The sequence below is a fragment of the Roseivirga sp. genome (assembly GCF_049099775.1).
In the GTDB taxonomy this organism is placed as follows: domain Bacteria; phylum Bacteroidota; class Bacteroidia; order Cytophagales; family Cyclobacteriaceae; genus Roseivirga.
In genome coordinates this window covers 1,350-59,020 of sequence record NZ_JAGDZM010000005.1, presented here as the reverse complement: position 1 = coordinate 59,020, position 57,671 = coordinate 1,350, and the positions used below count along the sequence as shown (strand labels likewise).

Genomic DNA, 57,671 nt, shown 5'->3' with positions numbered 1-57,671 from the left:
TAGGGCAGGAATAGATCTGATTCCGTATTTGACAGAAATGTCCTGGTTTGCATCAACATCAACTTTTCCAACAACGGCGTTCTCGCCATATTCACCTGCTATTTCTTCTACAACTGGTCCTACCATTCTACAAGGGCCACACCATGCTGCCCAAAAATCTACTAAAACCGGTTTGTCAGACTTCAATACTAATTCGTCGAAGTTGCTCTCATTAAACTCTAATGCGTTTGCCATTTCTTTTCTATTTATACTTAATTCCTTATTTCTGTTTCAAAGACAACAAAACTAAATAAAAAGTTCCGAAGATAAATCGTTGTCCAGTGATATAACTATCAAGCGGTAATGAGGTTTGCAGAATCTGAGAATTCTTTTAAACCATTAATTAATTCATTGCTCGGGCTAATCTTAATTCTTCTTGCAAAAAGCTCCACTTTTAAGTTTTCACCTCTGTCAACCAATTCGATTTTTAAATCTGTTTCTCCTGGATGTGCTTCTGTTAATTTCATAATGGTATCGATCATTTCCTGATCAACCATACGGGCATCGATCTTTACTCTAACCCCTTTGCCTCTTTTTTCGCGTAGCTCACTTAAAAGCGCAATACTATGGGTTTGCAGTTCCCAATCTTCCGGAGTTGGGTTAATGCTAGGATTTTCTTTGATCTCCTTCTTTTTACGCCAGTTAATTTCAACTCTACCGGTTATGTGTAAAAATTCGCCAGGACGCAGGTATTGTGCATGGTTAATGTACTTTTCCCCCAGTAGGAATAGCTCTACAGATCCGTTGTAATCTTCAACATTCACTACGCCGTAGGGCTTGCCGTTCTTGGTTTGCCCTATTCTTACCCCATTCACAATTCCACCAATGGAAATATCTTGGTTCGGGAATTTATTAATGTCATTAATCGGTTTGCAAAAGCTTTCTAGCTCAATTTCAAACTGGTCTAGCGGATGGCCTGAAATGTAAAATCCGACTATTTCTTTTTCCCTTTTCAGTTTTTCCATCTGGCTGAAGGGCTCTATATCTGGCACTCGAGGCAGGGGAGTGGCCACGGCACTATCTCCGCCAAACATCGACACTTGGGCAGCGTCCTTTTCTGCTTGCTTAGAATTAGCATAACGAATGACCTTCTCAATTAAAGTCTGTTCTCCTTCAGGAGACCATAAATACTGCTTTCTGTGGTAATGTTCGAAGCAGTCGAAGCCGCCAGCCTGTGCTAGCGATTCAAAGTTTCGCTTATTCACCGTTCGAAGGTTAATTCGTTCGGCGAATTCAAAAACGTTAGGGTATGGGCCGTTTTCCTTTCGTTCTCTGATAATTTCTTCAATGGCCGCTTCGCCAGCTCCTTTTACAGCACCCATTCCAAAACGGATTTCTCCTTTTTGGTTTACCGTAAACTTGTAGTTGGATTCGTTAACATCTGGCCCTAAAACAGGCACACCCATCCGTTGGCATTCCTCCATAAAGAAGGTCACCTGCTTGATGTCATTCATGTTATTACTTAGCACTGAAGCCATGTATTCAGCTGGGTAATGTGCTTTTAAGTATGCCGTTTGAAAGGCAATGTAGGCATAGCAGGTGGAGTGTGATTTGTTAAACGCATAGGAGGCAAAAGCTTCCCAGTCTCTCCAAATCTTCTCCAATTTATCTTCCGCATGTCCTTTGGCTTTAGCTTGTTCAACGAACTTCGGCTTCATTTTATCGAGCACTTGCCGTTGTTTTTTACCCATGGCCTTTCTCAGAACATCCGCTTCACCTTTCGTAAAGTCGGCCAGTTTTTGAGATAGCAACATAACTTGCTCTTGGTAAACCGTAATGCCATAAGTTTCGGCCAGATACTCTTCCATATCGGCCAAATCGTAGGTGATTGGCTCGTCACCATGTTTTCTACGAATAAAGGAAGGAATATATTCCAAAGGGCCTGGTCGATAGAGCGCATTCATGGCAATTAAGTCCGCAAACTCTGTCGGCTTAAGCTCCTTCATGTATTTCTGCATACCGGCAGATTCATATTGGAAGATACCGACAGTTTCTCCGCGCTGAAATAGCTCATATGTCTTGGTGTCGTCTAAAGGAAAGTCATCAGGCACAAGGTCCACATCGTGCTTTTCCTTAACATTCTTTACCGCATCCTTAATTAGGGTGAGCGTTTTTAAACCCAAGAAATCCATTTTGAGAAGACCAGCGTCTTCCACCACGGCATTGTCAAACTGGGTGCACCACATGTCCGAATCCTTGGCAGTAGCCACAGGAGCGAATTTGGTAATGTCGTCTGGAGTAATAATAACACCACAGGCATGAATTCCGACGTTTCTTACCGAGCCTTCAAGCACTCTGGCCTGGTTAATTACTTTAGATTCAGGGCTAGATCCGTTGGCAATGTTTTTTAATTCATTGGCCAAAGGAATCTGCTCCGATCTAATTTTTGCCTTGAGTTCCTGATCGCTTAGCGAGAAGAGCTTGGCTAGTTTAATGTCCGGTACGAGCTTGGCTATTCTATCCGCATCTGGTAATGGCAACTCCATTACGCGAGAGGTGTCTCTTATGGATGACTTGGCAGCCATAGTACCATAAGTAATAATTTGAGCTACCTGATTTTTACCGTATTTTTCTATGACATAGTCGATGACTTTCTGCCGCCCTTCATCATCAAAGTCAATATCAATATCTGGTAGTGATACCCTATCTGGATTTAAGAAACGCTCAAAAAGTAGGTCGTACTTGATGGGGTCAACGTTGGTAATATTGATGCAATAGGCAACTACGGAGCCAGCTGCGGAACCCCTTCCTGGACCTACTGAAACGCCCATTTCGGTGGCCTTATTGGTGAAATCTTGTACAATTAAGAAATAGCCGGGGTAGCCAGTGTTTTCAATCGTGGCTAGCTCAAAGTCGAGTCGTTCAGTAATTTCATTAGTTAATTCACCATACCTTCTTTTGGCACCTTCATATGTCAAATGCTTTAAGAAAGCGTTTTCACCTCGTTTACCGCCATCAACCTCATCTTCAGCGTGAACAAACTCATCGGGTATTTCGTATTTCGGCAATAAAACATCCCTGGCCAGTTCATAAGACTCAACCTTTTCTACAATTTCGTTGGTGTTGGCAATGGCTTCTGGAATGTCAGAGAAGAGTTTCTTCATCTCTGCCTGCGACTTCATATAAAACTCGTCGTTCGGGAAACCATAACGAAATTCCCTGCCGCGTTTACCGATGTATTTCTTAGGCTTATTGACAGACTCAGCGTCTTTTACACATAACAAAACATCATGCGCTTCGGATTGCTCTTTTCTAGTGTAGTAAGTATTATTTGAAGCGATGTATTTGACGTTGTGTTTCTCACAGAGTTGAAGAAGCAATTGATTAACATGATCTTCTTCTGGTAAACCATGACGGTTAATTTCGGCGTAGAAGTCATCGCCAAAGTGTTCTTTCCACCAAAGAAAAGCTTCTTCAGCTTGCGTTTCCCCAACATTCAAAATTTTGTAGGCTACCTCACCCCAAAGACCTCCTGATGTAATGATGAGGTCGTCTTTGAATTCGAGCAGGTCGTTTCTATCGATTCTAGGGACATAGTAAAACCCTTCTGTAAAGGCGATGGATGATAGTTTGACAAGATTGTGATAGCCTTTTTTGTTTTTGGCTAGAATCACGGTTTGAAAACCGTTGTCTTGTACTTTTTTATTGTGCCGATCGCCGCATATGTTGAATTCACAACCGACAATGGGTTTTATTTCTGCGGCTAAAGCGGCTCTTACAAATTGAAAAGCGCCCATCATATTGCCGTGATCTGTAAGGGCCACGGCAGGCATTTCTAGTTCTTTTGCTGCATTTACAATACCTGGAATGTCGGAAATGGCCTGCAGAATGGAGAACTGCGAATGAACATGGAGGTGAGTAAATGGGACGTCTTCTAGAGATGCCAAAGCATCGCTGTCAACTTTCGCAGTTCCACCAGTTGTTTTTTGATCTTCAGTTTGGGCGAAATTGGCGGCATCAAGTTCTGGTGCCTGGTAATTTACATCAGCTAATTTGACGCCATCAGCAGGTGGGATTACGCTTTCTTTGAGTAGACCAAAGAAACATTTAGCCGTAGCATCTACGTCATAAGCAGCATCGTGTGCATCGGCAAAAGGTACACCGAAAAGTTTTGTATGAAGTTCAGTAAGCGTAGGCCATTTAAACTGGCCGCCTCTACCGCCAGGAATGGCACAGAAATTAGTAGAAACAAGTTTGGTGTCGAGTGGCTCTAAAGGTTCAAGTTCATTGGTTAGTTCAGCTCTTAAATATTCAGAACCAACAATGTTGTAATCAAACTCAATATTATGACCAATCCCTTTGGTGGCCTTGTCTATGTCTTCTTTAAAAATGCCTAGGACTTCTTTTATATCCAGTCCTTCAGCTTGAGCTCTTTCGGTGGAAATGCCATGTATTTGAACAGCATTGTATGGTATGGTAAAGCCTTCGGGCTTAACGATTAGGTTCTTGGCTGAAATAAGATCTCCATTTGTATCATGGAGTTGCCATGCAATTTGAACTAGCCTTGGCCAATTCTCAAAGTCGGTGAGGGGTGCATTATAATTTTGCGGTAAACCAGTGGTTTCCGTGTCAAATATAAGATACATAAATACTTAGCTCGAAATGTTGATAGATTGCCTAAAAGCAATCATCTAAAATACGGAAAAGGCTCCGCTCAGAGAAGCGGATGAGCACTATTTAATCTATGAATTTTCAGTGCCCTTAAATTCTCGTTTGCCTCGAGTGTTTTTGTTAAATATTACCCGCCAATGGATTGAAAATCTTCTTATACATCGCTATTCTTTCATTCATCCCAAAAGGAAGTATTTGCTTACGCTTTATGCTTATCTTCAAGACAACCTTTAAAAGCACAAATGAAAAAATCTATACTAACACTTACCTGTTTTTTTGCACTTATAGCAACGCAGGTGTTCGCCCAGATTCCACATCCAAAAGAAACTTTCGGTTTCGAAGTAGGGGCAGATTACAAGCTGGCTGACTATGATCAGATGCTGGAATACTATGATAAAATAGCCGCATCAACCGACCGTGTTCAAATGATTGAGATCGGAAAATCGGTGATGGGTCGACCTATCAAATTGCTTTTCATTTCTAGCGAGGAAAATATGAAGCAGTTGGAAAGGTGGAGAGAGATTAGCGAAAAGTTATCGAGAGCTGAGATTTCCGAAGAAGAGGCTAGACGTTTGTCAAAGGAAGGTAAAGCAATAGTTTGGATAGATGGTGGAATGCATGCCACGGAACGTGCTCACGCGCAAATGACCTCTGAGCTCATGTGGAAAATTGCTTCTGAAGAGTCTGACGAAATGAGGGCTATTCGTGAGAATGTGATCACTTTAATGGTGCCAGTTATTAACCCAGATGGAGTAGATATAGTAGTTGATTGGTATCGTAAGAATGTTGGGACTCCGTTTGAAACTACTGGCCCTCCGATCTTATACCAGAAGTATGTTGGCCATGATAATAACCGCGATTGGTTCATGAATAACATGCCTGAAACTAAGGCAGTAACTACTATTCTACACAATACTTGGTATCCTCAAATAGTACATAATCATCACCAGACTTCACCACGTTGGGCGATGATCTTTTTACCACCTTTTAGAAGCCCAGTGAACCCAAGAATACATCCGGGAATTACTACCGGTGTGAATTTGGTAGGTACGGCAATGGCCAATCGTTTTGCCATGAAAAAAATGCCAGGAGTTATTTCTGGTACATCATTTAGTATGTTTTGGAATGGTGGTATGCGTACGGCGCCTTATTATCATAATCAGATTGGAATACTTACAGAAGTAGCACAGCCAAGCCCAAAACCTACTTTTTATGATCCGGAAAAGAAGCCGAAGAATGTAGGCGGGAAGCCATCTAATGGGACAGAGATTTTCTATCCTTACCCGTTTGAAGGTGGTGAGGTTAAGTTTAGAGATGCTGTGGACTATATGATTACAGCCTCTATGGGCATATTGGATTTAGCTTCCGATAAACGCGATGAATTCCTTTATAATATTTATAGCATGGGCAAAGATGCTATTGAAGATGAACATGGAGCTTTTGCCTACGTTATTCCTACTGATCAGTGGAATCCGAGTGAGGCCATTAACTTGACCAATGTATTGCTTCAAGGTGGTTTAAAAGCACACCGAGCCACGGCTGCATTTACTGCGAATGGTAAGTCTTATGACGCAGGCGCTATTATCTTTTATGGAGCACAGTCTTACAGACCTTTCTTAGCTGACTTATTGGAAACTCAGGTCTATCCAGATCAGTTTTTATATCCTGGAGGGCCACCACAACCACCTTATGATCTTGCTGGTTGGACATTGCCAATGCAAATGGGCGTGACAGTGGATAAGATCGAATCCAGTTTTAACGCGCAGGCCGATGAAGTAACTGACAAACTTACTTTCGATAAGGGTTCAGTAACAGGAAACGGTCGATATGGCTTTGTATTCTCAAATAAGGATAATCAAAGTGCCACGGCTGTCAATAGGTTGCAAAAGCAAGGTTATGCTGTGAGTCAAATGACTTCTGATCAGGGTGATTTGCATGCAGGATCATTTATGGTAAGAAACAAAAGAGGTCTGCAAAATAGAATTCAAGAATTGGCTGATCAACTAGGGCTAGATTTTGTTGGTATTCAGAAGAAGCCAACGGCTACGCTGAAAGCACTTAAGAAAATAAAACTAGGTATCTATAAGTCATGGCAGGCTAATATGGACGAAGGTTGGAGTAGATGGATGCTTGAGCAATTCGAGTTCGATCTAGATACGCTGCACAATGTTGATATTCAGTCGGGCGATTTATCTCAGTATACGGCTATAATAATGCCTTCTCAGAGTCCAAATGGAATTTTAAATGGTAACAGAAAAGGTAGAATGCCTGAAAAATTTGTTGGTGGAATTGGAACCAATGGAGTAGAAGCGCTAGATACTTATGCAAAAGCAGGTGGCACTTTAATATTCTACGATAATGCTAGTGATTTTGCTATTCAACAATTCAAGCTCCCTGTTAAGAATGTAACCGCTGGTTTAAGGCCAAATGACTTCTTTATTCCGGGATCGCTTATAAGAACTGACGTTGATGCTGACCATCGTTTAGGTTTCGGTATGATGGAACAAGTGGCAGCTTCTTTCAATAGGAGTAGAGGCTTTAAAATGAATGATGGCGCTACAGGCGTTACGGAAATAGCTAAATACGCTTCCGATGACTTGCTAATGAGTGGATGGGCGCTCGGTGAGGAAAATCACCTGGCGAATACTTCGGCTATGATGCACGTGGCACATGGTGAAGGAAACTTGGTTCTTTTCGCTTTCAGACCTCAGTTTAGAGGGCAGCCGAGAGGAACTTATAAATTGATATTTAATTCGATCTATCTAGGGGCGGAGAGATAGATTTGAAGGAGGAGGCTAAAAATCTTCCTCAAAAACTAATTCATTATTGTTGGAAAGCCGGAGGAAGTCTATTTCTCCGGCACCTTCAAACCTCACCTTAAAGCCTACAATAGGCCCGATCCCGTTTACATTATCTTTTGTTAAGATTAGCTCATCATTCAAGAAGTATTCTGCTCGCCGATTGGCTACGCTCAGTTTTAATACCTGCCAATCAGAACCTTTAATACCGAACATGGAGTGGTCGTTTTCTTTCCCTGAAAAAGTTTTTCCACCAGTAATCAAGCTTAGGTTACTTGTGCAGCCAGGAATAGAAAGCGGTGTCAGGAAAACAGATTCTGTGCCATGAACTAATAATTGAACATTTTTGCAAATGCCATTGCTCTTATTGTAAGTATTTCTAAATCTGATTTCATAAGTAAAAGCCTTGCTCGAAACCATTTCTAACTCATCGAAATAATGATAGGTCAGTACCCTTGCTTTGTCCCTTTCTTCGGCATGTAAAGCCTCGTTTTCTGATGGCTTAAGGCCTAAGTGATCCTCATTTACTAATTCACCATAGTATAAATATCGAGGTTGTACATCCTCACTTTGAATGGTGGCCATCCATCCTTCAGTACCAACTTTCAATCCTTTTTCTTTCAATATCATACCATTAGCAATCAGCTTGGCCTGAAAATACCCTGGGTAATAGTAAATGCCTGTAGCTTCTGTTCCTTCTGGCTGAATGTCAAAAGTTAGGTCAGCATTCCACGACTGTTGAATACTGGTACTGTCAAAATCATTATCTCCAAAACTATAATTAAAGACTACAGAATTTGGAAGGCCTATTGTAACCGGATTGACATCAAACTGAATACCATCATAATCAATTTTCTCGTTGCCTAGTGATGCTCTTGAGATGGCTAAAACGAAAATTGTTATTACAACGACAAGCGATAATATGGTCAATTGTTTATTGCGTGGACGTTTAGAAGTTTCTGTAGCTTTTATGTTTGCGCTACTTGGTTTTTTCTTATTCTTAAGTTCACTCCAATTCTCAAATCCAATGAAATTGGCAAGTGCGTTAAGGGTTGAAATACTTGGGTCACTATTGTAGTTTACTTTCCCCCAAACCCGTTTAAGCGTTGTTACACTTAGTTTAATGCCTGTTTCGTCAAATATTTTATCACTGAGTAATTCGAAATCTTGGTTCAACCATAGATCGCTTGAAGCCCAATTGAGCTTTTGCTCAATTCGCATTAAACAGTATTTCAGCAATTCGTGATTCATCTTCCTCAAAGTTAAGTACTCTTTTCTTGTGAATTGGGTTGCACAACTTTGAACAGACTTGAATAGCCTTATCCTCAACTTTCGAAATTATTCATCGTGACTTGTGAGATAAAAAACAATCAAAATGAAACAACAACGAATCACAATTAGCCTGGCAATACTCATCTGTACAACATTTTTAAAGGCACAAGAATTACCACTTACGCCTGAATACTGGGAAGTAAACAGCAGAGGTCATGTTTTCGAAAATTTCAAAGGACAGCAAAGCCTTTATTTATTTAATGGAGTTGCCAAATTGAAAGAGGATGTGTTTTTTAAAACTGGTGTTATTGAATATGATATATATGTTACTGAAAGGCGGGGCTTTCCTGGTATTCAATTCCGAATTGAAGATGAGTCGAATTATGAAGAGTTCTACATTAGACCACACCAATCTGGTAACCTTGATGCGAATCAATATACTCCGGTCTTTAACGGCTTAAGTGGGTGGCAGCTCTATTATGGTGCTGGAAATGCAGCTCCAATATCCTACAAGATGAATGCATGGAATCATATAAAGTTAGTTTTAGCTGAAACTGATGCGGAGGTATATATCAATGATATGGATACGCCATTACTTTATATACCTGAACTTAAAAGAGCACCGCAGGCTGGCACGATTAGGTTGTCTGGCGGAGGTCCTTCGCCATTCCATTTTGCCAATGTAAAGCTTAAAGCTAGCCCAAACCCTGCTTTTAAAAGTAAGCGCAAGGACTTACAGTCTATAGATGAAAATGTTATCAGCACTTGGCAGGTGTCCAATAGCTTTTCGGAGCGAGAATTAGAATCCATATATGACTTAAATCAGAAGAAGTTTAAGAGCCTAACATGGACAGCTTTGAAGTCGGAGAGGAGTGGTAAAGCAAACCTAGCGAGGGTAGCTCAAAATGAAGGGAATAATAACACGGTATTTGCGAAAATCACTATCGTTTCTGATAAGGTGCAAGTAAAGGCGCTGCGATATGGGTTTAGCGATCGGGCAAGAGTTTTCTTTAATGGAAAGCTAATGGCCAGCGGAAATGATGGATTTAGAACGAGAGACTATAGGTTTCTAGGCACTATGGGCTATTTCGATGCCGTATACCTGCCGCTTAAAAAAGGTAAGAATGAATTATGGATCGCTGTATCCGAAAACTTTGGAGGATGGGGCTTAATGGCCGCTTTTGAAAATAAATTAGGAGTTAAAGTAGATTAGATTCCTGATTCACAAAAACGGGAGACATTATGTCTCCCGTTTTCAATTATATCAAGTGTGTTTATTGTCAATTATGCGATAAGCAGCAGTAGTACTTTTGCTGCTAGCAATGAAACTGCCAGTGTTAAAAGACTGATTTTTCTTTCAGTCGCATTATCTTTTCTAAGCCAAGACTTAAACTGTTCGCGTTTACTAGTCGAAGGTTCTTGAATCGCTAGTTCTATGTTTGAATTCTGAAATCTACGGACAGCTCCACTTTGTAGAAATGGTCTGCCTTTTCTCGTGTTTAGAAGGGACTGATTGGCGTTGTGTGTTCCGAATGCTCCTGTTGAATTAACTCCTATCATAACTTTAAATTTTAGTTTGCGATTACTATCTCTTTATACGCGAAATGATATAATAAGTTTCAAAGTTGAAAGTATTTATAATTAAAATAATAGTAATACTATCAATTTTGATTCAAAGTGCTGATAAACAGTTAATTGATATTTACTATGGTAAACAGTAGAACTGATTTTCAACTCAAAATCCAGTGATTATTTGATGTTTAGTTTTAGTGAAAGGCTGATCAAAGCATTACTTTGATTAATGACGTTACTATTCCGTGGTTGGCATTAAAGAAAGCAGGTAAGAATTCAAATGCATCCGTTTTGGAATGACTCTTAATGATTTGGTGAGTAGTATTCGAAATGATTCGAGTTAGCTTAATATAAGGAGTAATGTGCAGCTCACTAAAACCGTTAACGCCACAATAAGAGTCGTTTGTTTGAAGTCTGATTTACGATAAGTCAAAATGGACTCTTTAACCTCTCTCTTCTGCTCACTAGTCAGTTTTTGAACTTTGATTATCGGACGACGTGGTCCTCTAATCATTTGGTTTTGAGTTGTTTCAAATGCATAACTTCTTTGAGATGCACCACCTCCAAATGACATCATTAAACTCGATACTCTTAGGCTTCCTTTTCTCATACATTTAATGTTTTGTTCTATTAATATACGAAATTATAACTAAGGTAATAGTTGAGGAGGCGAAATATTCTCGAATATTGGAAGTAGGGGCGCTTAGTGCGTTTCGAGCATTGGCTCAGCCTCCTCTACCGCAACCGTTCCATTGTCATTAATTTCAGTGAGTGTGAGTGTTTTTAGCTCATTGATAAGGAGTGGATCGTATTTAGCCGCAACTCTAACATAATTTTCGGTAAAACCATGCATTAAGCCATTCTCAATATCATCTTCAAAAAGAACTGTGTGAGTGGTGCCAAGTTGAGAAGCGTAGAAACTGCGTCTTTTCTTCTCAGACAAAATGCGCAGCATCTTAGACCTCTGCTGTCTAACTTTCAGCGGTACTGCGTTATCCATAGTTGCCGCAGTCGTATTCGCTCTTTCTGAATAAGTAAATACATGCAGATAGGAAATGTCAAGTTCGTTCAGGAAGTTATAAGTTTCTAAGAAGTCAGCTTCTGTTTCGCCAGGAAAGCCTACAATCACATCAACCCCTATACAGCAATTGGGCATCAATTGCTTGATCTTGTTAACTCTATCTTCGTATAACTCGCGCAAATACCTTCTGCGCATTGCACGAAGAATCTTATTGTTTCCTGATTGGAGTGGTATATGGAAATGTGGCACAAACCTTTCCGATTTGCTCACATACTCAATCACCTCATTGGTCAGAAGGTTGGGCTCGATAGAAGAAATTCTGATGCGGTCAATTCCTTCGACTTGATCAATGGCCCTTACCAAATCGATGAATCTTTCCTCGCGTTTTCCATTGACGATACCAAAGTCACCGATATTAACGCCGGTCAATACCACTTCTTTCACATCCGTTTTAGCAATATCTTCAGCCGATTTTAAAATGTTCTCTATCGTATCACTTCGACTTTTACCTCTTGCCAATGGAATGGTACAAAATGCGCAATGGTAATTACAACCATCTTGAACCTTTAAAAAGGTTCTTGTCCTATCATTAATAGAGTAGGCGTTATTGAAGGATTTAGCTTCCTTAATTTCGGAAGCGAGTACTCTGGCTTCCGCAGGTTTAACAAAGCCATCTAATAATTCTAATAACCTAAATTTCTCTGCAGCACCTAAAACGGCATCAACACCCGGAATAGTGGAGATTTCTTTAGGTTTTAATTGTGCGTAACACCCAATAATAGCGACATAGCCATTAGGGTTTACTTTTTGCGCCTCTTTTACAATCTTTTTACATTTCTTATCAGCGTTTTCAGTAACACTGCAAGTATTTATAATGAAAATGTCTGGTTCTTCAGAGAACCCAACTTTCTGATAGCCTTTCTCTTCAAAACCACGAGCGATCGTAGAAGTTTCGGAGAAGTTCAGCTTACAGCCAAGCGTATAGAATGCTACTTTTTTCATTTTTATCAATCGTGCGGCAAAGGTAGTTGTTTTTTGATCTATTTCTAGACCATTTTAATGCTGAAGAGGTTTGATATAATTTTTTGAGAAAAAAATCAAAAAGGGTCTTTTTTGACCCTAATTTTATTTGATTTTCGTTTTTATATCGTTTTTGGTAATTAATTATGCGATATTTTGATTATGAAAACGTAAAAGTGTTAGTTTTGCCATTGAAATTAAATCGAAAAACTAATAAGTTATGTCCAATCAACGCCAGCGCGCACTAGATGTAGTTCAAAACAGAACTACAGATAGGGTAATTGCTCCATCAGATAAGATTTCTGATTTCTTTGCCGCCGATGTTTTTGATACGAACAAGATGCGTTCTGCTCTTGCTCCTGAAACATTCAGCAAGGTTCAAAATGCCATTAACAAAGGGAAAAAAATTGACGTAGAAACGGCTAATCAAATCGCTTCTGCAGTCAAAACTTGGGCCCTTTCAAAAGGTATCACTCATTATACGCACTGGTTCCAACCACTTACTGGTTCTACTGCTGAAAAACATGACTCTTTTTTCAATGCACAGAAAGGTGTTGAAATTTTGAAAGGTTCTGCGCTCATCCAGCAAGAGCCAGATGCATCATCATTCCCGAATGGTGGTATTAGATCAACTTTCGAGGCAAGAGGCTATACAGCTTGGGATCCTAGTTCTCCAATTTTTATCTGGGGTCGTACACTTTGTATTCCAACAGTATTTGTTTCTTATACCGGTGAAGCCCTAGATTATAAGACACCTTTATTGAAAGCATCTGATGCGATTAATAAAACAGCTACTAAGGTTTGTCAATTATTCGACAGAAATGTGAATGGCATGAGTATTTCTCTCGGTTGCGAGCAAGAGTACTTTGTTATCGACAGAGCATTGTATAATGCTCGTCCTGATTTGGTAATGGCTGGAAGAACAGTGTTTGGCCACCACCCTGCAAGAGGGCAACAGTTAGACGATCACTACTTTGGTTCAATTCCAAGTAGAGTTTATAACTATATGAAAGATTTTGAGATAGAATGTCTAAAATTAGGTATTCCTGTCTCTACGCGTCACAACGAGGTTGCACCTTCGCAATTTGAAGTAGCGCCTTTGTTTGAAGACATCAACATTGCGACTGACCATAACTCCTTAATGATGGATGTAATGGATCGTGTTGCTGAACGTCATTCTTTAAAAGTTTTGTTCCACGAAAAACCTTTTGCTGGACTTAATGGTAGCGGAAAGCATAATAACTGGTCGCTTATTACTTCAACAGGAGTAAACGTATTTCAGCCAAGTTCGAGTGCTAAGGAAAACCTTCAGTTCTTGACTTTCTTGGTTAATACAATCAAAGCTATTCATGATAACTCAGGTCTTTTAAGAGCGAGTATTGCCTCTGCTGGTAACGATCATAGATTGGGTGCCAATGAAGCTCCTCCTGCAATTATGTCTGTTTTCTTAGGCTCTCAGTTAACGGCAGTTTTAGATGCCTTAGAAAATAACGGTGACCTTCAGGTTGATAAAGGTGATAATATGTATATGAAGTTGGGAATTGATAAAATTCCTGAAATCATACTTGATAACACTGATAGAAACAGAACTTCTCCATTCGCATTTACTGGAAATAAGTTCGAATTCAGAGCTGTTGGATCAGATCAGAATGTGGCTGAGCCTATGACAGTATTGAATTTAATTGTTGCAAAGCAATTGAAAGAATTCTACGATATGGTTAGTCAGCGTATTGATAAAGGCGAAGACAAAAAGATTGCCATTGTCAATGAGCTAAGAGGATATATCAAAGCTTCAAAAGCTATTCGTTTTGAAGGCGATGGTTACTCTCAAGATTGGGAAGATGAAGCTGAAAAGAGAGGTTTGCCAAATGTGAAGCAATCGGCTCGTGCCTTAGATGCTTATGTAACTGATAGTGCCAAATCGCTTTTCCAAGATTTTAACGTAATGAGTGCACTTGAGCTGGAAGCTAGAAATGAAATTCAGCATGAGAACTACATTATGAAGTTACAGATTGAAGCTAGACTTATTAGCGAGTTAGGAATGACTCAAGTTGTGCCAGCTGCCCTTAGGTACCAGACTAAATTGATGGCTAATGGAACAGGTTTAGCTGAATTTGGTCTTGATAACAGCCATGTGAAAACGATTCTTGAAAAAGTAAACGGTCACATTAATACCATCCAAACTCAAATTGTAGATATGAACAAGGAGAGAGGGCAGGTTAATAAGATTGAGGATACGCGTGAAAGAGCCATTGCTTATAGCGAAAGAATTAAAGGAAAATACTTCGATGCTATTAGAGTAGCAGTTGATAAACTAGAGTTACTGCTAGATGACGAAGATTGGCCTTTGCTGAAATATAGAGAGATGCTCTTCTTAAGATAATCTTTAAGAAAGATGATAGAATTGAAACCACGCTAGCTTTAGCGTGGTTTTTTTATTTAGTTGTATTCTTTATTCTGAGATATTATGGGGAAATGGCGTAAAAGGGTAAGGATTGGTTGTCTTTCAACATTCATTCTGTTCATCATCCTAACTCAAGTAGTGAGTGGGTGTGTGAGTTTTTCGATGTCTGATAAAAAGGTAGAAAAGTACTATGCCGATGCTGAATTTGTGCCTGAGAGTAAATTCTATTCTGTTGAAGATTATGAAATGCACTATAAATATCTTGATCTTCAAAAGGAGGCGAGTTTAGTCTTTATACACGGTACCCCCGGTTCATGGGATGCATTTGCTTCTTACTTTAAGGACAGTACGCTATACAATAAAGCAAACCTTGCATCACCTGATAGGCCTGGTTTTGGAAAATCGAGTTTTGGGAAACCCATCCGATCTTTAGAAGAACAAGCAAATTTATTAAAGCCAATGATTGAAGCTATTCCTGCTCCCAGGATATTAATCGGTCATTCTCTTGGTGGACCAATGGTGGCCAGAATGGCAATGGATTACCCAGAATTAGTAGATGGCATCATTATGCTGGCACCAGCCCTAGATCCAGCGCTTGAGCCAGATGAAGATTGGTTTCGAGTTCCAATGCGTTGGCCGGTAATTGGAGCCATTGCGCCAAGGATTTTTAGGATATCCAATGAAGAGCTCATTTTCTTGGATGAAGAATTAGAGTTAATGCTACCGCTTTGGGAGCGTATCAAAATTCCAAGCATTGTCATTCAAGGAGGGAAAGATAACCTTGTTCACCCAGGGAATGCCGCTTTTGCAGATAGCATGTTGGTGAATGCAAAAAAGGATATTGTGTTTCTAGAAGAACAGAATCACTTTTTGCCTTGGAATGAATATGGTTTAATTAAAAAGAAGATTTTTGAATTGTTGGATGAATTGAAAAGGGAGAACTAGTTTAGTCCATTGCTTCAATACGCTTAATGAGTGCATCTGCTTCAGCAGTTTTTAAATCACTTGCTTTCCGATCGCTGTGAGAAAGCTTGTAAGCCTCATCTACCAGTTTTTTGTATTGATCTTGAAGTTTTTCCTTTTCTGATTTTCTGCTAAACCAACCCATGTTTTTATGTTTTGCCTTTTAACATGCGTTATAATGAGATTGTTTAATTATCCTCTATAACTTCTCCATTAAGGTAAGTTTCTTCATTTAGCAACCTTCCGTTTCGTGCAAAGACTTTCCATTTCCCTTCTCGAATCCCTTCTGTGAGTTGCCCTTCAGTCAACTTCCTTTCACGCTCATCATAAAAAACCCAAAGCCCATTTGGAAACCCGTTTTTATAAGGGCCTTCAGAGAATTTCTTACCATTGGCATAGTAGTTTATGACTTTACCGTTTCCTTCAGTAAGTGTGCCTGTTTCTAATGTATCTCCGCTACTGTCTGTAAAAGGAGAGATGCTCATTAGCTTGCCATTAGCCCAAGTTTCTTCTTTCATTGGTTTTGAATCTTTATGGAAGTAGCCCCAAAGCCCGTCTTTTTCTCCAGCTTTATAACTGCCTATTGATTCAAGTTTTCCACTCGTATAATAGATGAACCATTGTCCATTCTGAAGGTCCTGAAGGTAGTCCCCTTCGCTCAAGAGTTGGCCAGACTCATTGAAGAACTTCCAGTTTCCAGTTCTTTTGTCAGTTTTGTAAACACCAAATTCAGCGATCATCCCGTTATCATGAAAGTATTTCCAGGCGCCAGACTTTGAGCCAAGGTCATAATTTCCTTCAGCTTTTTTTGCTCCATTTCTGTAGTATTCAATGGATGCACTGTCTAGAAGACCAAGCCGATAAAAAGCTCTTGCACTAAGTTGCTTGTTGTCATACCAGCTTTCTGCGCGTCCCACCGGTTTATCGTCTACATAAGAAATTACATCGGCCTCTCGTCTGTTCAGGTGGTAACTTTTCCAAGTGCCAGTTTTTTGACCCTTTTTGTCGTAATACTCATAGGCCGCTACAATTGACCCAAAATGGTAATATGTCCATTTCTCTATTCGCTTGCCTTCATTGAAATTTCCTTTTTCAATAGTTTCTCCATCTTCATTATACTTCTCCCATTCTCCATGGAGTAGTCCAGCTTTATAATTTGTTTGGATAATTTTATAACCGTATTCGTCAAATACAGAGTAGGGGCCTTCTAGCAGCCCCGATTTGTATTCGGAGGCAATTTCTATTTCGCCCGACTTGTGGTAAGAGAGCCATTTGCCTATTTTTTGACCATTTTCGAATGAACCCTTGTCTAGAATTTTTTCATCTTCTGTGTAAGACTTCCAATCTCCATGTAGTTTGTCTTCTTTGAAAGAAGTAAACACGGCTACCTTGCCATCAGGGTAAAAGAGACGATATGCACCAAGAAGGTTGTCAGATTCGAAAATCATTCGGGCCCTTTCCAGCTTGTCAATATAGATAATCCAGGTCCCTGTTTTTTGATTGTTCAGGTATTGCCCAGTTTGAAAGTAAACGCTATCCTTAGTATATGAAGCCCAAACTCCGGTTTTTTTACCATCGATTGACTGTCCTTGTGAAGTTAATTCCGATTCGTTTAAAGGATAAATAAGTTCGAATGACTGAATCTGTGCACCTAAGAAATTAAAGGATAGTAGGGAGAGAAGCGTACAGAGCAATAGCTTGTGTTTGTTCATATGCAATAGACTGCCTGGTTGAGACATCATCTTGAAAACAAATATTGAGCCAATTAGTTCGACAAAAATAATTCTTTAAAACAGTCAATTCCTAAACGTTCAAAATCGGAAATATGATTCATTTTGAACGACTTGAATATTTTAAAGCTTTCGGATTCACGAATTTTATTTAAAATAAGAGGAGTGTTTTGATCAGTAAATGGTAGGGTGTTTTGAGGTGTTATTTCTGTTTGCCATACTTCCTCATTTAGCGTAACGGAGAAACCTTTATTCAATAGAGTCTTTAGCTTTTCGCGATAATTAAGTTTTGGTTCCCCGCTCAGAATTACCGCGAAGGAAAATATATTTCCGTACCAAATAGTAGCTCTAAAGGTGAAAATGTTATCCTTTGAAAGGTTCGCGGGGTAGTCACTTACTTGAAAAGGGAAGCCATTATGATTGTTCCCCTTAGTTATTTTAGTGGGTAACTTGCTCACCTTCGAAGGGAAAGCTATTCCCTTATTATCGATTAGACCAGCAATAGAAGATTGAAATCTATTCAGTAGTTGCGCAACTTCTTGATCGACCTCATTTTTGATTAAAAAATTCTTTTTAGATGTGAGAAAGTCTAGCTGCTCATTTGTAAACATCTGCTACCAACGAATTAATGCTGACGCCCACGTAAACCCACTACCAAATGCTGCAAGACATATTAAATCACCTTCATTTATTTTACCTTTTTCCCATGCTTCGCTCATAGCAATAGGGATAGAGGCAGCAGTGGTGTTTCCATAATGCATAATGTTATTGTACACTTTGTCATCAGGGAGTTTAAACTGTTTCTGCACAAAATTACTAATCCTTAAATTGGCTTGATGAGGAACCAATAAATCTATGTCATCAGGTTGATAACCATTTTGTTTCAGGGCTTCAGTAATAACTTCACTAAACCTTACAACCGCATGTTTGAATACCGCACTTCCATTCATAGTAAGGTTGAATGTTTTGCCGTCTAGCAATTCTTTCGAAAGCCTTGTTTCTCTACTAGAGCCTGGGTCTTTCACATAAAGTTCTTCAGCATAATCACCATCAGCATGTAAATGGGTAGATAGAACACCCTCGCTCTCAGTTGCCTGTAAAATTGCGGCACCTGCGCCGTCTGCAAATATGACAGAACTCGATCGGCCTTCGTCAGACTTATCTAAAGCCGAGGACTGTATTTCGGCCCCTACTACTAAAACCGTTTTATACATGCCAGTTTTGATAAACTGGTCGGCAATAGAGAGGGCGTATATGAAGCCTGAACAAGCGTTTCGGATATCTAATGCACCAATTCCTTGAATCCCTAGCTCTCTTTGAAGCAATACTCCAGAGCCTGGGAAGAAATAATCAGGTGTAATGGTCGCAAATACGATGAAGTCGATATCTTTTGCCGCTAACCCTGCTCTGTTAAGAGCTATTTTAGTGGCTCTAGTCCCCATATTTGAAACTGTGTCTTTTCCGGGAACAAACCACCTTCTTTCTTCAATACCGGTTCTTTCAACGATCCAGTCGTTGGTGGTATTCATGATCTTTTCAAGGTCGTTATTGGTGACGACTTTTTCGGGCACGTAATGTCCCAAGCCTATTATCTTCGAGTTTTTCACAGTGATTTCTTTAAAGCCGACTTGCCATTTGTAGCACGTTAATTCTAGGCATCTTGCGTCAACTTATGTTTCCATTTCGAGCAGGAAGTTAAATAAAATTATATCAATTGAATAGTAAAGTTATTTGGCCATCTTGAGGGGGATACTTGATTGTTATACCAATTATATATTCATATGACTTCCATTTAAGGTTGTTCAAATAAAAATGAAATCTTTCACAACCTGTTTCATCTGTTTCCGTAACAGTGGTGATAGGGTTTTTTCAATAGATGAAGAATTATAGTCTTTTCTGTTTACTGTTAGTGGGCCTGGTAAGTTTAGAAAGCTGTGGAGACTCAGCTGAGACACTAACTGTAGATGACGTAATCCAAAAAGCTGTCCTTCGCCATGGAGGAGAGAATTATGAGAATATGGAAGTTGAATTCGATTTCCGTAATCGACATTTCAGGGCAAAAATCAGCAGTGGTCAGTATGTTTATGAACGTACCTTCAAGAGTAAAGAAGGCATTGTCAAGGATGTTTGGTCCAATGACAAGTTCAAAAGAATGATCGATCAGGAAGAGATTAAATTGAATCAGGAAAACATGCGGAGCTATAGAACTGCGACTAACTCTGTGATCTATTTTGCGTTGCTACCTTTTAATTTAGATGACCCTGTTGTCAATCGCCAACTTATGCGATCTGTCGAAATAAAGGGTAAGTCTTATTATAAAGTTGAAATGACTTACGGAGAGAATGGAGGAGGAGAGGATTTTGAAGACGTTTATGTCTATTGGATCCATAAAGATGACTTTACTATAGACTACTTGGCCTACAGTTTTAACATTAATGGCGGTGGCGTTCGATTCAGAGAAGCCTACAACCCTAGAGAAATTGATGGAATTAGATTTCAGGATTATAAGAATTACACGATCAAAAAGGATTTCCCAGCCCAAGAGCTGGATTACGCTTTCGAAACAGAGCAACTCGAATTACTATCACACATAGAATTAGAGAATATCAAGGTCGATTTGACCAAATAACTAATTAAATAAAGTCAGGTTACCAAACTGGTTAGCCGGAGGTACTTTTTTCCAAAGTTCATCACTATTAAAGTTAGGATCTGCCAATTTCGGGTGCACCGGGTGGTGAAAAATGTGTTCCTCATCAAATGGTCTGATGAGTGAAAGAATACTTTCTGCATTCAATGAATCATTTAACCATTCTACTGTAAAGTCTTCATTTAATATGGCAGGCATTCTTTCCGATACCTTCATTACTTCGTGTGAAGCGGGGGTAGTAACCATCATGAAAGTATGAATGGTTTCATCATTTTCTGTTTCGAAAGTATGCCATAAACCAGCAATACCGAAAGGCTTATTGTCCTTTAAGTGAAAACGATAAGGTACCTGTTCTTTTTTTGCTATTTCTTTCCAATCGTAAAAGCTATCGGCTAAAATGATACAGCGCTGCAGCTGAAGCGACTTTTTCAAGCTTGGTTTTGAGGGGATATCTTCAATTGGCGCATACAACAACTTGCTTGCCACTCCTTTTTTCTTAGTAAATGAGGGGTTGATGCCCCAGTAGAAAAACGAAAGCCCTTCTGGATTTTCGCTGGTAATTACCGGTAAGAGGTCGCTCGGTTGTGCATTGAAAGTCGGCTGATAAAGGTCAGTGTTTTGTACAGCAAACTGTTCGCTTATTACTTGTGCCTTGGCTGCTATTGAGATGTTAATCGGCATGTATTGGTTTTGAAGAATCTGCTTCAAGATATGAAAAAATATTCATCAACAGGAAATCCGAGTAAGCTCATAAGTGTTGTTCAATCGTTTGCAAAAAGCTGAGAAAAAAAGGAGTAGAGATAGCCGAATATATATTTGAATATAGACTGATTAACAGCTATTTTTGGTGCTCAAATTTTACAGAGGTTTATGGCTGAAATTGTAAAAATGCCCAAAATGAGTGACACTATGGAAGAAGGGGTGATCGCGGTTTGGCATAAAAAAGTTGGAGATAAAGTAGAGTCTGGCGAGTTAATGGCTGAAATAGAGACTGATAAAGCCACTATGGACTATGAGTCTTATCATGATGGCACGGTACTTTACTTAGGTGCAGAAGAAGGTGATGCGGTTCAAGTAGATGGTGTTTTGGCCATTGTTGGTGAAGATGGTGAAGACTATCAGGCATTATTGGATGGTGAATCGTCAAGCGAAGAAGCTGCTCCAGCCACTGAAGCTGCAAGTCCTGCTCCAGCAGCAGCGGTTTCTAGTGAAAAGATTGACACGAGTAGTATCAATGCTACTATCGTGAGAATGCCTAAAATGAGTGACACCATGGAAGAAGGTGTGATTGCTACTTGGCATAAGAAAGTTGGAGATACTGTGGAATCTGGTGAATTGGTTGCCGATGTCGAGACTGACAAAGCTACCATGGAATATGAGTCATACGATGACGGTACTGTATTATACCTTGGGGCATCTGAAGGTGAAGCTGTAAAGGTTGATGGAATACTTGCCATTGTCGGAGAGCCAGGAGCTGATTTTGAAACACTGATTAAGGCGGATGTACAAAATGACGCTGATACTGCTGAAGTAACAGCACCAGAAGCACCTGCTGAAGCCGCACCGGTTGCTGAAAAACCTATCGCCGCAGCCCCTGTCGCGAATGAAGCGCCTGTGACACATCCTTCAGGAAGAGTAAAAGCCTCTCCTTTAGCGAAAAGATTAGCATCTGAAAAAGGAATTGATATAGCGCTTGTTCAGGGAACTGGAGAAGCTGGTCGTATTATCAAAAGAGACGTTGAGTCTTATGTGCCAGCAGCACAGCCTGCCATTGCAAGCAAAACAACAGGGGCTGTTGAAGCCGCTGCTCCGGCAATTCAGTTACCGACTATAGTTGGAGAAGAAAGCTTCGAAGATGTGAAGCTAAGTCAGATGCGTAAAGTTATCGCTAGACGACTTGGGGAAAGTAAGTTTGCTGCACCTCATTTTTACCTAACCATGGAAATCAACATGGATAAGGCCATTGAAGCAAGAAAGAGCATGAATGAAATATCTCCAGTGAAGATATCATTCAACGATATGGTAATAAAAGCCGTAGCAGTTGCCCTTAGAAAACATCCAGGTGTTAATTCATCGTGGTTAGATGACAGAATTAGAATCAATCATCATGTGCATATCGGCGTTGCAGTAGCTGTAGATGAAGGACTCTTAGTACCAGTTGTTAAGTTTGCTGATAATAAACCGCTATCTCATATTTCTGCAGAAGTTAAAGGCCTTGGTGCAAAAGCACGAGACAAGAAATTACAACCAGATGAAATGGAAGGAAATACTTTCACCATTTCGAATCTAGGTATGTTCGGAATAGAAGAGTTTACAGCAATTATTAACCCACCAGATGCATGTATTATGGCTGTAGGTGGTATTAAACAAACTGCTATTGTTAAAGATGGTGAATTGGCTATCGGCAATATTATGAAAGTGACCATGTCATGTGATCACAGAGTGGTAGATGGTGCTGTTGGTTCAGCCTTCTTAAAAGACTTCAAATCGCTACTTGAAGACCCTGTAAGACTGCTGGTTTAAAAAACATTGTTTTGTAAGTCCCGTAGTCATACGGGACTTACTTTTTTTAAGACATATCGAAATGATCAAAATAAAATCGACAACCGTTTTAGCGGTTAGACATAATGGTTCAGTATCAATAGGGGCGGACGGACAAGCTACAATGGGCAATACTGTAGCTAAAAGTAACGTAAAGAAAATTCGTAAGCTTCAAGATGGTAAGATTGTAACCGGGTTTGCAGGTTCTACTGCTGATGCTTTTACACTTTTAGAAAGATTTGATGAAAAGTTGAATGCGTATGGTGGCAATATGAAAAGAGCGGCCATCGAATTAGCCAAAGATTGGCGAATGGATAGGTATTTAAGGAAGCTTGAGTCAATGTTAATTGTTGCTGATAAAGACGATATATTGATATTATCGGGTACTGGAGACGTTTTGGAACCCGATAATGGAATTGCTGCAATAGGATCAGGAAGTATGTACGCACAAGCTGCCGCCCAGGCCCTAGTAAAGCATGCAGACCATCTTGAAAGCCAAAAAATTGTCGAAGACAGCTTAAATATTGCTGCTGACATCTGTATTTACACCAATCACAATTTGATTGTCGAGAGAATTTCTTAATTTTGTGTTAAGATCGACGGAAAAACCTGAATGTGAATAGCACGTTTAAGTTTTATAAGTCGCTTAGATGTGGTGCTTATATTCCATTACATCGAAGGCTGAACCATGAATGTATTGAGAAATTTTGCCATAGCGCTAGTGGCCTTAATTGGCTTTTCCTGCGCAGAATCTCCTTTGTCAAGTTCTTATCAAGAATTGACAGAAGGTAGGTTACTGCTCGGAGCAACCGTGCACCTAGGAAATGGTGAATTCGTTGAAAACGCAGCGCTTGGAGTAAAAGATGGTTTTGTAACCCTTTTAGCCGATGATGCTTTGTCTAAGATTGATCTCAATAAATTTCAGGTAGATAAACTCGGTCCAGCGTATCATATTTATCCGTTCAAAAAAGCAGTGCAAGGCAATTCAGGTATCGTACTAGCCCGGGCAAATGCAGAACCGATTAATATTGCCATTAGAGATCAAGAAGTCGAAAAGTGTATCACTATAGGTTGTGAAGCACAATTATTGATTTGCTATGGTAGCATTAAAGACATAAACAAATTTAGAGTTGATTATGTAGTGATGGGATCTGACAAAGTGAAAATACTTCGTCAAAGCGACTATTCGGGAACGATCATGTCAGGTGCCAATTAAAGATTATTAGTTTCGACACTTAAGGCCATCAGGATTAATTCTGGTGGCTTTTTTATTTAGTGACTTTCGGCAATTGCCTCCTGAATTGCTTTTGCTCCAATCCTGATTTCTTCATCAGATATATTAATGGGTGGGGCAATTCTGAAACTTTCAGGGCAGGAAAGGAACCAAAAGGTAATCACACCCTTTTCGATGCATTTCATAACAATCTTTTGAACCATATCAGCTGACTCGAATTCAATTGCAAACATGAGCCCCTTTCTCCTGATTTCCTTGATAATAGGGTTCGCTATTAGCGATTCCAAAAGTGCCCCTTTAGATTCCACATGTTCTACTAGACCTTCACTTTCAATTACATAGATATTGGCTAAAGCTGCTGCACAATTAACCGGATGACCTCCAAAGGTTGTGATATGGCCAAGCATCGGGTCGTATGTAAGCAAGTCCATGGACGCTTTGCTACTAATGAACGCGCCAATTGGCATTCCCCCACCAAAAGCCTTCGCTATTGTAAGAATATCGGGAACTACTTTATAGTGTTCAAATGCAAAGAGTTTACCCGTTCTCCCAAAACCAGTTTGAATCTCATCAAATATTAATTGTGTACCAGTTTCATTACAACGGTCCCGAAGCGCCTTTAGATAATTCTCGTCAGGAATTCTAACACCGGCATCGCCTTGAATAGGCTCTATGATAACTGCCGCAGTATTTGATGAGATTAGACTTAGGTCTTCAACATTGTTAAAGTTGATAAACTTTATGCCTGGGAGGAGGGGCCGAAAGGCATTTTTCTTCACCTCATTACCTGAAACGCTTAGCGCACCATGCGTGCTTCCATGATAAGACTTGTTGAACGCGATTATCTCCGTTCGGCCAGTAATCCTTTTAGCAAGCTTTAATGCGCCTTCATTGGCTTCGGCGCCACTATTTACAAAATAGCTTGAGTCTAAGCCATCGGGTAGTAGGTCGTTTAATCTTTGGGCCAATTGATTCTGTGGCCCTTGAATAAACTCACCGTATGCCATTACATGCATGTATTTTTCTGCCTGATCTTTTACTGCCTTAACAATTTCAGGATGGGAATGGCCTATGTTGGATACCGCAATACCAGAGATGAGGTCTAAATAAGCTTTTCCTGCTGTATCGAATAGGTATGATCCTTTTGCATGTTCTATTTCCAAGGCCAATGGATGAGGTGATGTTTGGGCTAGATGGTTTAAGAAAATACTTTTAGCGTCCATATGCGAAATTAATCAAGATATGCTAATCGATCTGTTATGTTCTATTAGTTTTGAGAAATGTTAGACCAGCACCCTTTTTCGAAATCCGAAAAGTACCTTCTGTTTGGTAGCTTGTTGGTGCTATTGTTCTCTTTCTTTTATCAATTGGGGATTTACCCCTTGTATCTAGAAGAGCCAAGAAGAGGAATTATTTCTCTAGAAATGATTTTTCAGAATAACTACTGGGTTCCGACGCAAACGGGCGACTTATATTTTAGAAAGCCTCCAGTTTATAATTGGCTATTAATCGGCAGTTATAAGCTTTTTGGTGAATACTCAGAGTTCGCTACACGCTTTTTCTCTGTATTGAGTCATATTCTATTGTCGCTAATCACATTTAGTTTCGTAAAGCGCTATTTAGGCCAATATAAAGCGGCGTTGATTGCTATTAGTCTACTCGTTTCGGCCGATATACTCGTTTACTTTAGTACCATCGGAGAAATTGATCTCTTTTATGCACTTATCACCACTACTTCATTATTTGCGGTTTACTTTTTTGGAGAGCAAAAACGGTATTGGACATTGTTTGTGGTCGTTTATGTATTGACTGCTGTAGGATTCCTCACAAAAGGGCTTACATCTTTGCCTTTTACAGCCATTACACTTTTGGTCTATTTTATTCATAAAAAGCAATTCAAAGAACTTTTAAAACCACCTCATATAGCTGGTATTTTTGTTTTTTCGGGACTTGTTGGCGGTTATTTTTTTATTTATAGTCAGTATCAAGATGTTTCAGGTTGGTGGTCAACCTTACTGTCGGAATCTGCTGACAAAGCCACTAAAGGAGGTTTTGTTAAGTTTCTAAATCATTTGGTTGCTTTCCCACTTGAAACTATCAAGAATATTATGCCAGCAGGTCTGTTGTTGCCCTTGTTATTCAGTAAAGGCCTTGTTTCCAAATTGAGATCGAACCCATTGGTATGGTATAGCGTTTTAGTGTTTGCTTTTAACTTTTTAGTTTATTGGTTTTCAATAGAGGCCAAGTCAAGGTACATCTACCCGCTTTTTCCATTCCTGATTATCCCTCTCATTTATTTAGCGACCAAAAGTAAAGAATTGCTGTGGCCTAAGGTTTCCAGAGTCACAATAATCATATTCTTGGTTTTGCTAACGCTAATTGTTCCATTTGGCTACTTCATAGACGGTTTAGGAAGTGTAGATAACCTTTATGCTTACATGACTATTCTTTTGGTCATGGCCGCAATACTTTGGTATATGTATTTAGTGAAGAAAGTAAGGCCCTTTCTGATTGTAATATGCCTTATGGTAGCTATAAAATTTACTTTTTCAAGTATAGTACCACAAACTAGACAGAAGGAAACTGGGGCTGCCGAAGACAAGACTTTGGGTTTAGAAATTGCTGAGATTACAAAAGGGAAGCCACTGCATCGTCTAGGCGATGTTCGCATGTCGCTTACAATCGTTTTTTATATAGAAAGAGAGCGTAAAGAACCACTTTATAAAGCGCCTGTCTTAGAAAGTGGTTATTATATATGCTATACCGATGATTTGCCTAAAAATAGGCCTTATACAGTTCTGCGTGAGTTTGCCTATTGGGAAGAACCTATCTTCTTTATATCCTTGGATTAAGCCAACATTTTAATACTGTTTTTATCGAAGAGAAACTCTACTAATTCCTTCATTTGAACTGGATAATAAGGTTTCTGTAAAAAAAGAGTATCAGTATTTATCCTTGATTTAAATTCGGTTTTCGAAAGCCCACTTTGGAAGATAATATCAGCCTTATATTTTATTGTTTGTAACTTTCTATAGATATCAATTCCTGAAATGTCTGGCAACAACACGTCTAAAATGATTAAACTATAATCATGAACGGATATCTTCTCAATGGCAGATTTTCCAGTAAAGACAGTATCTGCTAAAAACCCCCACTTAGTACACCAAGAGGAAAGAATTTTTGCATTAATGCTGCTGTCATCAACGATTAAAATACTCGGGTTATTTATTGTTTTAGCTTCCATAGTGTATTTGTGTTTAATCAAATATGGAAGATTGAAGGCTTTGGTTTTTCCTATTAAGTTGAGTGGACTAGAATTACAGTCGTATAAACAAAAAGCCCCGACAAGTCGAGGCTTTGAACTTCTATTTACTAGTATTTTTATTTTCGAGCAATTACCCTTTTTACGGCTTTTACAATATTATCAGCATCAATTCCGTATTTGGTCATTAGTTCAGCAGGTTTTCCGCTTTCACCAAATGAATCATTAACGGCAACCATTTCTAATGGTGCAGGATGATTAAGTGCCAGTGTTTGCGCGACGCTATCGCCGAGTCCACCATTCATTTGGTGTTCTTCAGCAGTTACGACACAACCCGTTTTTGAAACAGAGGCTAATATAGCCTTGGTGTCTAACGGTTTGATTGTGTGAATATTGATTACTTCAACACTTATGCCCTCAGCTGCTAGTACAGCTTCAGCTTCAATGGCCTCCCAAACCAAATGACCGGTAGCGAAAATGGTAACATCGGAACCTTCAATTAAATGAAGCGCTTTACCAATTTCGAATTTTTGATCAGCAGGTGTGAAGATAGGTACTGCAGGTCTTCCAAACCTTAAATAAACAGGGCCATGATGATCAGCAATAGCAATAGTAGCTGCTTTTGTCTGGTTATAATCGCATGGATTAATCACAGTCATATTTGGCAGCATTTTCATCATGCCGACATCTTCTAGAATTTGGTGGGTAGCACCATCTTCACCAAGTGTTAAGCCTGCATGTGATGCACAAATCTTTACGTTTTTATCGGAGTAAGCGATAGACTGGCGAATTTGATCATAAACCCTTCCTGTAGAAAAGTTGGCGAAAGTTCCAGTGAATGGAATTTTGCCCCCAATCGTCATGCCAGCAGCAAGCCCCATCATATTTGCTTCTGCAATACCCACCTGAAAAAATCTTTCAGGGTTCTCTTTAATAAACTCTTGCATTTTCAAGGAGCCTACTAAATCAGCACAAAGTGCCACTACATCAGGGTTTGTTCTGCCCAATTCTGCTAAACCAGCACCAAAACCAGAACGCGTATCCTTTTTATCTGTATAAGTAAATTTCGTCATCGTGTCTAGTTTAGTAATCTCCTAATGTTTCTTCTAATTGACCCAAGGCGTCTGCCAGTTGCTCATCGTTTGGCGCTATACCGTGCCATTTGTGGGTGCCTACCATAAAATCGATACCAAAGCCCATTTCGGTGGTCATTAGGTTCAAAATAGGTTTGCCTTTACCAGTGAGCTTCTTAGCCTCATCTAAGCTCTTAATAAGCGATGGCATATCATTTCCTTGACTTTCGATTACCGTCCAACCAAATGCTTCCCATTTTGCCTTAAGGTCACCAAGCGACATGACTTCATCAGTAGGGCCATCGATTTGCTGTCCGTTGTAATCAACTGTTGCAATGATATTATCAATTTTATGGTGTGCGGCATACATCGCAGCTTCCCAAACCTGACCTTCTTCAAGTTCGCCATCACCCATCAGTGCATAGACCAATTTGTCTTCACCATTGAGTTTCTTTGCTTGAGCAGTTCCACAGGCGACAGAAAGGCCTTGTCCCAAAGAACCTGAAGCAATTCGTATTCCAGGTAAACCTTCTTCCGTAGCCGGGTGACCTTGAACTCTTGAATTAATTTGTCTGAAAGTGGCTAATTCAGAAGTTTCGAAATAACCTGATCTTGCCAAAACACTATACCAAACAGGCGAGATGTGGCCATTTGAAAGGAAGAATAAATCTTCATTCAAGCCATCCGGGTCGAAACCCTCTTTTCTGTCCATTGCATAGAAATATAGTGCTACTAAAAAATCTGTGCATCCTAATGATCCGCCTGGATGCCCTGAACTAGCACCATGGACCATACGAACGATGTCTCTTCTTACTTGAGAAGCGATACGTTCTAGTTCTGCTGTTGTTGGTTTACTCACTATTGTCTTGGTTAAATTAAGGTTCTGGTTTTTAAGCCATTATCTGAGCAGTATGCTCTTTTGTTTTCACTTTAGCGATGATTTCAGAGATGACTCCTTTTTCATCTATCACAAAGGTAGTTCTTGCCGTGCCCATATACTGCCTGCCGTACATAGATTTTTCCACCCAAGTACCAAATTGTTCATGAATGCTCTTGTCTTCGTCAGCAATTAGCGGAAATGGGAGCTCATATTTCTTAATGAAGTTTTGGTGTTTTTTAGGAGAATCTGAACTGATACCGACGATTGCGTAACCAGCTTTCAACAAAGCATCGTAGTTGTCGCGGAGGTTGCAAGCCTGTGTTGTACAACCGGGTGTATTGTCTTTTGGGTAGAAATAAAGGACTAGTTTTTTACCACTGAAATCGGAAAGTTTAATAGGGTTGCTGTCTTGATCAATTCCTTCGAAATTTGGCGCTTGATCGCCTACACTTAAAGCCATTTTTATTCAATTTTTTGTTTGAAAATAGATTCGTTGCCAGCATTGTCTGACACTCTTAATTCAAACTCACCAATTAGCGGTTTGTTTTTATCTAATCGCTCTGACCAGATTAAACTTCTTTTTGGTTCGTATTTCATTAAAATCCATTTTCCATTGATTTTGGCTTCAAAACTATTGATTCCTGACAGACTATCTTTTATCGTGAAGCTTATTATTCCGTTTTTTAAACTTCTTCTTTTTATCTCGGGCGCTTCTTCGTCTTTTATCAGGGTATAAGTGCCGAAACTTCCGAATGAAAATTCAAATCGATTGTCTTTATACTTACCGCCCACAAAACTCGGTCTTCGCGGGTTAGAGATGTTATAAACGTGATATTTTTCTAAATCTTCATATTCACCCAAAGGTTGGAATTCCGCATTAATAGCTCCTTTTAAAGGGTATATATCCTCATCTACTTCGAAAATCTCAGTATCGTCTTTATCCAAAAAGTGGCGAGCTCGAATGTATACAGTATCAAAAAGAGAAGTCTTTGAAAAGGAGAGCGAATAGGTGTCGCTTAAGAAGGCATGTGCATTAGCCGCCGGTATTCTATCAGCAAAATGAAGAGGGGTAGAGATGTTCTTGAAGCTAACACTTTGGGGTAAGAATTTTCTCAAATCGACTAGATAGACATTAGTTTCCTCACTAAAATAGGTGGGTTCCATTGGCAATGAGCCCATTTGGTTATATAAGGTGATATTATTGAGCAGTGAGTCGCGCTCTGTAAAAACCATTAGCGTGTTATCTTGAATATAAGTGTCTCTTTTTGTAGAGATTTTACTTGCTATTTTTTCAATTTTAGTTTTTCCTCTCAGGGTCATCTGAATCGTGCTTTCATTGCCATAAGCATCTTTAAGCTCACCTTTAATAGCGATTATTTCTCCCGGGCTAACTTTTATTATGCCATCATTTACGGCTTGATTGTAAAATTTGAGTGAGTTGCCGTCATCTACATAAAGCTTGTTGAACCTTCTTCTGGACTCCTTCTGGGCCTGATAATTAGTGTGTATTTTAATGTTTTTCTGCTGTGAAAAATTGATTGAATCAATGTCTTGATCAAAATATAACTCGTTGTTTACGTATAAATTAATCAGTGGAACCCCATTCTTATTTGGCGCACCATTCAGTTGATCGAAAGTATAAAGCTCTAGGCCTATTTCGCCAGATATGTCAATGGTGTCGTTAACAATAAAGTTGTTTCCACTTCTCTTTAAGTCGTACTCAAATCTTCCAAATTGACCATCTATTCGGGTATCAATGTTCATGGCCTTAATTGCTACTTTTTGAACAGCAGGAGCAATATTATCGGTGATTTCCGAGAAGCCAATTCTCAAAGGGTCTAAAACCTCTTGATTTGCACCCCTAATTTCAAAATGTAAATGTGGTCCGGTAGATGAGCCCGAATTTCCAGAAAATCCAAGTATTTCTCCTTGATTTAGTTTTAAAGCACCTCTTTTTGGAAAGAGGTTAACAGCAAAGGATTTGCGTTTGTATTGTTCTTTTAAGGCATAAGCAGCTATAGCAGGATTGAAGTTTTGCAAGTGCGCATAAACAGTGGTAGTGCCATTGGGGTGTTGTACATAAACACAGTTTCCATAGCCGCCTGTCCCGATTCTAATTCTGCTGACATAGCCAGCTGCTGAAGTGTAAACTTTGAGACCTTCTTTCCCCGATGTTTTTATATCTAGGCCTGCATGAAAATGACTAGATCTTAATTCACCCATGGTGCCACTCAAGAAGTTTACTTGGTCGGGTTTTATAGGGAAATCGAAATAATCCTTATCAATGCCATGGTATTGAGCAAACACACTATTGCTAAGAATGAAAAATAAGAAAATGAGTAGTTTATCTGATTTCAACTTCAAGTAGTTTTTCTTCTTCAATATAAGCTTCTAGCTTATCTCCAACAACTATAGGGCCAACACCCGCAGGGGTACCACTAAAAATGATATCTCCTGTTTTTAACGTGAAAAATTGCGATACATATGCAATGATCTGATCGAAATTGTAAAGCATAAGACTAGTATTGCCAATTTGTACCGGTTCACCATTCTTATTCAATGAGAAATTTAGGCTTTTCAAGTCGAAGTTTTCTTTTGGCTGAAAACTAGAAATAGGTGCGGAGCCATTAAAGCCTTTTGCCACTTCCCAAGGCAGTCCTTTTTCCTTGCACCTGCTCTGTAAATCTCTTGCCGTAAAGTCAATCCCTATTCCTACTTCCTGATAGTATTTATGGGCATATTGCTCCTCAATATATTTTCCTTCTTTGCAGATTTTGATCAATACCTCAACTTCATAATGAATGTCTTTAGAAAAGTCGGGATAGTAAAAAGGGTCGTTATTACGCAATAAAGCCGTGTCAGGCTTCATAAATATCACGGGTTCAGAAGGCTTTTCGTTTTGTAGCTCTTCAATATGCGCAGTGTAATTTCGGCCTATGGCGATGATCTTCATGTGGCTGGTATTTCAAGATATATGACTTGGAAAAATCAAAAGTAACATCACATTTGACTTTGCTTTATGAGATCAAATGTACAGTCTTAAATATAGTACAAACTAGGTGGAATTTACTTGTTAGGCATGCTGAATTAAATCAACATTAAATACCCTCAACAAAATCGGCAAACACCTTTTTGTGTAGGTCTAGGTCCATATCAGGTGAAAGCGCTACTCGCGCTATATAATCTTTGTCTCCTTCTTTGGTAGTTCCTTGAGTAGATGTTGCAGGTATGGTCCAGTAGCATCCTTTTAATTGCCCATAGCTCACACAATACTTGCTTTCATCAGGAATCTCAGTGATCATCATGTCAATGAGTTTCAAATTGAGTGCTCTTTTATAGGCTTCCTTTTCCTCATCGGTATTACCTTTTGTAGGTAGATCTAACGAAAACACCGAAGGGGTAAAACCTTGTTTCGCCAAGGCTTCAGATACGAAATTGATCTTTGCATCAGGTAAGGTTTCCTCGATGAAGCTTACAAATTCACGAGTATTTTGATAAGCATCCTGAACTCTTTGATTCATGGAAGGTAATTGCTTCGCCAAAATTTCCATTTGCAGGTCCGTGGCTTCATTATCACAGATGCTTAAGTGTAAATCAATCTTACCCATTAGGGACGCTGCTTTTTGATTGGCAACGGCAAAACCTGCTGTGCATTTGCCACCACTTGGGAATTTAGATCCACTAACATAGGCGATTGTCCTTACTGATTGGAGCATATCTTGTTCTCCTAAAAAGTGAACATTGGGGCAGAAGGTCTGATCGAGAATAAATACCGGATCGATGGCTTTTTCACCCGTTGGCGTTTTACGCACCGTGCTGAGCGCTTGCTCTAATTTGATCAAGTCAGGTACCTCAACTCTCGGATTGGTCGGTATTTCAGCAATAATGTAAGGAACGGCATCTTCCCTTGCGATTTGGTCTAAAACGACATTAACGCTTTGAACCATATCATTCCCACCATCCACCGGTAAATCCACTACTTCTACATTGTCAATGCAGGCGGCCACGCGTCTGGCTTGATCGTTCGTGCCGCCATAGCAATTAGGTGGTACGACTATTTTAATCACTTTTCCTTTATGATGTTCCAGTGCATGATGCACGAGTCCCATGACTATGGCGTATTGAATGGAAAGCCCACTTGAAGCGATTAAAGCACCAGTATTCGTGCCAGTAATCTGTGCAATGGTGTCAAGAACTTGAGCCTTGTTTGCTCTGGTATCTCTTTCAGTAACCCTAACTGGTTCATTAGCGAGCTGCTTAAGAGCAACTAGTGCATTCGCAGGCGTCATGGCAATGGTTTCTCTTCTCCTTACATGCTGAATTTCCGAAATGTATTCTTGGTTCGCTTTGCCATTTACTAATATGATACTACCTAAGTTGACTGACGTGCTAACGAAAAAATCAACGTGTTTAGGTAGCGCGAAGTCTCCTAATTCAAGTTCGGAAGTAACGAATATGGTACTACCGTCAAATTCAGATATGTCATTAATGTCTTTAACTGCTGCTAAGTCAAACTGGTAACCGTAAACGTTCTTTACTATTTCAAGGTCAAATGAGGCAGGGAGTTGATCTGTGTAAGCAATTTGAGTGTTCTTTTTGGCCAATAAGTTCTTTCGCAATACCGCTAAAATAGGAGTGGTATTGGAAGAAAAACCTATTACACTTTCAGCTTCGAGTCCATTGAGCTTCGCAATGGCCCATTCTAGTACTGAAGATAGGGGGTGTCCCAATCGAATATAGTCGTAAGCTGTGCTCAGTTCGTTGAGAGCCAACTTGCTGGCATTGTTGGTTTCAAACAAAGTCTCTAATTGCTCTAAAAACTCAGTCTTAGCTAGCTTTTCATTATAAATATCTAGCCGATGAGTGGTAAGGTTGAGCCAGTCAGCTGGCATGTTTCCTAATACCTCTTTTATATAATTGAGTACTTTTTTGTTCGCCATTTTAAAAGCCTTCTTATAGGTCAATAATCGATTGTTCTTCGTTGCAAATATGAACAGTAATTTGATTCAAAAAATTCGATTCTTATGAATTGTTTTAAGAATATTTAAGTGGCAAACATGGATGTAGTTATTCTCAGACTATGGGTTTGAAACAAAAAAAGCACAGCATGCCTGCTGTGCTCTAACTAAATGATTCGTGAATGCTTTTACTTCGACTGAAATTCGTTGAAAATGTTAAACGTGGCAGGCGTTACATATTTAAAGGTTCCTGACGTATTGGTCAATACTACTATTACCATTTTCAACTTTGGTACGATCATCAATTGAGTCGTTGAACCTGTTTGGCCACCACTATGACCAATTATAGCGCCTTCATTTGGTTTAGGGTTGTAAAGGAACCAACCAAAGCCATATCCATTTGCTTCTTTTTCTAAACTGTGATGTTCCCGCATCAAATCCATAGTGCTTTCTTGAACGAATGTGTTGTTAATTACGGCATTGCCAAACTTTAACATGTCATCAAGCGTGGTGTATACGCCACCACCTGGCAGACGATTGCTTAAGTTGTTTTCTTTAGCCGATTTAGTTTTACCCTTTCTGTTTTGATGATATAAACTCGATTGATTAGGCTTCTTTTGACCATACTTCTCAATTCCAGTATTTGTCATACCCGCTTTCTGCCAGATATTCTGATTCATATAGTCCTCGAAGCTCATTCCAGACGCTCTTTCGATAATTACACCAAGGATAGTGTAGCCGTATGTGGTATAGCTATAGCGAGTACCTGGTTCGAAAAGTAATGGCCTGTTTTTGAAAAGAGATAGGGCATCGTATAGAGATGCGTATTCCTTAGTTGTTTCTGCCTCGCGACCATCTTTATAGCCACTCACACCTGAAGTATGTGATAGCAAGTGTCGTGTTGTGATTTGTGTTTTCTCATGTTTTGGGTAATCCGAAATATAAGTTTGAATGGGTAGGTCAAGGTCTATTTTGTTTTGCTCTACAAGCTGCATCACTGCTATGGCAGTCATCGATTTTGCGATTGAAGCCAAACGTGTAATTGTGGTATTGGTGAACTCGACTTCAGCTGACTTATCAGCGTACCCGTAAGAGGATTGCCATGTGGTTTCTCCATCTAAAGAGTAACCGGCAGTAGCGCCAATAATGTCGTGCTCTTCGACAAGTGATTTTAGAATAGCTTCTACCTTATTTGTGTTTTGCGCTGTGCAATTGAAGGAGATAAAAAGTACGATTAAGATGACGATATTTTTCATTTTGTTGTCTTTAAGTGTTTCGACAAACATGATGGTTTATGAATCGCCAACCATGCTTTTTAGGCCTTCTGGGATGAAGTATCAGGTTTTAGGGGCGAATGATCCATGGTTAGGATGTTTTGTTTGTAGGTTTTTGATACCGGAAGTTCAATCGCTGTTAAAGTAATGGTGCTCGCATTTTTCCATTCTTTGAAATGAAGCGGGTTTATCACATGCGATCTGTGAACTTTTACCAGTTCTGGTTTCTGCGCATGAATATTTTTAAGTGTAGTCCTTAATAGTTTTCTGTTGACACCATTTTTAGTCTGATAAGTAACCTCTACATAGTTATCAGCACTAGAAATGCAGATTAAATCCTGCTCTTTTATCTGTAATACATCGAGCTTGTTTTCTCCCGTTAAAACCACTTTATCAATCGCAGGATTGCTTACATTTTTATTGAGATACCAACGTGAAAAAATAATTATTGGCAGAAGAATGAAAAAGATAGGGGAGTAGATTTCTAGCGTGAAATTAAAAAATGAGTATTCCCCGTTGATGATCCCTGATTGATAATAGCCATAACTGCCGATCCAAGCCAAAAGATTGAAGAGCAGGATTAAACATGTTTCGTGAAAAATATTCCAATAGCCCAAGCGTCTGAAAAGCCAATTCTGTAAGGGGATAACGATTAGGTAGCTAAAGAATGATATTAACCCGTAAGGAGGAAGAATTTCGGCGCGGATGGCTATTGGTAACTCGGCAATGTCGAAAGGGGCTATAAGGACTAAAAAGATAACTAACCAAACACCTACAATGGTGCCGACAATTAAATGGTGCTTAAAGGATGAGTTGAGTTTTAATGGAGTCACGCGTAAAGATCAAAATCGAATTCGACGAGCGATCAATATAATAAGGAAAATGAATTATTGCCTGTTTACAGCATTTATGAAATCCTTTATTTCTTGTTTATCTAACTGCCCGCTGAAGGTATGTAGGTCTTTTATATATGTCATGCCAAGATAATCGGCAGATGCTCGGAAAGGTAGCCAAAATGAATCTCCTAGGTTATTCCCATTAGAAGTACTTATAGCCGCCATTCGTTTTCCTCGGAGTTTTCTCCCAAGAGGCTTTTCTATGGTCAATAAGTCTGAAATCCGATCGAAAAAGACTTTCATAATGCCGCTCATGGCGTACCAATAAACCGGTGTAGCAAAAATCAAGGTGTCATATTTATCGATCAGATTTTTAATCAGGGGTAAAAAGTCGTCTCCTTTATTCTCATGAAGATAATCGTAGTAGCTAAATTCATAATCGTTAAGATCAACGATATCCCATCCTGCTAAATTTTGGAGCTGTTTTACTAGCGCGGAAGTTTCTCCGTCATTTCTAGAACTGCCAACAATTATTACACTACTCATGCACTATGATCCGTTTTTCTAACTTTAGAAGGTTTACTACCCCATTTTAAAGCCGCTAAGCTTTATTTTGGTTAGCTTCTTTTTAGTGTCTAGGGAGAAGTCACCTCTCATCATCCAATCGTAGTAGCCTGGTTCTTTTGCAAAAACATCGGCAACCGGTTTTCCCTTATGCTTACCAAAATTGAATACCTCTTGATTCTTGTCATTATAAACGATTCTACCGGCAAGGTCTACCATTCTAGAGGCAACTAACTGATGAATAGCACTCATGTCGTTTTCTATCTTACCAACTGCTCTGCCAGAAGCATCAGTTACATCCATCCCGTTATAACGTTCAATTTGGGCTTTAAAAACCTCGAATGTAGCATCGTTATCCGCTTCTGCACCATGAGCACCTACTAGTTCTTTTCCGCAATAGAATTTATACGCCGCAGAAAGGGTACGCTGCTCCATTAAGAAGAAAATCTTTTGCGCATCGATCAGTTTTCGATTGCTTACCTCAAAGTCAACATCTACTCTTAAGAACTCTTCCACTAAAAGTGGTACATCGAACCGCACAATATTATAGCCACCTAAATCGCAGCCTTCTAGGAACTTGGCTAAATTCTTCGCGAGTTCTTTAAAAGTGGGCTTGTCTTTTACATCTTCGTCCCGTATGCCATGAATCATGGCAGATTCTTCAGGAATGGGGATGGTTGGGTTTACCAACTGCACCTTTTTCTCGGTTTCGCCATTCGGCATAACTTTCAGCATAGCCAATTCCACAATCCTATCTTGAGAAATATTAATGCCAGTAGTTTCGAGGTCGAAAAAGACCAATGGATTTTTAAGGTTCAGTTGCATGTTGTTTTATTAATTGAGTATCGAGGTTTTAATCATTTCTAAATCCAGTCCGCCATAGTTTCCTGAACTCATTAAAAGTAAGTTTTTAGCTTCCCATTTCTGAGATAAAAGATGGTTTTCAAGCGCTTGTGCTTCGGTAAATAACTTAAGATCCGATCTTTGAAACGCCTCTTTTAATTCATCTTCACTAATCATTTCCAGTCCTTTAGTAGCTACCGTTTTTGGGTTGATAAAGACTAGCGCTTCGTCAGGGGAGTTGAAGGTATCTTTATATTGACTAATAAACGCCTTATTTAAACTGCTGAAAGTGTGAAGTTCTATACATGCGACCAGAGATCTGTTGTCAAACTGATCTTTCACCGCCTTAGAAGTAGCTTTCAGTTTAGAAGGAGCGTGGGCAAAATCTTTGAACATGATGCTGTTCTCGTTTTCACCTATTTTCTCCATCCTTTTCGAAGCACCAGCAAAAGATTTGATATGGTGATAGAACTCTTCATCGGTCACACCTATATTATTCAAGATGTTTTTAGCTACCTGAAGGTTTTGCATATTATGTTGACCGAATACTTGCACAGCTGTTTCACCATTTTTGTGCAATAAGAACGTTTCTTGATTTCTTATTTCAGACTTATGCGGACCATAGGGGATTAAATTAGAAGGACTTCCCATGTCCTTTACTAAATCGCAAAGCGCATCATCACTTTCCGCATAAAACACTTTTCCTTTAGTTGGCGTGATAGCAATGAACTGGCGAAATTGATCGATGTAATTGTCCAAAGTTGGGTATACATTATAATGGTCCCATGCTATGCCAGATATAAGGGCCAAGTCATGCTTATAGTGTAAGAATTTCGGCGTAAGGTCGAGAGGGGATGTAGTATATTCATCACCTTCTATAATAATGTATGGAGCGTCCGTAAGCTGAACCATTTGATCAAACCCTTCAAGCTGAGCACCCACCAAGTAATCAAAGTCTTTACCCATAGACTTCAATACATGCATAATCATGGAGGTAATAGTAGTTTTACCATGACTACCAGCTACCACTACACGCTTTTTGTCTTTAGAGGCTTCGAAAATAAATTCAGGAAAAGACAACACTTTAAGTCCAAGCGATTGCGCTTTTACGAGCTCAGGATTATCAGCCTTGGCATGCATACCCAGAATAATCAAGTCCAAGTTTGGTTGGATCTTGTCTTCATGCCAACCTTCTATTTCAGGCAGTAAACCGTGGTTTTTAAGGTTTGTCTTGGAAGGGTCGAAAAAAGCATCATCAGATCCAGTCACTTCATTGCCTAAATTTTTAAGACAGATAGCTAAATTATGCATAACCGCTCCGCCTATAGCGATAAAGTGAATGCGTTGATTTGTGATCATGAAGAAAGCGCTAAAGTGAAATCAAAAATAAGATAAAAGAAGTGCTTGCCCAACTTCGTTTGATGATAGTAATGCACTTATACTTGGCAGAAAAGCCATTGTGTACAAGAGGTTGATAAGTTGAGAATAACTAAACTAATTAATCGTTGTCCAGATGAAGTTTTGGCTCTAAGTTTGAATAATGGAAAAAGATAAATCGGCGGTTTCAAGGGCAGGTTATAAACCTAGGGCAGGGCTAACTGAGGCAACTCAGTTGGGTAAATTACCTCCTCAGGCTGTTGATCTTGAAGAAGCGGTTCTTGGTGCATTAATGTTGGAGAAAGATGCGTTGACTAATGTCATCGATATTCTTCGACCTGATTCTTTTTATAAAGAAGCACACAAGGAGATTTATCAAGCCATATACGAGTTGTTCCAGGAGTCGGAACCAATTGATATTCTGACGGTTACTAGTCATTTAAGGAAGTCAGGTAAGATTGAAATAGTTGGAGGTCCATACTATATCACGCAGCTGACTAACCGAGTAAGTTCTGCAGCGAATATTGAATATCATGCTAGAATAGTCGTAGAGCAATCTATTAAAAGAGAGCTTATTCGAATCTCTTCAGAAATTCAGAAAGATGCTTTTGAAGATACGACAGACGTATTTCAATTACTCGATAAAATGGAGCAATCCTTATTCGAGGTTTCCGAGAAAAATGTCAAGAAAGAGTATGATAGCATGCGGAATATTATGGCCACCGCATTAGAAGAAATTCAAGCCAGAAAAGATCATCAAGACGGACTAACCGGTGTGCCATCAGGCTTTACCGCTTTAGATCGTGTTACCTCAGGTTGGCAAAAGTCTGATTTAATCATTATCGCCGCTAGACCTGCGATGGGTAAAACTGCCTTTGTAGTTTCTGCATTAAGGAACGCTGCTGTAGATCACGGTCAGGCCTGTGCTATTTTCTCACTTGAGATGTCATCAGTACAGCTAGTGAATAGATTGATTTCTGGAGAAGCAGAGTTGGAAGGAGAGAAGATCAAGAAAGGAACGCTAGCAGAACACGAATGGGCACAACTTGTCCATAAAACAGCAAATTTAACCAAAGCCCCCATATTTATAGATGATACCGCTGCACTTTCAATCCTCGAATTGAGGGCTAAGTGTAGAAGGTTGAAACAACAGCATGATATCCAGTTAATTGTAATTGATTACTTGCAACTGATGTCAGGCGACTCCTCAAAGAGTGGAGGTGGAGGCGGTAACCGTGAACAGGAAATCGCTTCTATCTCTCGTTCTTTGAAGAACTTAGCTAAGGAGCTCAGCGTGCCAGTAATAGCACTGTCGCAGCTGAGTAGAGCCGTTGAGACCCGAGGCGGAGATAAGCGTCCCCAGCTTTCCGACCTCAGGGAATCAGGGTCAATTGAGCAAGATGCCGATATGGTTATGTTTCTCTATCGACCGGAATATTATGGTATTACGCAAGATGAGAATGGCATGCCAACCACGGGTATGGGTGAAGTTATTATATCTAAGCACAGAAACGGTTCATTAGAAAATGTACAGCTGAAGTTTATCGGTAAGTACACCAAGTTTGCCGATTTAGATATGCATGCTGGTGGCGGTACTTATGGTTCCTCTTTTCCTGTAGATGGTACTTCAAGCTTTGAATCTGGAGCTGACGGTGGTGGTGCCATGACATTCCAAAGCAAGGCCAATGGGGGAGATACTCCGAATTTGCCAACAGGAGGCGAAGAAGCACCTTTCTAAAATATTTTCATGAAGGCCTTACTTATCACCGATCAGCAAGAACCTCTATTAATATCTGAAATTGATAAACCGAAATTAGGACCTAATCAGGTCTTAGTTCGTTTAAAAGCCGTAGCATTAAATCGACGCGATCAATGGATTAGACAAGGTATGTATCCAAATATTCAATTTGGGAGCGTACTGGGCTCAGATGGCGCTGGTATTGTTGAAAGGGTTGGTTCAGAAGTAAGCGACAGCCTTATCGATCATGAAGTGATCATTAACCCAAACGTGAATTGGGGTAAAAATGAAATGGCCCAGTCCTCCGACTATTCTGTACTAGGAATGCCAGAAAACGGGACCTTCGCGGAGTATATTGTAGTTCATGAAAATCGCTTGGCCGATAAACCGGAACACTTATCTTGGAATGAAGCAGCAGCTTTACCCTTAGGTGGGTTAACAGCATTTCGAGCCATTTTTCATCACGGCCATTTAAAACCAGGAGATAACGTTTTGATTTCCGGTGTAGGGGGAGGCGTAGCACAGTTTGCCTTTCTTTTTTCGCTAGCTATTGGCGCGAATGTTTATGTTACTTCAGGGGCTGACGAAAAGGTTGCAAAATGTATTGCATCAGGTGCCAAAGGAGGTTTCAATTACAAAGAAGAATCATGGTTCAAAGCCGCACAAAAAGCTTCTGGCGGTTTCGACGTGGTAATTGATAGTGCTGGTGGAAACCAAATCAATGATTTTATCAAAATTATGAAACCAGCTGGTCGAATCGTTTTTTATGGAGCCACTAATGGCACACCACAAAAGCTAGATATGTTCCGAATGTTTTGGAACCAAATTACACTCCAAGGTTCTACCATGGGCAATGACCATGAGTTTGAAGAGATGGTGGCATTTGTAAAAAGACATGAAGTTCATCCCGTGATCGATTCAGTCAGACCTTTTCACGATATTATCTCCGCTTTCGATGATATGAAAGCCGGTAAGCAGTTTGGGAAATTGGTGGTCACCTTTTGACCCACCCAAACACCCTCATTGCCATTCACATCCACTAAGCTTTTACATTAGAACACTTGAAGTTTAATTGGGGGTAATTTTTAAACTCAAAAAACATTAATCAAAACTATATGAGATTCAATCGGAACAAGTTTGGACTGGTTGCTGCATTAATGCTCTTAACCCAGTTAATCTGGGCACAAGACTATAATAATGCAAGTCAATTAGCCCAACGACTTCGTGGATTGGCAAATTCCTCAAATGCCGCCACATTAAAGTCAATTACTAAAACATTAGGGGGGAAAGACGTCTGGATGCTCACCTTGGGCACGGGAGACATGGAAAATAAACCGGCCATGGCCGTAGTCGGTGGTGTCGAAGGACAACACTTGCTAGGCGTAGAAATGGCGGTTCGTTTTGCCGAAGATGTTGTAAAAAACAACCTGAGCGCATTAGAAAATACTACTTACTATGTATTTCCTAATATGAGCCCTGATGCCACTGAGCAATATTTTGCAAACCTAAAGTATGGTAGAAGTGGTAATGCGAAAAAGACGGATGACGATCGTGATGGCCGTGTGAATGAAGATCCATTTGAAGATTTAAACGGTGATGGAATGATTACCATGATGAGAGTGGAGGATGCTACAGGTGATTGGATTATGCACCCGGCTGATGACCGCGTGATGATCAAGGCAGATAAGTCTAAAGGAGAAAAAGGTAAGTATCATGTTTTCACTGAAGGTGCTGATAATGATAAAGACGGTGCTTTTAATGAAGATGGAGAAGGCGGAATCAACTTTAACAAGAGTTTGACATTCGCTTATGATTATTTCACTCCTGGAGCAGGTGAGCATCCTGTTTCTGAATTAGAGAATAGAGCATTGCTTGATATCCTTTATACTAAATGGAATGTATATGCAATCATGACATTTGGACCTGGCAATAATCTGTCAAGTGCATGGAGATATAATAGAGGAGGAGCCAGTAAAAGAGTTGTTACAAGTGTTTTAAGAGCAGATGAAACTGTGAACAAGCTAGTATCAGGAAAATATAATAAGACGGTGGGCACAAAAGACGCACCGCCATCTGTAGAGCCAGGAGGAAGCTTTAATCAATGGGCTTACTTCCACTTTGGAAGGTTAAGCTTTAGCACACCAGGATGGTGGGCCCCAATGGTTAAAGGTGATTCAACTATGAAAAAGAATGCTGATAAGAACAGGGAGGTTAACTATCTAAGATGGGCGGCCCAAGAGGGACTATCAAACTACTTTGCTGACTGGACTGCCATGGAGCACCCAGACTTTCCAGGAATGAAAGTTGAGGTTGGAGGTATTGCACCATTTAACATGTTAAACCCACCAATTTCTATGATCGATGATTTGGCTGGCAAGCACAATCAATTCATTATGGAAGTAGCCAAAATGCAGGCAAAAGTTGACTTGATTAACCTAAGAACTGAATCTGCAGGAAAAGGCATGACGCGTGTTACAGTAGACCTTTACAATGGAGGAACACTACCTACTCACTCACAAATGGGGACTAGGTCTCGTTGGTTAAGACGAGTGAAAATGGAATTGAAATTAGGCAATGGACAAGAGATTGTTTCAGGTCGTAAAATCACACTTATTCCATCTATCAATGGTGACGATGCCGTGTCATTTACCTGGTTAATTAAAGGTAAAGGTTCGGTTTCAATAGAAGTAGGAGCACCACACATTGGATTCACTTCAACAAACGTAAATCTTAAATAAGCCGACATGAAAAACTATATAAACAAACTCGTTTTATCGATTTGCTTACTTGGGTTTACCGCTGCAGCTTATGCCCAAAGTGCCGATGAAATATTTAGAGCCGTAGGCTCACCACATAACCCGAAAGTACAAATTAGCTTTAATCGCTACTATACTGCCGAAGGACATGCGGCATTGACCAAGAAGATAGCCGATGCACATCCTAACCTTGTAAGAAGAGTGTCTATTGGAAAGTCTTATGAAGGACGTGACATGTGGATGCTTCAGGTTACAAATTTCGAAAAAGGCGAACCGCATAGAAAACCTGGTTTCTATATTGACGGTAACATTCACTCTAATGAGATTCAAGGAGCTGAAATTTCAATCTATACCGCTTGGTATTTAACCGAAAACTATGGTGATGTAGATTATGTGACTAAAATGCTCGATACACGTATCTTCTATATTGTGCCAACCATTAACCCTGATGCTCGGAACAACTATATGAAAGAGCCAAATACAGGAAGCTCGCCACGTTCTGGAATGATTCCTTTGGACGATGACAGAGATGGCCTGTTCGATGAAGATGCACCAGATGATCTTGATGGAAATGGATCTATTACTCAGATGAGAAGAAAGAGTAATACAGGTAATTTCATTTTAGACCCGAAAGATCCTCGTAAAATGATCGTGATTGGGGTTGACGATAATGTTGCTCCCAACATTCAGCGTTACGAAATGCTTGGTCAAGAAGGTATCGACAATGATGGTGATGGTAGAATAAATGAGGATAGAGTAGGGTACTACGATCCAAACAGAGATTGGGCTTGGAAATGGCAGCCTGATTATATCCAAGGCGGTGCTTATAAATATCCTTTCAGTATTCCTGAAAACAGAAATGTTGCCGATTTTGTATTAGCGCACCCAAATATCGCTGGTGGACAGAGTTACCATAACTCAGGAGGAATGATTCTTCGTGGACCTGGGGCTCAGGAAGATCTTTCAACCTATAATAGAGCAGACCTTAGAATCTATGATGCCATTGGTAGAAAAGGAGAGAAGATCATGCCGGGCTACAGATATCTGGTGGTTTACAAAGACTTATACTCAGTATTCGGAGGAGAGTTAGATTGGATGTACGGTAGCAGAGGTATTTACACGTTTACAAATGAGATTTTTACTCGTTTCGCTTATTATAAGAATAACGAAGGTGGACAGAATCTCAATTATGATATCGATACTGAGCTATTAATGGGCGATGCCTTTGAACCTTGGAAACCTTATAATCACCCTACTTATGGCGAGATTGAAATTGGTGGATTCAAGAAAAACTTTGGCAGAGCAACTCCTGGATTTATGTTAGAAGAAGAGCTTCATAGAAATATGGCCTTTACCCTTTACCATGCCTACCATATGCCGAACTTGAGCATAGAGGAAGTTAAAGAGAAAGATTTGGGAGGTGGACTAAGAGAAATCACTGCAACGATCAAGAATGATCGCTTGATGCCAACTCACGCTTCTCAGGACTTAAAGTATAAGATTGAGCGACCTGATTATATCAGTATTTCAGGGGTTAAAGTTCAAGTAGGAATGAGGGTGCTGAATGAAGATCTTGGTTTTACTACTGAGCAAAAGCAGAATCCTGAAAAACTCGAAGTCGCCAATATTCCTGGTAACAGTACCGTAAAAGTACGTTGGATTGTAAGTGGTAAAGGTAAATTCACCATTACTGTTGACAGTGCTAAAGGAGGTTTGGTTAGTAAATAAGCTTTATTTTTCAGAGAAAAATGAAAGCCGAGCAGAGATGCTTGGCTTTTTTTATGACAAGCCTTATTCTGAAATAAGTTGACACAATTGTGACTTATTTCAGGACGGGATAGTGTATAGATATCAGTATAACCATTTTCATCAACCATAAATCCAAAATGATGATTGCCTAATTAGTTGAGTCGCTTGTTCTGATATAAGTTAAAAGTGTAGTGACAAGGTAATCCCATGAGCCATCATGGCTAACTTATTTTGATTCAGTTCTAGTCATTGTATTAGCAGGGTCACAATGATCCTTATTTCTTCACCTTAATTTCAAGGCAACCTTTGTTCTATACTATCCCAATAGTTATATGCTGTTGTTTTTACCCCAATTAAATGATATATCCAAACATCATTGTAAATTAGCAGCACTTGCATGCCGTAACAACACTCCATTGACCCTTCGGTTCCAGACCAAATGTCAAGAATTTGAACCAAAAATTCTCAAACAGCATATGAGATTTAGAATAATATTTATCTGTTTTTACCTACTCCTTCTCGTACAGCTTTCTTATTCCTTTCAATTGGATTACTTCTACCCAGAAAGAAAGACAGAGGTATTGCAAAAGGGTGATTCAATTCTACAACTCAAGGAAAGGCAGCGTTCAAAATCCCTTAATATAAAGGGCCATGGAGAAATGTCAATTGATAGACTGCTGGCGGAATATTATCTTCATAAGGCTGGTAATTCCATTGATAGTTCTTTGCCTGATTCGGCAATTGCATTTGCTGAAAAGGCCGTTCGGCTCTCTGAAGTTCTAAGAGATGATGAATTGAAACTTGTGGCTCTTGTAACAGCCAGTAAGGTTGAACTTGGTTTAGCTAACTATGATCGAGCCATTGAATATATGGAGAGAACCAAAAACCTCAAAGCTCCCCGTCATCAGCAAGTATATAGACTTTGGACGCTCAGAGTTATTGAGCGGCAGGCAGTCAATGTTAAAAATGAATATAGATTCGATTTACTAAAATATCTAGACATATTCCGACTTGTCCAGGATATGGAAACGGATGCTGAGCGATTATGGGCTGTTTACGCGGCTAAATCTGTAGCCACAAAGTACAATTCATTAGAGAAATATGACTCTGCCAAATTATGGTTTAATAAAGCTTTTTTAGCAGCTGAAGGTCTGCCAGCTAAAGAGTTGGGTGCACAAAAATCTCTAGGTTTAGCATTTTCTGGATTTCTTTTAGCTACTGCAGATTATGATGATGCACTAAGAATACTTACCAACCTGGATGAGCTGTACAGGAGTACGAATGATAACCTTTTAAATATTTATTTCAAAAGATGGTATCAATTGCAAAGATCTGCACCAGACGAGTTCTTAAGAAAGAATAGTCATTTAATGAAATATTCGGTTGATCAAACCATTAGCTATTTTAGAATTGATTCGAGTAATATGAGGTTAAATGATAGACTTAGAGGATACTCATTAATCATAGAGCAAGAAACTTCAAGGGAGAATTGGGAACTTGTAGCCAAATTGTATGAGGAATTAAGGGTTTTCGAAAGTCAAACTCAAGTTGAAGAATTACAGAAGAGCTTTAATAAACGTAATGAGCTGTTACAAACTTCAGCTCAGGCACAAGAAGAATTGCGTTTGACAGAACTTCAAAAGTCAAAAGCTAATCAACGGTTTTATGCGGCTGGAATTCTGCTTGTTGTAGGCATTAGCTTTGTAGTTTATCGAAACGGACTTCTGCGTAAGAAACAAAATGCGGTCTTAAATGAGAAAAACCTATTGATTGAGCGTCAGAAAGGTGATCTGGAACAGTTAAATGAATTGAAAAGTAAATTCTTTACAAATATCTCTCATGAATTAAGAACCCCATTAACCCTAGCCATGGGGAATATTAAGAATGTCTCGAATGGAAAGTACGGGGCATTAAACGACCGTCAGTCAAAATCTTTAGCCATTGCCGGAGCTAATTCCAAAAGAATCTTGGGACTGGTAAATGATATGTTGGATCTCTCCAAGATAGAAAGTGGTAAAGAGCAACTGTTGGTTAAATCGGTTGATTTGGAGAATGAAGTGCATGCCGTCTTAAATCTTTTCGATGTACAAATAGAAGAGAAGGCATTAAAGGTGGAAGTCAAAGCTTTAGAGCATGCCCAACCCATTTATGTAGATAGCTTGAAGCTAGAGACTATACTGTTTAATCTTATATCCAATGCAGTAAAACATTGTTTTACAAAATCAACGTTGCACATAGAGATTCAAGAAGAAGCACAACATCAGAAGCTTTCTATTTGCAATGCTGGAAATGGCATTCCTGAACATGAATTACCCTTTGTGTTCGATCGTTTTTATCAAGCTGGGTCAGTCAACAGTGGAGAAGGCTCTGGTGTTGGACTCTCCTTGACTAAGGAATTGGTTGACTTGCATAAGGCCGAGATATCGGTTGCAAGTGTATTGCAAGACTCTACTTGCTTCACAGTTAGTTTCCTTAAAGGAAAAGATCATTTTATAGCAGATCAAGTCATTCCCGAGTCTGAGTCTGAAACCGAAATGATATCAGTAAGAGAAGGGGCAACAATTCTATTGGTGGAAGACAATGCCGATATGCGTCATTATCTCTATGAAATGCTTTCTGACCGATTTAAAGTCTCTTTGGCTGAGAATGGACAAGACGCCTTAAACAAAATTGAGCAGGTGGATCCCGATTTAATCATAACAGATTATATGATGCCACAAATGAATGGGGCTCAGTTCTATAAAGCCTTGAGGCAAATACAAGGTTTTGTGGATACGCCCGTGGTCTTCTTAACCGCCAGAGCCATTGAGCGGGACCGAGAGGCCTTATTAAAAGAAGGAGTAGCCGACTATATACTCAAGCCTTTTAACGATCTAGATCTAATGGCGCGGATAGGGCAGTTGCTGTCCTTAAAGCAAGAGAGAGCTAAACATAGCTTGCCATCGAAACCTACCTCAGGGGAGATTGAAAATAAGTTGATGAACTTATTACGTTCTACCGTTTATGCGTCTTTACAAGACGCTGAACTTAAGCCGACCACCTTGGCAGAAGCCCTATCGGTTAGTGAAAGGACTTTATATAGAAAAGTAAAAGCAGCTACCGGGTTTTCTCCTCAGGCCTATATCAAAGAGGTACGTTTACAAGAGGCCAGGAGGCTTATTGAAAATAAAGAATATCAATCCATATCCGATGTGGCCTATGCGGTAGGCTTCGACCATCTGAGTCATTTCTCGAATAGTTATAAAGAGCGTTTTGGAATGTCAGCCTCTCAGGGGAAAGAACGTTCAGTTTAGTAGGGATTATTCCATTTTTTCTACTTGAAAATTAGCACTAAAATCATGCTACAAAGCTTTTTAAGCTGTCTTTGAGGTCTTTGGCACTCAGCTTAAAGCAATTGGCAGGCATATATAAATGAGTCTGTCTAGGCATTTCTTTCTTTGGGTGATCAATAACATTAAGTCACATTTTAACAACCTCAATTGTTATGCACCTACAACCAAAATATGTCTTTCCTCTAAACTTCAGTACTAACGTTTATGGCATTAATAAATACATTAGGTTTTCAATTTCTTGTACCCTGCTCTTTCTGTTGAGTGTCTCAAGCTTAAGCGCTAAAAAAGGAGCCAATAGAGAAAACGAGCTATCATTTTCTGACCCCATATTTACTTCACCAAGCTTGGTAGCCTTTGCCGAGAACGGTACAGGCACAGTACTGGATGTGAATGCCAATGATGGTGAGGGTGCTTTTCTCAATACAAACGATTATGATGGAATGGCTCTAAGTGCCCAAAAAGTCACTAACGTTACCAGTACAACGAGTAATGGTTCAATTGCAAAAGGCTTTTTAGTAAGTATTCAAGTCACTTTTGACCAAACGGTAGAGGTAACGGGCACCCCTCAATTAGAGCTGGAGACGGGTAATACAGATCGCAAAGCGGATTATTCCAGTGGTAGTAGCACTAATACCTTAACCTTCACTTATAGGGTTCAGGAAGGAGATGAAAGTGCTGATTTGGATTATAAGGCTACTACTTCGTTGACCTTAAACGGAGGAACCATTGGAGATACGAATTTTTTTCAAATAGCTGATTTAACTTTGCCAAGTCCAGGCGCTTCCGGTTCTCTGGGAGCAAATAAAGCTTTGGTGATAGATGGCATATCGCCTACCATCACCAACATTAGCTCGACAGCAGCTAATGGAACCTATGGTATTGGGGATGTGATTCCGATAGTAGTAACATTCAGTGAAGAGATGAGCAGCGGTGCGCAAGATGATAATATAACGTTAGAGACCGGCACATTAGATATAGAGATTTTTTTACCTACAATATCTGGAAATCAATTAACATTTGATTATACGGTTGAATCAGGTCATTCGAGTTCAGACCTCAACGTCAATTCTTATTTTGTATCTAATGGGAAGGATTTAGCTGGAAACCTCATTGATCCCTCACTACCTAGCGGCAAGAATCTGGCCAATAACAAAAACATTGTGATTGATACCTCTCCTAAGATCACTAACGTTACCAGTTCAACGAGTAATGGTTCAATTGCAAGAGGCTTATCAGTAAGTATTCAAGTCACTTTTGACCAAACGGTAGAGGTAACGGGCACCCCTCAATTAGAGCTGGAGACGGGCAATACAGATCGCAAGGCGGATTATTCTAGTGGTAGTGGCACTAATACCTTGACCTTCACTTATAGGGTTAAGGGAGGAGATGAAAGCTCTGATTTGGATTATAAGTCCACTGGTTCCCTGACTTTGAATGGCGGGACGATTCAAAATATTGGAAGTGTAGATACCGATTTGACATTGCCGATTCCGGGAGCTTCAGGTTCCTTGTCAGCCAACAAGGATTTGGTGATTGATGGTGTAGAGCCAACCATCACCAACATTAGCTCGACAGCAGCTAATGGAACCTATGGTATTGGGGATGTGATTCCGATAGTAGTAACATTCAGTGAAGAGATGAGCAGCGGTGCGCAAAGTGATCATATAACGTTAGAGACCGGCACATTAGATATAAATATTTTCTCACCTACAATATCTGGGAATCAATTAACATTTGATTATACGGTTGAATCAGCTCATTCGAGTTCAGACCTCAACGTCAAATCTTATTTTGGATTTAATGGGAAGGATTTAGCTGGAAACCTCATTGATCCCTCACTACCTAGCGTCAAGAATCTGGCCAATAACAAAAACATTGTGATTGATACCTCTCCTAAGATCGCTAACGTTACCAGTTCAACGAGTAATGGTTCAATTGCAGAAGGCTTATCAGTAAGTATTCAAGTCACTTTTGACCAAACGGTAGAGGTAACGGGCACCCCTCAATTAGAGCTGGAGACGGGTAATACAGATCGCAAGGCGGATTATTCTAGTGGTAGTGGCACTAATACCTGGACCTTCACTTATAGGGTTAAGGGAGGAGATGAAAGCTCTGATTTGGACTATAAGTCCACCGGTTCCCTGACTTTGAATGGCGGGACGATTCAAAATAGTGGAAGTGTAGATACCGATTTGACATTGCCGATTCCGGGAGCTTCAGGTTCCTTGTCAGCCAACAAGGATTTGGTGATTGATGGTATAGAACCTACTATCACCAACATTAGCTCGACAGCAGCTAATGGAACCTATGGTATTGGGGATGTGATTCCGATAGTAGTAACATTCAGTGAAGAGATGAGCAGCGGTGCGCAAGATGATAATATAACGTTAGAGACCGGCACATTAGATATAGAGATTTTTTTACCTACAATATCTGGAAATCAATTAATATTTGATTATACGGTTGAATCAGGTCATTCGAGTTCAGACCTCAGCGTCAATTCTTATTTTGTATCTAATGGGAAGGATTTAGCTGGAAACCTCATTGATCCCTCACTACCTAGCGTCAAGAATCTGGCCAATAACAAAAATATTGTGATTGATGCAGAAGTCCCTACCATTACAAGTGGAACTTCAGAGACTTTTGAAGAAAATGGAATTGGAACGATCTACACAATAACTGCCACGGATGATACTGATTTAAGCTTTAGCGTGAGTTCAGGTAATGATGAGGGCTTGTTTGATATAAATGCCAGCACGGGTGCTGTTACTTTTAAAACCGCACCAGATTTTGAAAACCCAACAGACAATGGAGCCAATAACACCTATGTAATTAATGTTATTGCTACAGATGCCGCTGGCAATTCCGCCAATCAAGATGTTACCATTACAGTAACTGACAAGGCAGATGAAACCGCACCCTTTATCAATTCAGATATCCGTATTGGCCTTAACGCTAACGCTAATCAGGTAGATATTCCCTTTAACGAAGGTGTGTTTGGAGGGAGTGGTGCTGGCCCTGTCGAACCCGATGACTTTACGCTAGCACTTACCAATAATACCACGGTAGATACTCCCGTGATCACCTCTATCACAAATACCAATGATGGCACTCTGGTGGGTGGAGAGACCACCCTACGTGTACACTTTGGCTACAACGGCACAGCAGAAGGAGATGAAAGCCTTACTTTTACTCCGGTGGCCGATGCCATTTTTGATGCAGCAGGTAATGCGGCTCCAACTGAGCAGAATAACAATATACTTCAATTGCATGATGAAACCGCTCCTACGGTTACCATTACCTCAGGCACTTCTGGTGCGCTATATACATCAAACTATTACTTCGATCTTGTATTTAGCGAAGGGGTTACTGGCCTTAAAGTAACTGATTTTACTGCCAATTTTTCTGTTTCTCAAACTGAGATTACCCTCTCTACGGAGAATATAGTAACAGATCTTTCTGGGATTACATCCTTAAGGTTAAACACCTCATTTTTGATCGGAGATTCTGAAAGTAATACTATTATGCTAAATCTTCTCGAAAATAGTATGGTCGATAGGGCAGGTAATCCAGTGCCAGCCACATCTTTTACTTCCACAGAAATTGTTGATAAGACCATTCCGGGCTTGCTCATATTAGGTATAGATGCCAACAATGCTCAAATCACAGGGCAATTTACCGAAGTCGTTTACGGCAATAATACAGCGAGTGACCCTGTAGAACCCAGCGACTTAACGCTTTCTGTATCCGGAGGCACGGCTTCAGGTGCCTCCATCACCTCCATTACCAATGCAATAGGAGGAGCCTTGGTAGGAGGAGAACAAGATATTTTAATCAACATAGCTTTTGTCGGTACACCCAATGGCAGTGAAACCATTACGGTAGAGGCTACTGACAACGAATCTATTTTCGATTTACCGGGTAACTTCATGCCTACCCCTCAAGGGGGCGGCAATACGGTAAGGCTCAGCGATATCTATGGTCCGGTATTTTCCTCGGGAACCAGTGCTTCATATGTTGAGAACGGAACCGAAGTGGTTTATACCGCCACGGCAACAGATTTAGATGAATTCACTTTCAAACTGGGGAGTAATAAAGATGAGGCTTTATTTACCATAGGTAAAAGCACAGGAGAACTCACATTTGTATCTAGTCCCGACTTTGAAAACCCCCAAGATGGAGACGGCAACAACGAGTACGAAGTAGAGATTACAGCCTCAGACAGAAGCAATATAACCACACATACCGTCACGGTTACCGTGAGTGATGTGGATGATGCGCCACCAACGGTGACCTCTTTTACCTCGGACGATAGCGAACTAATCCCTGGAGAAACAGCGGTTCTTACCCTTGTTTTTGATGAAGCCATTAGCGGCTTGGCTGCTGAAGACTTTACGGTGCCTAACGGTGCCATTTCAGAGCCTACCTCAAGCGATGGTGGAAGCACCTATACAGCTACCTATACTCCAAATGCAGAAATTGAGGACGCCACCAATGAAATTGTACTGGATCTTACAGGCATTGCTGATCAAGCAGGAAATGCAGGTGTAGGAACTTCGAAAACCGCCAATTTCACGCTGGATTCCAGAACTCCGTCTTTGAACTTTGCTACTACAAGTAGTAGTGGTGCAGAAACCGTCACGAGTGTTGATTTGGAAGTAGGTTTGGCGCTAGTAAGTGGAGTAGACATAACAGTAGACTATGTAGTAACCGGTACAGCTATTGGCTCAGGTACGGACTATACCCTGGCCAATGGTACAATGACATTCTTGGCTGGTACTACTTCAAAAAATATCACAATTGCTGGCATCATAAATGATGCCATTGCGGAGACCGATGAGACAGTGATTGTTACCCTATCGAACCCTACTAATGCTGACTTGATTACAAATTCGGCAGTGCATACTTACACAATTACAGATGATGATGCCGCAACGCTGTCAATTGGGGATGTAACACAAACGGAAGGCAACAGTGGCACTTCGATCATCAATATTCCGGTGACCCTGACTGGACAAGTACAGGATGGTTTTACAGTAGAAGCCGATGCGCTTTTATCAGGAGATGCTGCTGAAATCGATGCCAATGATGTAATGGTTTCCGTTGACCCAATTATTTCTTCAACTACACTTATTTTTGTTGGAAACAATGGTGAGACACAAAACCTACAAGTCACTCTCAAAGGGGACGAAGTGGTGGAAAATGATGAGACCTTTGCGGCATTGATTGGCGATGTACAGGCCGATGGTAAGAATGTAACTATTGTGGATGGAGATGCAACTATTACCATAACCAATGACGATGCCGCAACGCTGAGCATTGATGATATTTCAATCAATGAAGGTGATAATGGACAAACGAATGAAGCCACCTTTACCGTTAGTCTCAACGGAGCAGTAGAGAACACTTTCTCAGTAGATGCTAACCTAGTAGGAGGCACAATTCAAGATAGCGATTACATCAGTGCTGGCATTGAAACGCTAGGTTTCACAGGTACTTTAGGAGAAACAAAGTCATATAGCCTCACAATAACTGGTGATGACCTTGTGGAGCTTGACGAAACATTCTCAGTTTTCCTAAGTAATTTATCTGCTTCGGGACTCAACGTGACCATTACCGATGATACAGGAGCTGGCGTCATTTTAAATGACGATGCCGCACCTGTAGTCACTTCAACGGTCACAGCTACCGTTGAAGAAAACACCATCGTCACAGGATATACGGCTGCAGCTACAGATGCTGATGCCGGAACCCTTAGTTTTAATTTAGGATCTGGTAACGATGGGGCTTTATTCTCTATCAATTCCAGCTCAGGAGTCCTGAGTTTCCTACAAGCACCTGATTTTGAAAACCCACAGGATGGAGATGGCAATAATCAATACTTGCTTACTATCAAGGTAAGCGATGGTGCTAATGAGGCAACTAAGGACATTACGGTTAACGTAACCAATCTAAACGAAACTCCAGTGTTTACTTCAGCCAATTCTGTGCGTTTAGCTGAAAATGAATTGAGTGTTTTTTACACAGCTACAGCAACAGATGAGGAGTCTGAATCAGTCACTTTTAGTCTGGAAAATCTGGGTTTAGATGATGTGAAGGCGTTATTAAATTTAAATGAAAGCACGGGTGAACTCAGCTTTGTATCAGCTCCTGACTTTGAGACGATGGTTGGAAACACAGAAGAGGGCGACAGTTATGAGGTTACTTTTATCGCAACAGATGCATCAGGGAACCAAACTTCTCAGGAACTTACCATTACAATACTTGATGTGAATGAAGCACCTGTTTTTTTATCAAACCCCGCAACAACCGTTAATGATAACCAGACCTACGAATATTTTGGATATTTGTCCGATCCGGATGATTTTATTCCTTTCAATACATCAAATAGAGCATCTGCAAATGTGCCATCCTGGTTAACGTTTGAATCATTCCTCCCGTCAACTACAGATATTGAATTGTACGATACTGACGAAGAGAGTTATTTAAATGAGGAAGAAGCTGAGTTCTTACTAGGGGCAAACCATATGGTGCGTGATAGTGAAGGTAATGTAATCCTAGCGATTGAAAATGGCCCAAGCAAATATGCCTTATTTAAGATTACACCAGAAGGTGCACTTTCAGTATTGGAGCTTAATACTTCAATGGAAAATGATGAGCAGGAAGCAGAAGGCGAATATGAATTAGAAGAAATCGTGGCTATGGATATTGATGCTAGCGACAACATTTATCTTGTTCAGAAGGCAGAAGATGCTCTATTAATAAAAGTGTCTCCGGAGTTTAATGTTACCGAGATAGCTACTGATATTGAAATTGACCAAGTGCTTTTTGATGTGCTAGATATTGAGATTAGTGAAACAGGAGAGGAGTTATTAATTATCAATGATAACGGGTCGTTATTCAATCTAAACCTTACCACAAATGAAGTTGAAGAAATAAGTGAACCAAGTGACATAGTTGATAATGCCTTTATAGCCAAAAATAGTGCAGGTGAAGTGTATGTCTATTTACGGAGCGAGGATGATGCTGATGATGTAAGACTCATCCAATATCAACCAGGCCTTGAAGGCTATACCACAACAACTATAATGAACTTAAGCGACAATTCTGAGGAAGAAGAAGGTGATGGCGACAATGAAAGTATTATTGACCAAGACGATATTCTTGCAAATGTGACAGATATGTTAATCGATTCAAATGATCAGTTGTGGGTTGCTTCTGGTGATTTGCTTTGGATGCTGAATGCTGTTTCAAATACTTTTGAATACTATGCCTCTAACGAAACCCTTGAAACATTTCTTGAAGAGCGAGAAACCGAAGATTTAGTCAAAATTCGTGAACTTAAATTGATAGCGGAGTCTAATGGCTTAATCAACTATACTTATGTTGGAGGTTTGGGCTTATTAGCGCCAGGGTCAAACGTTTTCTTAGAAACGGAAGAACCATTAACTGTTTCAGAAGCTACTCGCACTATTAGTTTTACTGCAAGAGGAAGAAAGACTTCATTAGATCTTTCAATATTCAGCGATGTGAACAGTTTTGCGACTAATGAAGAAGACTACACTCTTTTTGTTGAAGAATCATCTTTGTTCATATTGAGAGGTGGGGAAGGTTTTATTTTTGAGCATGAGCTTGAAAACAAAAATGATCCAGAAGAAACGATACGTCCTGACAGAGAAGATATCTGGAAGATTCTAGGCGTCAATGCTGATGGAAGTTTTATTCTTACTATGAATAACTCGTTAGTCATTCAAGTATCTACTGAAGACATAGATAATTATTTAACTGATATTGAGAATAACGATCGTGTTTACCTGCCATTTACTTTTCTTTTAGATGATTTTCCTGTCCAAATCTCAAGTGCCGTAATTTCTAGTAATAATGAATTCTTCTTTTCTTCATCTGCAGGGCTAATTAAGGTTGATACTGTAACGGGAGAATTAATCACGGTAATTGGTGAGGATGATGAGTTTTTTGAGGTGTTAGGAGAACCATATTTTGACGATTTGGTATTCGACAAAACAGGTGCTCTTTATATCGCTGATTCTGAAAATGGAATAATCTTCAAACTAGATTTGGAGGGTAATTTGAGTCAATATGTAGCGCTAGATGGAGTAAACTACCTAGCAGTTTCTGATAAATACCTCTATGCCGCTAATGAAGGTGGATTGTATCTGGTTAAATCAGAAGGTGAGCTAATTGCCTTGTCTGGAGATGGATTGAATACAGAAGAAGAAAACACTTTTCAAGGAATTCGAGGAATCAACTTTAGTGCTTCAGAAGGTTTAATATATATTATTGATAGTGGAGAATTGAGACAAATAGTCTTTGAGAAAGCGGCATTCAAATTAAGCGGAAATGCTCAAGGTAATGTAGGAACTCATAGTATATCCATATTGCTAGAAAATGAAGATATCATTTCAGGGGATCAAGTTAGTGCCACACAGGAATTTGATATAACTGTATTGGATGTAACGGCACCGGTTATCATTTCACTGAATGAAGCCAGTTTTGCCGAAAACGGTACAGATGCCTTACTCAAGGTAACGGCCGAAGACACCAATCCAAATGCAGTATTGACTTACGAGCTATCTGGCACAGATGCAGCATTATTCAGTATTAATCAGTCAGACCATGACCTTACTTTTAAAGAGTCCCCGGACTTTGAAACCCCTGCAGATGAGGGAACTGACAATGTCTATAACTTTACCATCACGGTAAAAGATGATGCGGATAATGAGGTAAGCCAAGATTTTACATTAACCGTTAACGACTTGAATGATGAGTCACCAGTGATTACCAATGCAGCTACGGTAAGCATAGATGAAAACACAACATCGGTTGTTACCTTAACAGCTACCGATTCAGATGCGAATAGCACTTTGGCCTTCAGTATTATAGGAGGGGCAGACCAGAGCTTATTTGAATTAGATGGTGCTGCATTAAGCCTAGTTTCAGCAGAAGATTTTGATAATCCAAGTCAAGAAGACCAGACTTATGAAGTAGTAGTAGAAGTGACTGATGGAGCCAATACAACCTCACAAACTATTGCCGTACGCATCAATGACTTGAATGATGAATCACCAGTGATTACCAATGCCACCAACATTAGTATAAGTGAGAACACCACCTCAGTAGTAACGCTTACTGCCAGTGATTCAGATGCGAATAGCACTT

The 57,671-nt window shown here is 39.9% G+C and carries 39 protein-coding genes (1 of these 39 only partly in view); 15 read left to right on the top strand and 24 right to left on the bottom strand.

Translation table 11 applies throughout. The features are described from left to right. Together trxA and dnaE are read right to left on the bottom strand one after the other, a co-directional pair. Positions 1-234, bottom strand: the 5' portion of a protein-coding gene (gene trxA / locus JXQ92_RS09930) for a thioredoxin (protein ID WP_421986461.1). Its footprint begins 96 nt before the window's first position; the window shows 234 of its 330 coding nt (coding positions 1-234); the start codon lies at positions 232-234; the stop codon falls past the left edge of the window. Between the two features lie 98 nt (positions 235-332). After that, positions 333-4,625, bottom strand: coding sequence for a DNA polymerase III subunit alpha (dnaE, locus tag JXQ92_RS09925; protein WP_421986460.1), 4,293 nt, complete (start codon positions 4,623-4,625; stop codon positions 333-335). 267 nt (positions 4,626-4,892) lie between these two features. Here dnaE and JXQ92_RS09920 point away from each other — a divergent pair, with 267 nt between their 5' ends. Next, positions 4,893-7,430 (top strand): M14 family metallopeptidase, encoded by a 2,538-nt coding sequence (locus tag JXQ92_RS09920; RefSeq protein WP_421986459.1) that lies wholly within the window; start codon positions 4,893-4,895, stop codon positions 7,428-7,430. A gap of 15 nt (positions 7,431-7,445) precedes the next feature. Here the strand turns inward: JXQ92_RS09920 and JXQ92_RS09915 are convergent, their stop codons facing one another. Further along, positions 7,446-8,699, bottom strand: coding sequence for a hypothetical protein (locus tag JXQ92_RS09915; RefSeq protein ID WP_421986458.1), 1,254 nt, complete (start codon positions 8,697-8,699; stop codon positions 7,446-7,448). A gap of 124 nt (positions 8,700-8,823) precedes the next feature. On the opposite strand from JXQ92_RS09915, the gene JXQ92_RS09910 reads away from it, so the two are divergent. Further along, complete coding sequence (locus JXQ92_RS09910) at positions 8,824-9,933, top strand: hypothetical protein (protein WP_421986457.1); 1,110 nt, start codon at positions 8,824-8,826, stop codon at positions 9,931-9,933. A gap of 71 nt (positions 9,934-10,004) precedes the next feature. Here JXQ92_RS09910 and JXQ92_RS09905 read toward each other — a convergent pair whose 3' ends face one another. The 3 genes from JXQ92_RS09905 to mtaB all read right to left on the bottom strand — a co-directional run bounded on the left by JXQ92_RS09905 (position 10,005) and on the right by mtaB (position 12,315). Next, positions 10,005-10,280, bottom strand: coding sequence for a hypothetical protein (locus JXQ92_RS09905; RefSeq protein WP_421986456.1), 276 nt, complete (start codon positions 10,278-10,280; stop codon positions 10,005-10,007). Positions 10,281-10,632: 352 nt separating this feature from the next. Next, a complete protein-coding gene (locus JXQ92_RS09900) occupies positions 10,633-10,902 on the bottom strand; it encodes a hypothetical protein (protein ID WP_421986455.1) in 270 nt (89 codons plus the stop codon). A 93-nt stretch (positions 10,903-10,995) separates the two neighbouring features. Then, positions 10,996-12,315, bottom strand: a complete 1,320-nt coding sequence (gene mtaB, locus JXQ92_RS09895) for a tRNA (N(6)-L-threonylcarbamoyladenosine(37)-C(2))-methylthiotransferase MtaB (RefSeq protein ID WP_421986454.1) — start codon at positions 12,313-12,315, stop codon at positions 10,996-10,998. A gap of 238 nt (positions 12,316-12,553) precedes the next feature. Between mtaB and JXQ92_RS09890 the strand changes: the two genes are divergently transcribed. Both JXQ92_RS09890 and JXQ92_RS09885 read left to right on the top strand, forming a co-directional pair. Beyond that, on the top strand, positions 12,554-14,716 hold the full coding sequence (locus tag JXQ92_RS09890) for a glutamine synthetase III (protein WP_421986453.1): 2,163 nt from the start codon (positions 12,554-12,556) through the stop codon (positions 14,714-14,716). Between the two features lie 183 nt (positions 14,717-14,899). Further along, complete coding sequence (locus tag JXQ92_RS09885) at positions 14,900-15,682, top strand: alpha/beta fold hydrolase (protein WP_421986452.1); 783 nt, start codon at positions 14,900-14,902, stop codon at positions 15,680-15,682. A gap of 1 nt (position 15,683) precedes the next feature. Here the strand turns inward: JXQ92_RS09885 and JXQ92_RS09880 are convergent, their stop codons facing one another. From JXQ92_RS09880 to JXQ92_RS09865, 4 genes are read right to left on the bottom strand one after another with little or no spacing between them, the layout of a single operon-like run. Beyond that, the gene (locus tag JXQ92_RS09880; RefSeq protein ID WP_421986451.1) at positions 15,684-15,845 is read right to left on the bottom strand and encodes a Lacal_2735 family protein; all 162 of its coding nucleotides are present in this window, start codon (positions 15,843-15,845) and stop codon (positions 15,684-15,686) included. Between the two features lie 43 nt (positions 15,846-15,888). After that, the gene (locus JXQ92_RS09875) at positions 15,889-17,412 is read right to left on the bottom strand and encodes a hypothetical protein (RefSeq protein WP_421986450.1); all 1,524 of its coding nucleotides are present in this window, start codon (positions 17,410-17,412) and stop codon (positions 15,889-15,891) included. Between the two features lie 53 nt (positions 17,413-17,465). Beyond that, on the bottom strand, positions 17,466-18,041 hold the full coding sequence (locus JXQ92_RS09870; RefSeq protein WP_421986449.1) for a hypothetical protein: 576 nt from the start codon (positions 18,039-18,041) through the stop codon (positions 17,466-17,468). 3 nt (positions 18,042-18,044) lie between these two features. Continuing rightward, a complete protein-coding gene (locus JXQ92_RS09865; RefSeq protein ID WP_421986448.1) occupies positions 18,045-19,037 on the bottom strand; it encodes a beta-ketoacyl-ACP synthase III in 993 nt (330 codons plus the stop codon). A gap of 269 nt (positions 19,038-19,306) precedes the next feature. Here JXQ92_RS09865 and JXQ92_RS09860 point away from each other — a divergent pair, with 269 nt between their 5' ends. Then, positions 19,307-20,059, top strand: a complete 753-nt coding sequence (locus JXQ92_RS09860) for a DUF6503 family protein (RefSeq protein WP_421986447.1) — start codon at positions 19,307-19,309, stop codon at positions 20,057-20,059. Here JXQ92_RS09860 and JXQ92_RS09855 read toward each other — a convergent pair whose 3' ends face one another. Continuing rightward, on the bottom strand, positions 20,060-20,758 hold the full coding sequence (locus JXQ92_RS09855; protein WP_421986446.1) for an SOS response-associated peptidase: 699 nt from the start codon (positions 20,756-20,758) through the stop codon (positions 20,060-20,062). Between the two features lie 189 nt (positions 20,759-20,947). On the opposite strand from JXQ92_RS09855, the gene JXQ92_RS09850 reads away from it, so the two are divergent. From JXQ92_RS09850 to JXQ92_RS09840, 3 genes are all read left to right on the top strand, one after another. Next, positions 20,948-22,600, top strand: coding sequence for a pyruvate dehydrogenase complex dihydrolipoamide acetyltransferase (locus JXQ92_RS09850; protein WP_421986445.1), 1,653 nt, complete (start codon positions 20,948-20,950; stop codon positions 22,598-22,600). Between the two features lie 61 nt (positions 22,601-22,661). Continuing rightward, entirely contained in the window at positions 22,662-23,201 is a 540-nt protein-coding gene (hslV, locus tag JXQ92_RS09845) for an ATP-dependent protease subunit HslV (protein WP_421986444.1), read from the top strand. Between the two features lie 105 nt (positions 23,202-23,306). Continuing rightward, positions 23,307-23,834 (top strand): hypothetical protein, encoded by a 528-nt coding sequence (locus tag JXQ92_RS09840; protein ID WP_421986443.1) that lies wholly within the window; start codon positions 23,307-23,309, stop codon positions 23,832-23,834. Between the two features lie 56 nt (positions 23,835-23,890). Here the strand turns inward: JXQ92_RS09840 and JXQ92_RS09835 are convergent, their stop codons facing one another. Continuing rightward, complete coding sequence (locus JXQ92_RS09835) at positions 23,891-25,075, bottom strand: aspartate aminotransferase family protein (protein ID WP_421986442.1); 1,185 nt, start codon at positions 25,073-25,075, stop codon at positions 23,891-23,893. Between the two features lie 57 nt (positions 25,076-25,132). Between JXQ92_RS09835 and JXQ92_RS09830 the strand changes: the two genes are divergently transcribed. Beyond that, positions 25,133-26,704, top strand: a complete 1,572-nt coding sequence (locus tag JXQ92_RS09830) for an ArnT family glycosyltransferase (RefSeq protein WP_421986441.1) — start codon at positions 25,133-25,135, stop codon at positions 26,702-26,704. On the opposite strand, the gene JXQ92_RS09825 is transcribed toward JXQ92_RS09830, so the two are convergent. The 12 genes from JXQ92_RS09825 to JXQ92_RS09770 form a co-directional block, all read right to left on the bottom strand. Further along, positions 26,701-27,096, bottom strand: coding sequence for a response regulator (locus JXQ92_RS09825; protein ID WP_421986440.1), 396 nt, complete (start codon positions 27,094-27,096; stop codon positions 26,701-26,703). The genes JXQ92_RS09830 and JXQ92_RS09825 overlap by 4 nt on opposite strands. 137 nt (positions 27,097-27,233) lie before the next feature. After that, positions 27,234-28,187, bottom strand: coding sequence for a transketolase family protein (locus JXQ92_RS09820; protein WP_421986439.1), 954 nt, complete (start codon positions 28,185-28,187; stop codon positions 27,234-27,236). A gap of 10 nt (positions 28,188-28,197) precedes the next feature. Then, positions 28,198-29,046: a transketolase gene (locus tag JXQ92_RS09815; protein ID WP_421986438.1), complete on the bottom strand. Its 849-nt coding sequence runs from the start codon at positions 29,044-29,046 to the stop codon at positions 28,198-28,200. 31 nt (positions 29,047-29,077) lie between these two features. Further along, on the bottom strand, positions 29,078-29,527 hold the full coding sequence (gene bcp, locus JXQ92_RS09810) for a thioredoxin-dependent thiol peroxidase (RefSeq protein WP_421986437.1): 450 nt from the start codon (positions 29,525-29,527) through the stop codon (positions 29,078-29,080). 2 nt (positions 29,528-29,529) lie between these two features. Then, a complete protein-coding gene (locus tag JXQ92_RS09805) occupies positions 29,530-31,425 on the bottom strand; it encodes a M23 family metallopeptidase (RefSeq protein ID WP_421986436.1) in 1,896 nt (631 codons plus the stop codon). Further along, a complete protein-coding gene (locus tag JXQ92_RS09800; RefSeq protein WP_421986435.1) occupies positions 31,412-32,020 on the bottom strand; it encodes a fumarylacetoacetate hydrolase family protein in 609 nt (202 codons plus the stop codon). Before JXQ92_RS09800 ends, JXQ92_RS09805 begins: the two co-directional genes overlap by 14 nt. Before the next feature lie 145 nt (positions 32,021-32,165). After that, entirely contained in the window at positions 32,166-34,007 is a 1,842-nt protein-coding gene (locus JXQ92_RS09795; RefSeq protein ID WP_421986434.1) for a cystathionine beta-synthase, read from the bottom strand. Between the two features lie 206 nt (positions 34,008-34,213). Then, the gene (locus JXQ92_RS09790; protein WP_421986433.1) at positions 34,214-35,281 is read right to left on the bottom strand and encodes a serine hydrolase domain-containing protein; all 1,068 of its coding nucleotides are present in this window, start codon (positions 35,279-35,281) and stop codon (positions 34,214-34,216) included. A 59-nt stretch (positions 35,282-35,340) separates the two neighbouring features. Further along, positions 35,341-36,132, bottom strand: coding sequence for a LytTR family DNA-binding domain-containing protein (locus JXQ92_RS09785; protein WP_421986432.1), 792 nt, complete (start codon positions 36,130-36,132; stop codon positions 35,341-35,343). A 54-nt stretch (positions 36,133-36,186) separates the two neighbouring features. Next, positions 36,187-36,681, bottom strand: a complete 495-nt coding sequence (locus tag JXQ92_RS09780) for a flavodoxin family protein (RefSeq protein WP_421986431.1) — start codon at positions 36,679-36,681, stop codon at positions 36,187-36,189. A 36-nt stretch (positions 36,682-36,717) separates the two neighbouring features. Beyond that, positions 36,718-37,524, bottom strand: coding sequence for an exonuclease domain-containing protein (locus tag JXQ92_RS09775; RefSeq protein ID WP_421986430.1), 807 nt, complete (start codon positions 37,522-37,524; stop codon positions 36,718-36,720). A 9-nt stretch (positions 37,525-37,533) separates the two neighbouring features. Beyond that, positions 37,534-38,901: a UDP-N-acetylmuramate--L-alanine ligase gene (locus tag JXQ92_RS09770; RefSeq protein WP_421986429.1), complete on the bottom strand. Its 1,368-nt coding sequence runs from the start codon at positions 38,899-38,901 to the stop codon at positions 37,534-37,536. A gap of 181 nt (positions 38,902-39,082) precedes the next feature. Between JXQ92_RS09770 and dnaB the strand changes: the two genes are divergently transcribed. From dnaB to JXQ92_RS09740, 6 genes are all read left to right on the top strand, one after another. Then, positions 39,083-40,657: a replicative DNA helicase gene (gene dnaB, locus JXQ92_RS09765; protein WP_421986428.1), complete on the top strand. Its 1,575-nt coding sequence runs from the start codon at positions 39,083-39,085 to the stop codon at positions 40,655-40,657. Positions 40,658-40,666: 9 nt separating this feature from the next. Beyond that, entirely contained in the window at positions 40,667-41,662 is a 996-nt protein-coding gene (locus JXQ92_RS09760; RefSeq protein ID WP_421986427.1) for a zinc-binding dehydrogenase, read from the top strand. A gap of 110 nt (positions 41,663-41,772) precedes the next feature. Further along, positions 41,773-43,395, top strand: a complete 1,623-nt coding sequence (locus JXQ92_RS09755; RefSeq protein WP_421986426.1) for a M14 family metallopeptidase — start codon at positions 41,773-41,775, stop codon at positions 43,393-43,395. A gap of 6 nt (positions 43,396-43,401) precedes the next feature. Continuing rightward, a complete protein-coding gene (locus tag JXQ92_RS09750) occupies positions 43,402-45,141 on the top strand; it encodes a M14 family metallopeptidase (RefSeq protein WP_421986425.1) in 1,740 nt (579 codons plus the stop codon). Between the two features lie 497 nt (positions 45,142-45,638). Continuing rightward, positions 45,639-48,455 (top strand): response regulator, encoded by a 2,817-nt coding sequence (locus JXQ92_RS09745; protein WP_421986424.1) that lies wholly within the window; start codon positions 45,639-45,641, stop codon positions 48,453-48,455. Positions 48,456-48,646: 191 nt separating this feature from the next. Beyond that, a partial coding sequence (locus tag JXQ92_RS09740) for a cadherin domain-containing protein (protein ID WP_421986423.1) occupies positions 48,647-57,671 on the top strand: 9,025 nt, incomplete at its 3' end.

Bases quoted from the DNA above. Each gene is read 5' to 3' on its own strand.
- JXQ92_RS09780 (WP_421986431.1), bottom strand. From the start codon at position 36,681: ATGAGTAGTGTAATAATTGTTGGCAGTTCTAGAAATGACGGAGAAACT.
- JXQ92_RS09840 (WP_421986443.1), top strand. From the start codon at position 23,307: ATGAATGTATTGAGAAATTTTGCCATAGCGCTAGTGGCCTTAATTGGC.
- JXQ92_RS09745 (WP_421986424.1), top strand. From the start codon at position 45,639: ATGAGATTTAGAATAATATTTATCTGTTTTTACCTACTCCTTCTCGTA.
- JXQ92_RS09755 (WP_421986426.1), top strand. From the start codon at position 41,773: ATGAGATTCAATCGGAACAAGTTTGGACTGGTTGCTGCATTAATGCTC.
- JXQ92_RS09855 (WP_421986446.1), bottom strand. From the start codon at position 20,758: ATGCCGATTAACATCTCAATAGCAGCCAAGGCACAAGTAATAAGCGAA.
- JXQ92_RS09825 (WP_421986440.1), bottom strand. From the start codon at position 27,096: ATGGAAGCTAAAACAATAAATAACCCGAGTATTTTAATCGTTGATGAC.
- JXQ92_RS09770 (WP_421986429.1), bottom strand. From the start codon at position 38,901: ATGATCACAAATCAACGCATTCACTTTATCGCTATAGGCGGAGCGGTT.
- JXQ92_RS09900 (WP_421986455.1), bottom strand. From the start codon at position 10,902: ATGAGAAAAGGAAGCCTAAGAGTATCGAGTTTAATGATGTCATTTGGA.
- JXQ92_RS09860 (WP_421986447.1), top strand. From the start codon at position 19,307: ATGAAGAATTATAGTCTTTTCTGTTTACTGTTAGTGGGCCTGGTAAGT.
- JXQ92_RS09760 (WP_421986427.1), top strand. From the start codon at position 40,667: ATGAAGGCCTTACTTATCACCGATCAGCAAGAACCTCTATTAATATCT.
- JXQ92_RS09870 (WP_421986449.1), bottom strand. From the start codon at position 18,041: ATGTTTACAAATGAGCAGCTAGACTTTCTCACATCTAAAAAGAATTTT.
- JXQ92_RS09880 (WP_421986451.1), bottom strand. From the start codon at position 15,845: ATGGGTTGGTTTAGCAGAAAATCAGAAAAGGAAAAACTTCAAGATCAA.
- JXQ92_RS09875 (WP_421986450.1), bottom strand. From the start codon at position 17,412: ATGAACAAACACAAGCTATTGCTCTGTACGCTTCTCTCCCTACTATCC.
- JXQ92_RS09905 (WP_421986456.1), bottom strand. From the start codon at position 10,280: ATGATAGGAGTTAATTCAACAGGAGCATTCGGAACACACAACGCCAAT.
- JXQ92_RS09885 (WP_421986452.1), top strand. From the start codon at position 14,900: ATGTCTGATAAAAAGGTAGAAAAGTACTATGCCGATGCTGAATTTGTG.
- JXQ92_RS09790 (WP_421986433.1), bottom strand. From the start codon at position 35,281: ATGAAAAATATCGTCATCTTAATCGTACTTTTTATCTCCTTCAATTGC.
- JXQ92_RS09775 (WP_421986430.1), bottom strand. From the start codon at position 37,524: ATGCAACTGAACCTTAAAAATCCATTGGTCTTTTTCGACCTCGAAACT.
- JXQ92_RS09830 (WP_421986441.1), top strand. From the start codon at position 25,133: ATGTTAGACCAGCACCCTTTTTCGAAATCCGAAAAGTACCTTCTGTTT.
- mtaB (WP_421986454.1), bottom strand. From the start codon at position 12,315: ATGAAAAAAGTAGCATTCTATACGCTTGGCTGTAAGCTGAACTTCTCC.
- hslV (WP_421986444.1), top strand. From the start codon at position 22,662: ATGATCAAAATAAAATCGACAACCGTTTTAGCGGTTAGACATAATGGT.
- JXQ92_RS09850 (WP_421986445.1), top strand. From the start codon at position 20,948: ATGGCTGAAATTGTAAAAATGCCCAAAATGAGTGACACTATGGAAGAA.
- JXQ92_RS09795 (WP_421986434.1), bottom strand. From the start codon at position 34,007: ATGGCGAACAAAAAAGTACTCAATTATATAAAAGAGGTATTAGGAAAC.
- dnaB (WP_421986428.1), top strand. From the start codon at position 39,083: ATGGAAAAAGATAAATCGGCGGTTTCAAGGGCAGGTTATAAACCTAGG.
- bcp (WP_421986437.1), bottom strand. From the start codon at position 29,527: ATGGCTTTAAGTGTAGGCGATCAAGCGCCAAATTTCGAAGGAATTGAT.
- JXQ92_RS09835 (WP_421986442.1), bottom strand. From the start codon at position 25,075: ATGGACGCTAAAAGTATTTTCTTAAACCATCTAGCCCAAACATCACCT.
- JXQ92_RS09750 (WP_421986425.1), top strand. From the start codon at position 43,402: ATGAAAAACTATATAAACAAACTCGTTTTATCGATTTGCTTACTTGGG.
- JXQ92_RS09915 (WP_421986458.1), bottom strand. From the start codon at position 8,699: ATGAATCACGAATTGCTGAAATACTGTTTAATGCGAATTGAGCAAAAG.
- JXQ92_RS09910 (WP_421986457.1), top strand. From the start codon at position 8,824: ATGAAACAACAACGAATCACAATTAGCCTGGCAATACTCATCTGTACA.
- JXQ92_RS09920 (WP_421986459.1), top strand. From the start codon at position 4,893: ATGAAAAAATCTATACTAACACTTACCTGTTTTTTTGCACTTATAGCA.
- JXQ92_RS09890 (WP_421986453.1), top strand. From the start codon at position 12,554: ATGTCCAATCAACGCCAGCGCGCACTAGATGTAGTTCAAAACAGAACT.
- JXQ92_RS09800 (WP_421986435.1), bottom strand. From the start codon at position 32,020: ATGAAGATCATCGCCATAGGCCGAAATTACACTGCGCATATTGAAGAG.
- JXQ92_RS09820 (WP_421986439.1), bottom strand. From the start codon at position 28,187: ATGACGAAATTTACTTATACAGATAAAAAGGATACGCGTTCTGGTTTT.
- dnaE (WP_421986460.1), bottom strand. From the start codon at position 4,625: ATGTATCTTATATTTGACACGGAAACCACTGGTTTACCGCAAAATTAT.